This window comes from Endozoicomonas sp. 8E (assembly GCF_032883915.1).
Lineage (GTDB): Bacteria > Pseudomonadota > Gammaproteobacteria > Pseudomonadales > Endozoicomonadaceae > Endozoicomonas_A.
Map to the genome: position 1 here is coordinate 2,931,446 of NZ_CP120717.1, position 57,671 is coordinate 2,989,116.

The window sequence follows — 57,671 nt, forward strand, 5'->3', positions numbered from 1 at the left end:
CGTCTGGGCATTACGCTGCCCCAGCGGACCTGAGGACTGAAGCATAAACAGGATATCGCGCAGATTATCCGGAAAAAACGCGCTGTTAATCTCTGGCACGCTCACCAGAGCATAAGCTTCGCCCGAAGGGCTGGTGACAACAGGCAGGTATTTGCCGGGTGTGTCTCCCTCAAAAGCCGCTCTATCAAACAGAGACACAGGGTCAGTGAAACTGACCGTACCATCCGGTTGGCGCATCAGCCTTTTTTTAACCCCAAGCGAAAGGCTTTTTTGAAACAACTTTCTCTGTTCACGCCTTTTCCAGGCGTTCAGTCTCGGTGCTTTTTTTTCCGCTGGTTTTTCCGCCAGAAAGTCACCCGATAACTTTCTCAGAGTCTTGACGTACTGCCTGGCCAATTCGGAAAAGCCATTTCGTAGCTCTTGGGCATAGAGAGCAAACAGGTCATCTTTTCCCAATACCGAAACCAGCAGATCAGGGCTGGAGACCCGGAACGGATCTATGTCATGGCCACCGGGTGCGACAATGTCCTGCAAAGACCCAAGCAGCAGGCGGGTAAACAGTGTTGTTATGGCATCGGATGGTGGGCTTGCGACTTGCCGGGCCAGCAGATATCCCGCTTGCTGGGTCCGAAAAAAATTCTCCTGCGCAAAAGGATTACCATAGGCCAGCAAGCCAACACCGGAAAACGGGTCACCGATTGAATCTACGCGGACAAAGGCGCTCAGGTGCAGCTTTCTTGGTGCCCCTGCCTGCGCAAAAGGCAGTTCGGCATCGGCAACCGGCAACGGCATCAACCGGTAAGGGGAAAAGTGATCACGGGTGACTTGTTGCAGCCGAAGGTTGTAATCCTCAATCAGGCGAAAGAGTGACTGTCCTCCATTGTTTTGTCCTCCATTGTTTTGCTGTCCTCCGTTGTATTCGATAATGGTAGTAAGCAGTAAGTCTCTGGCCTGATTGAAATGACGGTCATTCTTGCCCAGATAGGCATAATCCCTGCCGGGGGGCAACGCGGGCAAATTCCGGAGTTTTTTCACCAGCCCTTCTGCAACCGGGAGCTGGCGAGCCATTAACTGACCCTGTTTGTCTTTCTCGAGCACCAGTTTGACCCGATGGTCTGACTGTGACCACAGCACATCACCTTCAGCGGGCAGGGTGCCGGTCCATTTGCGCCCAAGATCATCCACCGCCACCAGAGTGTTACGGACAGTGATTCGTCGTGTTCGGATTTCAGCAAACAGTTTCCTGGCGAATTGTTCCACAGGGTAATGCTCCCCGCTGGCATCCGCACCACAACCCACCAGGCTGACGGTTTTGACAAACCGCTCGCCGGTTATGCGCCCAAGCACTTCCGCCAGTTGCCTGGCTGTCTTCCCGCCCAGAAGAAACTTGTCGGAACCGGCCTTGTGAAGAAACTTGCTGAAACCGGTCTTTTTATCCTGAAGCTTAGTACCATGACCAACAACAATAATACGTGTGTCGTCTGTAAGAAAACCGACTTGCAATATCCCGGGTTCAATGGCGTGACCTGTCTTCGGATCAACCAGGGTGCCATCAGGCTCCAGTCGTATAAGACGGCTGAAATCGGGCAGGTATTTATCTCTCAGGTATGAGCTGGCCTTGGCTTCATTGTCGCTGTTACCCAGCTGGAGAATGATCTGGTTTACATATTGGCTGTCCCCCTCAGCGATCAGGGTATAACGTTGGGTTTTATCAGCAGAAGTGACCCAGCTGCTGGACGCTTCATCGGTATCAAAACCCACCAAATCAATCCTTGCCAGTGGGTTAATTTGGGTGAAATAGGAATTTGATTTCTGACCCAAATGTTTATCTTCTGCAAGAAAATAAGTGAGACATTTCTTGATAATATTAACAATCAAACCTGGCCCGGATAGCTGCAACGTCGATCCAGATCCATAAAGTATTCCATCACTCCGATACTTAACTAACCTATCGGTGGCACTTCTACTGATTCCGAATTCTTCGGCAATTGTTTGTCTCATTTCATCGCTATCGGAATCAGCAAATTTTACTGGATCATCTATATTCAGATGCTCAATCAACTGCTGACGCCTTATCATTTCTTGCTTAACTACCCCAAGAACTTGGCTGTCTTGCGGTGCGATCATAAAGTTGTTGTTGGGATGGACTATTGCTTTAAACTCTAACGCTATTTCTAGTGAGTCAGGAATAACCTTGATTGAGTCTGGAAAAATAAAAAGAGGCTCTTTGTTATGATTAACGATGGTTTCTCTAACCGCCTGAAAAAAAGCAGGGTATTTTTCCTTTAGCATGTTTAATTGATTCAGTATTTCCGGGTCAGGCCTTCTGTTAACAAACAGTTGTTCCGGCCCTGGCTCACCCAAAAATTCCATAATCATATAGTTAATCAAATAACCCTGTTTTCCTGCAGATGAAATCTCCTCCGGGATTTTAATGTGTTTAAACAAGTTCTCATTAAAAGAAGGCAGTGTGTCGACATCTAAATAGACACCTCCCGTTTCCTCAAGAATAACCACTCTTGCCAAATCAGCTGCAGCAGCGAAAACCTTCCTCAGCGCAAGTTCTTTCACGTACCACACTTTCGTGCTGGCTCCTTTGCCTGACTGCCAGAGTTGATTGATATCTGCCAGCGTGAATCCCCCGGATCCGGCGTTGCCCCGGAGCCCGGTTAGCTCTTTGGCGAAATCCGTGAATTCACTCAGAGTTTGCCTTTGTATTTGTGCTAATTCTCCTCGATCCATACCCAAGTGGTTGACTAAAAATATCTTGGCCATGTCGTCAAAGGTTTTGCCCCGGGCGATGCCTTTTTTTATAGTGCTGTAGGCTTGGTCTTGTAGATGATACAAACGTGTTAAAAAATCATCTTTGGCTCGTTCACCTTTCAATAATTCAGGTACTTTCTCAGCCGCAACCGTCCTTTGTATTTCCCGGGCAAGCACAGGCGCCAGAAACGCTTGTGGATCGTACCAGAGCGTTTGCGACCAGGAGGGAATCATCTTGACCCAGACCTTGAGATAGGCTTTAACCCCTTCGTTGAGACGACCAATCCAGATAAAGTTGAGCTGCCTGGGAACCTCCACCAAAGCATCCAGCAGATACTGGTTTGTTGCTGAGGCCAGATGGGAGGCCGCTGATTCCCCACTCAGAATTCTGGGCAGGGTGCTCTGCATGCGATAGACAAGCATGTATTTTTCAAGGGCACTTCCACTTTCTGCCTGGCGAAGTTCGTCAAATCGTGCGATTTTTTTCTCCAGCGATTCCAAATCACTGGATTTGAGAACACTCAGCAAACCCGGCTTCAAACGGCGCTCGAACATCGCCAGAGTCGGCACTAAGTCATCGGGATTGACGGGGCTAAGCAAACCGCTCTCCTGTGATAACACAGAGGACAGCTTCCGAAGTCCGATGGCACCTTCAGCCAATGTCTCTTTTTCAGACCAGCGTTCGACGGTGATTCCACCGTCACTCTTACGATGCGCTTTCAGCTTGTCAGAGCTGTCGGCCAGTGACCAGGTGACCGGATCTGTGTCAGAGACCAGGCCAACCCACAGGCGGCCCCAGATATCGACTCTCAAAAGACCGTTACGGGCAGTCACTGCCGAGGTTTTTGTTGTTTTCAGGGTTTCTTTCAGGTAGTCGCTGACAAGCCCATTGTCGTCAATGCCTGAGCCAACCAGGTTAATGGTTTTAACCGGGGTATCAGCGGTCAGTTCATTGATTTTTTTTGACAGTTCTAACGCGGTTTGGCCGCTCAGGGTAAATTTCCCGCTCCCGGAGTCACCCAGACCTACTACATGAATTCGGCTTTCACTGTCCAGAAATTTGCCAATATCAACCTTGTTGACCTTTGCGCCTGTCTCTCCATCTGACCAATCATTGTTAGCAGCGACCAGCCAACGGGTTGAATGATAACTGCCTGCTGCCTGACGATTATTGTATCTACTAAACAGGTAGCGGCTGGCCCTTGCAATCGGGCTATCATCACCAGGCTCCATCTGGATAACCAATTGTCGGCTGTATTGACTTCTGCTCTGTGGATCGGTGTCGATTGCGATTTCGATTTCGTGGTCCCAGGCAGCCAGCCCTTCGCTGGAAAGCGTAAAGTGTTCTCTGGCAGACAATCGAAGAACATCCAGCGAATTTCTGTGGCTTCCAGTCCACCCCATTTTACTATTGCTCTTTACCAGTGCTTCATTACTGCTCAGTATTCGATAGCTATGTGTAAGCTCCATACCCCCAAGTCGATAAAAAGCCAAATACGGGGAACCCTCCTTTTTTTTGCTGATAAACGTTTTTTTATCCTGGGTCGTTTTCCAATCCGTCACGCCGGACAACTGATAGTGGTCAATCGTCTGATAAGCGGTTAAAAGGCGGTTTTGGACCATTTGCATGGTCGGGCTGCCCGGTAATGCCGCGAAGAATGAACTGGGGACTGCTTTCGATGGCAGGTAGATCTCACTGGGAATGACTTTAACATCTCCCAGGGGCGCAAATAGTTGCGAGGGATCAGAGTTCGCCAGCCGTCGCTTAATATCCTTTTTCAATCTGGAGTATTTTTCACCGAACCAGGCGAGATCGTCTGAAATCTTCTTTTCTATAGCCGGATCCTGGTCATCAGGAAGGAATTCTTTGCCCAGCTGTTGGATGACAAGCTGTATCTGTACCCTCTTCACCCTGCTCCGATCTGTTTTGCTGACGCCTGAATAATCAATATCCCTGAAAAGATCCTCGTTAATGGCAGGTGAAAGGGATGTTTCAGAATAAACGCCACCGAGAGCGCGAATCACCCTGGTTTTCACCAGTGTACAGGCTGCAGACAGATGACCACGTAACCCCAGTTCCCTGCGATAGTAATTTTTGGCCTCCTCTCCCTTTTCTCCGTAAGCAACGGTCCAGACCTCATCAATATCCCCATAGGAAAACGTCACCCCGGAATAAGAAGACTCTATCTTCTTTTTAAATGCCCGATAGGATTTCATCATTTGGGCCTTTTTCTTATCAATATCCGATGATTTATGGTTGAGATGGCCTACCAGAAAATTCTTCACCGCCAGATCAAATCCCCGGCCTTGCTTCATATCTGACTCTATGGATTGCCAGGCCTGATCTTGCAGCTTCAGGAATGCTTTCATTAAATCCGATTCAAAATTAGACGGATCACCGGCGCCAGATCCACTGGTTAATTGACTGGTCACTGCTTTTTTGAGAGCTTCGGAAAGCAGAGCGGTGAGCATTGCGTGTTGGTCATACCAGAGGGTTATCTGCAAACCGGAGTTTGCATTGGCTGCAATCCATAACCGGATACGGTTCAGCTCCCCGACGGTTGGGCCAATGCTGACAAAATGCAATTTTTCAGGGACTGGCTCAATGGTGGCATCTAACCAGCGATGGAAGTTTGTAGCCAGTTCCGCAAATTTTTTGGCAGTTTCCCTTTCCATCAGGGGATCCCCGACCAGGGCCATGAGTTTTTCGTAGACTTTTACTACTGAAGCAAAGGTTGATGGAGCATTCACACGACGATGGTTATCAAGCTCCGTAAAAGCCTCCAGCAGATTTTCAAAACGTTTGTTCAGGTCTGCATTCGCGGAGCGTTGATAGTATAATAACGGTGCAAATTTCTGATCGAACGCCTTGGCGTCAGGAATCAATTTGTCAATTAATTTCAGGTCCTGACCTTCAACAGGATCAGGATCGGTATCGGAACGGCGAACTCTGCGCCCTGCCACCGGTTTGGTGATTGCAGGGTAGCGCCACAGGGAGGGAGGCAGCAGACGATCAGCTGCGGTCATTGTGCCAATGGAAGCCAGTTGCAGACGATAGCTGCCATTCCCGTAAGGCTCTGCTGTCAGTTCCAGATAACGCCCCAGAGAGCCGTGTCCGGTCACCGCCAGACGCACGGACTTTCCTGTATCTGTCGCTGTCGTTTGATTAAACCTTACCTGTACGGGCAGGGTTTCTCTGACCATCACCTGATGGGGGTTGATTACGGGTAACGGTCGTCTGTCTTGTCCAGGGTAGTGCCGTGGCAAACCAAGCACAGTACGAATCCGGTTTTTGGCCGCATTGGCATCTTCTTCTGGGGCCAGCCCAAGCGCTAGCCGAAATGCTTCCCCCAGCTGGTAAAAGAACGAAAGATGGCCTGACAACCATCCGGAACCGTAGGGAAGGTCCCCTTCGTCCGGATCAAAATGGATGAGAGTGAAGGTGCCGTTATTGACTGTCTGGTTAACCGGGGCAAGATCATGGACGGTATCATTTTCTACACTATGACCGATAGGCAGGTAGCTCAGCGGGCCGGACTGACTGCCGGGGAATGCACCATTGCGTCCGGGGATAATCAAACTGACATACTCCCCGGGAATCGTCCTGTTGCGCTCATCGGGGAGGACTTTCAGTAAATCTTGGTCGTGTATGTCGCCAAGGGTTTCAGGTTTTACACGAGTCGTCAGGTTACCCGGCAGCATCCGTAACTCGTCGGTATTGTTCAACCGGTGTCTGAACAGGTCGCTGGCATCCACCAGTTGGCGCAGGTCACTGGCGAGGGTCTGGTTACTGGAACTGGCCAGGTAGTCCGGTGTCAGGTAAACCCCTATCCAGTCACCCAGAGCCTTTAAGGTAAGGAATTTACCCCGAACGCTGCTGCTGGAGGTGTTGTCAAAGGGCGGCGCCTGCTCAGGCTCGGCCAGGCCATCGTATTCATCCTGTTGAGCCTCGTCATTTTTTTTCAGTCGCCGAAGGTTTGCCAGGGCCGGATTGTCGGGGTCTCTGGCGCTCAGCCAGTCCAGACTGTCAGCAAGCGCTCTGCGGAAAAACCATTGTTCACTGCGCAGTGGTTGTTCGTTGTAAACCACCACGATGGCCCTGAGCAGATCGGCCATTTCACCGGTTGTGCGATTACTCTTCGGTGACGGTTGCCAGTCTCCCATAACGTTGGCAAGTGCTGGCGCCAGCCCGTCACCCTGATAAAGTTCGTGGACAGCATCAACAAAATCACGGGCCGTACCACCCCGTTTCCTGAGGTTGTGGCGTTGGCCTGATACCAGTCGCTGGTAGAGATCACCGGACTGTGGTGGCCATTGCCGGGCCTGATAACGTTCATCAAGCTCATAGTGCGGTTGCAGCGCTTCCAGTCTGTTGCCAGTGATCCCCCAGAGTTGTTCAATACCGGCCACAGCCACGGCACTGTCCGCCAGGGTTTTTCGCCATGCAGGCACCAGCAGGGATGACAGTCCGTGCCCAAGAGCTTCGTCAGAGTGCCGGGAAAGATCGGCGACTCCCAGACGAATCATTGGTTGACTGTCGTTTATTAAGCTTGCGTCACTGTCAATAAATAATCGGTTGGACTCTGCCTTGATAAGAGGGGGTTTGTGATCCGGCTCTGGGCCACTGGTAACCTGAAGTCCGCGAAGAAAGGCCTGCAACTGTCTGTTAAAACCACCGTATAGAAACAGTCCTGCCAATTTCTCAAGGTCAAAAACCAGTCGCTGGAGCGTTTGTGCCGGATACTTGTAACCGAGGGAACGATAGCCTTCCACATCAAGTTTTATGTCGACCAGCTGCAGTGGCGGAGCCGCGTCGCCCTGAGGGTATACCCTGATAGCTATTTCCGTTCCGTTTACGTGGGTGCAGTAACCTTTGCCAAAGGCGGGACAGGTTATTGTCTCGTCGATGCGCAAAAGGGGCGCGACGGGCGTGGATGCAAAATAATTGTCAGGCACTGATCTGGTGACATTGTCTGATGAGGGGATCGCCTCGTTCTTGAGCCAGGCAAGTGTTTGATCAAGGTTGTTTTTCGAATGCCAGTGCCTGGCTCGCAGTTCGACACTTAGAGGGGTTGGCGGCTTCTCAGGGTTTTGTGGGGCATTGAACAGATCGGGAAGCAAAGACTCCAGCCAGAAGAGTGAAGCCGGGGGGACTTTCTGATTCAACCATTTGGCAGCCAGCGTTTCAGAGATAAAGTCGAGCTGTGTTTGAGTGGCTATAGCAGAAACCACGTCATCAGTCTGGCTGATGGGAGAGGGGATTAAACCACCACCACTTTCTGTGGAACCATTCTGGCGCGCCTGAAATTCTGACCAGAAGTTATTGGGATCACAGGCTTCATAAACGACCATTGCCATGTTGTTCAGCAAGCTGGCAACGAGTCGGTCAGTTTCGGGAGCATCGGCTATACCGGCAGCTTTGCCCGAAGCCTGGGGCAATAATGACGGATTGATGATCGATTGCCCGATTAACAATGTGACGCCATCGTCGTCATAATAAATATTCCGATCCGGCAAGTCTGAGTCAGACAGGATAATGCTGATATTCCGATGTATGTGGTGCGGGAAAAAACCGGACTGCTCGATTAACCAGAAGGCTCTGTCAATAGCTGCCTTGACAGTACGGATGTGCGCTGGCGTGGCAAAAGCCGACCCGGGGCTGGCCCGACCCATTGACAGCCTGATGGTAAACGTATCTGTATTAACAATGGCCGAGTAAAACCAGTCATCGCTGGTCTTGAGCCACTGACTCCGGAGAGCAGGATTGAGAGGATTTGTATCAGTTGCATTGGTAGGCATTTGGGAAGCTCTCCGTCACTAACAGATTGTTCAGCCCTGGCCTATCCTAGTTAAAGGTTGCGGAGTCGTCAGGTTTTGTATCATTCCCTGATTTGCCGATGGGATAAACGACGGGCTCTCGCCACTGGGATTGCCTGACAGGGCACTGAGGTCCTGAACCAGACGCTGGTAGTGTTGGTTGAGTTCCGTGTCATTCAGGCTTGTTCCTTCTGGCCGCTCACTCTTCGATCCAATGTCGTTTTTCTCACCTCCCGCCAGGCTGAACAGGTAATTCACCAGTCGTTGCCCCCTGCGAATGATCCTTTTCAGAAAGGTCACGGCTTCATTCTCTCCCCCGTCACTGTCGTCCATGGCTAACGTACTGTCATTCCTGTTGATCACAGCCATGGGGTTCAGGCTGACTTGTCCGCCTTTAAAATGCAGGCTGGCCAGCACGTCCGGTTTCACCAGCGCCAGCGTCTGGTTGGTGCCGGTATTGATGATCCTGAAGGTTTGGCTATCCAATGGAAGAGAATGGTTGCTGCGGGTGAGGTTGCTTTGCGCCTGCGGGTTACACTGGCTGAATGCTACCTGTTCCGGGGTCAGGTCGGTAAAGAACAGGGCAGTGCTGTTATCACCCGACAAACGTCGTAAATCTGCTTTTGACCCGGACGACAGCAGGATATAATGCTTGCCATGGCTGTCGATTGTGCGGGCCGGCCTGCACGCCCGCAGGTCATAGACGTCATTACCAACACCACCGGCCAGCGGGCGGGTCCAGTCAAGGAAGGCTTGCCACAGGCTGCTGTTGCCGTGGGTATCCAGCCTTCGGTTGTCACACCGGTCACCCCGGTTTGCCAGTACGTCTGGCCGTGCCGCGATGTTTCCCGAGGCTCCCAGCAACAGCAGGTCATGACCGCCCCATCCCCGGAGTGACCACTGTCGGGCGTCGGCGCCAAGGTACAGAATGTTATTGCGGCTATTGCCCCAGAGTCTCGCTGTCCCGTTGCCCATGCCGGATGAGCTGATCACGGCGGGTACAAACGGCCATGACTGGTAACCGCTGCCGGGTTCCGGTCCGCTTACCTGAACACTGCCCGGCTCCCAGCCCCACTGTCCTGTGCTGGTAATAAACACCTGACGTCTGACGTATGTGGAGTTCAGGGGCTCCAGTGTCAGTTTAATTCCGTCCATCGCCCGGTATGTGACGATTTTTACTGGCCGGTCCCGCTGGATGTACAGGGGGTTGCTGGCTGTGGCGTTGATGAATCGGAGGCGCTCCTTCCTGACCAGGCTGCTCACCGTGAGTGGCAAGACGACTCCCTGGTCAGAGTCCATCACCCGTGCCGCCAGATCGGATAACGACAGCTCAAGGTCACTGAACACCAGGGTTGTGGGCTGCAGGAACCGGTCGTGCTGTCTGGCCCAGACCTGCTGAATCTCGATCTCGGCGCCGTTGCGGGTAAACCGGTTTTTCAGCATCAGGCTCTGACCCCAGCGTCTGGCATTGAAGAGGAAGGCCGGTGCATTCAGCACAATGAGGGTCTGTGCCCTGTCGAGATCGGCGGTGTTGTTTTCAGCCAGGCCGGGATGGATGAGGATCCGGGCAAAAAACGACAAGTCAGTCTCATCCAGTTCAATCACGTCGGACCCGCCCTGGCCCTCCACCATGACCCCGAACCGCTGTCGGGTACCGTTCCGGACAAAGGCTACCTGGTGGTTGCGGTAGTAGGTATCCAGCTGCAACGCTTTCAGTTTGATCTGGTCGGCTCGCGGGGTTCCTGACAGCAGCAGACCCTCGGCCGTCACAGCTACCTCGTTAAAGGTTCCCACGGGCTGGTAGCCTCTGAGGTTAACCCGGTACAGCGTTTGCTGATCCTTACTATAAACGACCGTAGCTGCTGAATGACGGAACCAGTACCAGTGATGGTCTTTCATGACGGCCGAAGTTTGCCCAATCAGTTGCTGAACATTGTGTCCCTTGTCAGGCAGGCCGAACAACAGTCTCTGTTGGCCGTTAAACCGGCCCCGGTAATCTATCCAGGCTGTCTGGGTTGGGAGATAGCCTGAGCGCAGCCTGAGGTCGATCAGTCCGGTGTCGATCCGCTCTCGAATGCCCCGCGGCAGGGATCTCATGCCATGGTTGAAATCCTTCCGGGTCCTGAACATTCGGCTGTTGGAAGCTTCCCTGGGACCCATCTGGCTGAGGTCAAGGGCCACCAGGGCCAGACGTTTTCGGTTGGCCAGGTATTGGGCTTGTTGTGTCTGAATGCGCCATGCCTGTTCACTGGCTTCCCACTGGTAGCTGCCTGGCAATTCGGTGTCATGGGGCAGGGCGTAACTGCAGGGACCGGAGACCAGGGCGTTGAACTCGTTGGGCAACCCGGTCAGTGGAACGGCGGCAGCCTTGCCACAAAAGGGATGGCCTTTGGCGCCCTGGTCAGGCCGGAGGAAAAACTCGAAAGCTTCCTGTTTGCGGGTGTCCGATAGGGCGAGCAGCTGGCCGTCGTCGTTTACCATTACCTCAAACCGGTCCCCGGTGTTGGCCGCCAGCAGGGTGTCAGTGTCCGAGAAGTACCAGAGGTCCAACTTTCTGATCGCGCTTAGCAGGGGGTGCCGGGTCATCGGGGTGATCGGTTTCAGCGGCACCAGTCCCACCGTTGCCGAGAACCCCTCCCGGGCCTCTGCCACCAGGGTGCGCAACCGTTCCTTTAGCCCACCGATGAATGCCCGGGCACTGGCGGCGGTCCAGGCTGTGCCGGGGTGTCTCAGGGTCACTTTGTTGAAGACCTGGTTGACTAGCTGGCCAAGGTTCAGGCTGTCCATCACCACGCCGGATTGGGGGGTGAACCGGCGTACATTCAGGGTCTCGTTCGACTTGGCGACAGTCTGCCCGTTGGCCGTGACCTGCCAGTGCTCAAAGGGTCCTGACTCCACTGACAGGTTTTCGCTGACTACCCGGGTGTTGTCCCAGGCCTTGTCTGGTATCCACAGCCGGAAGCCATTGAAGGTATCGACCAGAAGGCCGCCAGCGTGGGCCTGTAGACGGGCAAAGATGCGATTGTCGGCCATCGGTGTCAGTGACCGGCGCTCGCCCGCCGGACGGATCACCTGGAAGCCGGAACTCAGGCGCTGGACGCCCTTGGGGTTTTTGACGACAGTGGTTACATAATACAGGTTGCCGGAATGCTGGCTGAACAAAAGGTAGTAAACATTCCCGCCCCGAACCACCTTGCGCACCGGCAGGTGCTCCTCGCGCAGTGTCTTCTGGACAGGCTCACTGATCTGCCGAAAGCGGCTGCCGTCGTCTTTATTGAACAGCGGTCCACCATCCAGCAGGCTGCTCAAGAAAGCAATACAGGTTTGGGTGGCATTGTCATAAAAACCGGCCCTAAGTATACGTCGACTCTCGTAGTCATAGACGACTCGATAGGGAATCAGCACCTGGTCGGATGCCGCTGTAGGTGGGGTAGGGGGTACGCTGAGCTGGTGGCCATCCAGGGTTTCTGCCGCAATCACCTGGTGAGCCAGCTGACCGGATGGGCTGGCGGTCAACAGGTAATAATAGGGAGCATCAAATACCAGCAATCGGGACTCATCTTTGTTCGGCACTATCTTTGATACCTGGTTACCAAACAAGGCGCCATTTTTGCTGACGTCAAGCTCATGGAAGTAGCTGATGTCCCGGTTCAGGACCCCGGCGCTCTGGAATAACACCTGGCCGTTGGCGGAGTCAAAAAAATAGTAGCCAGTGGCTGGGCTCCCCTGGACCGGTTGCAACCAGTCACTGAGGGCAAAGAGCGCGATCTCCGTGCTGTGATCGGTATCGTACCAAAGCCGGATCCGGTCTAACTTATCCCAGTCCGCCCTGGCCAGTCCCAGCTTGCCGGGGAAGCAGCGGTAGGGTTTTTTAAGATACTCATTGACCTGTCGGTCACAGTCCTGCTTGTGTTGCAGCCAGGCCGGGTTCTGCTCGACTCGCGAGGGCGGATCAGCTTTAATGGGTAACGGGTCAAGGGCACCACCCATCGCCGGCGGCTTCGGTTTTTTGGGCGCCAACCGGGATATGAGCCACTGTTCCGGCGCTCCGGCCATACAGCGTGCACGGATCCGGGGTGAAGCGTCGCAGTCTTTCAGCTCCAGTGGCAGGAACCGGCTGGCCCCGGTGTGGTTCATCATGATTCCTTCCAGCTTTATCGCCCTTGACGACCGGTGATTCAGTTCGCCAGTGTCGTGCAATCGAAGAATCACTTTGCGATCCGGCAGCCACTGAAACTGTGCGTTGGCATCCTCGGCTATCACTCTGTAGGAGTCGTCTGGCGTCGGATCAGGAAACTGGAAGCGGGTCTCACCCAGTGTGAGGGTCCAGGTTTGGTTGTCGGTCGGCCCGGATGAACAGCGTTCCACCCCTCCACCCGATCCGTTAATGCAGGTATAGGGGAGCTTCCCGTCGTAGTTCAACACCCAGGTAGAGGTCGTCTGCCCCCCGGGGTGAACGTGGATGAGGTGGCCACCGTTGGACATCAGGACGCAGGTTTTGTTGGCCCCTCGAGGACTATACAGTTTATAATTCAGCAGTCTGGAAAATTCGTCTGAGACCTGACGAAAAACGACGAGGTAATTGTGGTTATCGAGATACAGACTGGTGGTTGACTGATGGTGCTTCAAACCGTCGGTATGGGTGAGCATCTGGCCAATGTATTTATGGTCGTAGCTGACATCACAGGAGCCATGCCCGTCACACGTTGTATACCGGATGTCTTTCACTACTTTGTAGTAAAACCATTTCAGCTTGTTGTCGCTGATGGGATCCAGAAGCTTCGCACCGGGAGAACTGCTGTCTGGCACAGTCCCTGCAAAGGACTTTTCAAAAGGAATGTAGCGGAGCATGACCTCCCACGGGGGTCTGGAAGGCATTAAGATGATCTCTTTATCGGTCATTTGCTCCAGGTTGTGGTATACCCCGTCTGAGCATTGATACCCGCTTAAACGCGACTCTGTCCGGCACAATCTCGCCAGGGCATCGTCGATCAGGCTAAAGGTGTCAGGAGAGTATTCGATCCGGTTGATGTCGCTGGCGCAGTCCTGTCTATAAACTTTAGGTAAATTGAGATCATTCTTACACGGTTTCCAGTCGTCTTTTTTCCCGGCGATTAAGGTTGGCCGGAATGAATAGCCGCCACCGTAGGTCAGGGTCTGGTTCACCAGGTTGATGGACTTGATGTTCAAGGTCAGGAGATTTTTGCCATCCCCGCTCGTCAACGCATTGAGGGTCTGGTTGTTGGCCAGGAAACTTTCGGGGTCCAGCTGGGCGTGGATCAGGTCAAAGATCTGTGTCGCCATAGCCGGGGCGTCCCGTAATTTTTTAGAGGCCAGCTCCTCCAACTGTTCCTTGTAATAGCCATTAAAAACTTCCCTGACCTGGTGTATGAAACTGTTAGTGAAGAGCCCGTATGGCCCGGTAAGCTCTGAAGTGATGGAGGTAGCCGTATCCACCGACTCAAAGATCACCTTGGATTTCATGAGTTTCCTGACTTCCGGGTCTTCTTCATTCTCGTGCTCAATGACGGTCAGGTTGAGACTGGCTAACGGCACACCGCTACGCGGCAAGGGCAAAAAACGACCGGCCTTATTTAGACCCCCGGTGGAGGTTTTTTCCCCCCTGACTCGGAACCCTTGATGACCTGTCTCCTGGAGAAAACCCCGGAAGCGGTCAAAGGCTCCGGACGTAAACCGGATGTTCTTACGGGCCAGGGTATCGGGTTCCATAAAGTCCATGCGCCAGCCACGGCCATCCCGACGGAGGGTATCGAGCTGGGGAACCATGCTGTCGGGGAGTGAGTACCGGGCTTTAATGTCCGTCAGTGCGGTGTCGAACTCCAGCAGCCGCTGTCTGAATTCGCTTCGTTCACTGGCCACACTTGAGAGGCTGTCTTCAGTCCGGGGTTGCACCTGAACGGAGGGGTGGCCGGGAGGCAAATAGCGAAGGGAGGCTTTTGAATCCGATGGCCGGGGCAACATCAGCACAGTCGTTTCGCCGGGGAGCAGCCGGTACTCCGGTTGTCTGGTGGACCGGGAGCGTAGCACAAGAGTCTCAATCGCCGGGCGGTCCTTTGGCATCAGGCGCTGGATATCCTTCACCAGTCGCCTGAAAACTCTATTGTTACTGCTCTTGGGCTCAATAATCAGCTCGCCCACCATAGGTTTGCCGTTGGCGGGCGATTGGGTCATAAAGGTTTTCAGGGCGTTCAGGGCATTGATTCCGCGGGACTGGTTGCTACTGCGGGACTGGTTGCTACTGGCAAGATCGCTGACGGTCAGGGTGGCGATGTAGCCGTCCGGGGTGAAGTCGACCAGTGTCGTCAAAGCATGGGTGATCAGTCTGGCTGGTCGGCCGAGGACGGTGACGCGGTTGCCCTCTCTCCCGGCGATGGCCGACTGAACCCGGCCATCGGATGTGAGCAGCACATAACCGGCAGAGGGGGTGGCTTTCAGCAACAGGGGCTGGCCACTCAAGGTTCCGTCTTTTATCTGCTGTTGAATGCGGGTAAACGAGTCCTCGTCCAGGGCAATGACCGAGTGCATGCCCCGGGTGTAAGCTAATGCGTCCTTGCCTTCCAGGCGACGAAACCGGGTGAAAAAATTCTGCAGCCAGAGTTCACCTTCGCTGGAGGTTTTGAGCAGGGCGATATCAGTTTCGTCTTTGCCGCCGCCAAGATAGAGTTGGGTTTCGAAGCCGGAAAGTAACCGGAGGGCATTTGCCAGTTCTTTACGCCGGGTGGCGCAGCTGTTGGTATCGGCTGATCTTCGAGGCCTGTTACAAGGCCCCGGTAGCTCGACTGTGAGAAAATCGATGTTGTCGAAATCATTTCTGTATCTCCCGTTAAGTCTGGCGGCACCTTCTACTGTTATAGGGTCGACAGTGTGAATATCATATGATTTCGCCTGTATCCGTCTTTTAAGGGTTTCGAAGGCCCTGATCTTCGCTTCTTCACTCTTGAATTTGTCCATTTCCCGCTCAAGCAGGCCGACTTCGTGAGCCTCGGGAAAACGTCTTTCGTAGCGCGCAAGCCATTCACTGTACGAGGAAGAATGTTCAGCCAGGTAGAGTGTGTCTGATAAACGATCAGTTTTTCTGTGATCCGGATTGACGAAAGCAACTTTTTTATTTCCATTATCTTCCCTTAATCCATGAGCGATTGCGGCTTGGAAATTAAATTGTAATTTATAATCTCGAGCATCTTTTCTGGGATCGTTAAAGTCATTTCCCACCTCGTTATAGTGCTCTCCTTCGAGTCTTTGAGAGGAAGAATGACCTTCGGGGTTGACACCGATAAATTGATTTTTGTCTAAGGCTCTGATCGAATCTTCTTCTAAAGTATTAACAAAAGACTCATTCTGGCTTAATAAATCAACCATCTCACCTGCGGCTATGGTACCTGTACGCTCACCTTCGGGTCTGACATAAGTCAACTGACTTTCGGGGTCAATGGAGGCTAACCCGAACCTGGCTTCATATTTAATGGTATCGTCGTCGTTCAGAGTAAGAACAATACGGTTGAGTTCAGGATAGGGCTTATCTCTCGAGGTTGACGGCTTATCAGGATCACCACCAGTCGTTTGCTGAGGAGCGCCTGCTGACTTGGATTCTCGAATCGCAACAGCTGAATTTGCACGGATACTCTCTTTGGCTAACGCCCTCAAAACTTCAGGGACAACATAATCTTTCTGTCTAATATCCAGTACACCTTCAGAGCCTGAAATGCCTTGCGCAGAGTTATCAAAAAAGAATGTTATGTTTTGTAAGGTGGTATGCCTGGGGATCACCATTCGCAGGACTGATGATAGCTTTTCCACTAAGTACCTGGTGTAGAGAGGAGAAATTGCATTCAACCTGATATCAAAGAAGTGAAGATTTCCAGTAATGATGACTTTGGTGTCTTCGCCAATATTTGTGATCCGTGCGCCTTTTATTCTTTTAAGTTTTTTTCTTTCCGTTGAATCGATATCAACAACGTTGTACAAAACGCTACTGTCTTCAGTGTGGTAGTTATCATAAACTTTACGACACATTTTTAAAGAATCGATCATGTCGGCCTGATTATCAGAAACATGAATCATTATTAATTTTTCGTATGGCTGCTGCCGTACTATTCCTGACTGGACAATATCCGGGCTATAGGGTTTCCTGTTATAGAAGGGATTGTTTGCCGAGAAGTCATCAGTCAGCTCGATTGCAGGTTTTCTTTTTATTTGGTAATTTTTTAATCTTTCAAAGGCCTGATAACCTAATTGGGCGATAAGCTGGTAGTTATCTTCACCGGGATCATATAAAAGGTTAGTTGCCATGATTGCAACTTTATTAATGTCATCGCTGGAGACACTGATTGTTTTTTCTGTATAGAATTGACTCAACTCCTCTTTTATCTTTGGTATGAGTTTTTTTTTGCTTATTTTTGATTTTTTTAAATCTTCTACAGTGTTATGAATAAAACAGAGTTCATCAAGTTGTAGTTTGATTATTGGGTTTTTTGCGAGAGATGTCACCATTATTGGTTTGAGTGAATCATAAAGAGATCCATGGATAATATTACCTTCAAAATTCACTTCTTTGCTAAAAAATAATTTATTACTGGTGTCGTCCGTTAGTTCGTATTCCTTAAGTTTATTGAATACATCACCAATATTGCTTTGTTTTATAATGCTTTTGATTAGACTGAATGCTTTTATTGGCAGGTCTTTATAGTATGTCTCAAAATAAGGGCCAGGGTCTGGAATAGTTCCATCTGCAAACATTTTTTCCAAAACAGCACGTATCACAGCCCTTTCAATCTGCTTCTCCTTCCCATCACCTCTTGCCATACCCGGTATAGGGTCGAGCAAATTGCGACTTTTTTGAAGGAGTTCAGGATCCATTTTTGGTAGTAGTCCTTTATCAATATATGTTCCCCCAAGCTTGGAGAGATGATGCAGTCCTATAAATCTTTCGGTTATTAAAGTGTTGGAAAAGCTTAAAGTGTACCTGATAAATTTATCAGTTGGTCCGTCGAAATTATCCAGGCTTCTGTGAATGTGGGCCTTACTAATGGATCTTTCAATTTGATCTAACATATGGTTGGTTTTATTCCATTGGATAAGGAACTCCTTTTTTACACTCTCTGAAAAAACAGAATGCATTATATTCAAATTATTTATGTCACGGCTTTCACCGATAAAGCTATCAATCTTATCCCAGATGCTATGTCTCAACTGAGCAATACCTCTGGGGTAATCTTTTTCAATAGCTTCTGTTTTTATCTCAGATAACAGCAACGAATATAGAATTTTTTGGTATATCAAACGTTGGGGGGCCCATACATGGAGTGTATAGTTCGGGTTCACCCGAGCCCATATCCTTAAAAAACTAAACTCCGAACCTTCAACAGGACCGACAAAACTGACATGAATATTCTTGAGTATTAGCATGATGACACCTGATAGATTAACCCTTACGGTTTCCCGAACGGGTGTGATACCTGACTTTTCAACGGTGTGATCAGAGAGCTTTAAATGCGCAAAAACCGCAACACGCAGTTTAGTACGGAACTCCGCCATGTTCCTCATGGAAACTGCATAACTTTCCGGTCTATCGCAGTTGTTTGATTTACATCCTTAGTTCAATGACTGGATTTATAAAAAAAGAAAAGAAATGTGTCGTTAATTTTGTTCATCCCTGATCCATCGTCGTCAAATTTAGCGGTGTCGTCAGGTTTAGCATAATTCCCTGGCTTTTCGATGGGATAAATGATGGGCTTTCGCCACTGCGACTGCCAGTCAGGGCACTGAGGTCCTGCACCAGTCGCTGGTAGTGCTGGTACAGTTCCGGATCATTCAGGCTTGTTCTTCCTGGCCGCTCACTATCCGATCCAATGTCGTTTTTCTTACCTCCGGCCAGGCTGCACAGATAATTCACCAGCCGTTGACCTCTGCCAATGATCTTGTTCAGAAAGGCCAGGGCGCCGTTGTCGCCATCGACACTGTCGTCCAGGGCCAACGCACTATCGTTTCTGTTGATCACCGTCATGGGGTTCAGGCTGACTTGTCCGCCTTTAAAGTGCAGGCTGGCCAGCACGTCCGGTTTCACCAGCGCCAGCGTCTGGTTAGTGCCGGTATTGATAATCCTGAGAATCTGGCTCTGCAATGGAAGAGAGTGGTTGCTGCGGGTAAGGTTGCTCTGCGCCTGCGGGTCACACTGGCTGAACGCCACCTGTTCCGGGGTCAGGTCGGTAAAGAACAGGGCAGTGCTGTTATCACCCGACAAGCGTCGTAAATCCGCCTTCGACCCGGACGACAGGAGGATATAGTGCTTGCCATGGCTGTCGATTGTGCGGGCCGGCCTGCACGCCCGCAGGTCATAGACGTCATTACCAACACCACCGGCCAGCGGGCGGGTCCAGTCGAGGATGGCTTGCCACAGGCTGCTGTTGCCGGGCGCATCCAGCCTTCGGTTGTCACACCGGTCACCCCGGTTTGCCAGCACGTCTGGCCGTGCCGCGATGTTTTCCGAGGCTCCCAGCAACAGCAGGTCATGACCGCCCCATCCCCGGAGTGACCACTGTCGGGCGTCGGCGCCAAGGTACAGAATGTTATTGCGGCTATTGCCCCAGAGTCTCGCTGTCCCGTTGCCCATGCCGGATGAGCTGATCACGGCGGGTACAAACGGCCATGACTGGTAACCGCTGCCGGGTTCCGGTCCGCTTACCTGAACACTGCCCGGCTCCCAGCCCCACTGTCCTGTGCTGGTAATAAACACCTGACGTCTGACGTATGTGGAGTCCAGGGGCTCCAGTGTCAGTTTAATTCCGTCCATCGCCCGGTATGTGACGATTTTCACTGGCCGGTCTCGCTGGATGTACAGGGGGTTGCTGGCTGTGGCGTTGATGAATCTCAGGCGCTCCTTCCTGACCAGGCTGCTCACAGTGAGTGGCAAGACGACGCCCTGGCCAGAGTCCATCACCCGTGCCGCCAGATCGGATAACGACAGCTCAAGGTCACTGAACACCAGGGTTGTGGGCTGCAGGAACCGGTCGTGCTGTCTGGCCCAGACCTGTTGAATCTCGATCTTGGCTTCGCCGGTGGTAAACCGGTCGGACAGCATCAGGTTCTGACCCCGGCGCCAGGCAAGGAAGGGGAAAGCCGGTACATTCTTCAGTTCAATGCGGGTCTGTGCCCCGTCGTGATCGGTGTTATCTTCTTTAGCCAGGCCGGGATGGATGAGGATCCGGGCAAAAAACGACAAGTCAGTCTCATCCAGTTCAATCACGTCGGACCCGCCCTGGCCCTCCACCATGACCCCGAACCGCTGTCGGGTACCGTTCCGGACAAAGGCCACCTGGTGGTTGCGATAGTAAGTGTCTAGCCGCAACGCTTTCAGGCTGATCTGCTCGCCCTCTGGAGTGCCTGACAGCAGCAGACCCTCGGCCATCACGGCGACCCTGTTAAAGGTTCCCAGAGACTGGTAACCCCCGGAGGTGACCCGGTAAAGCATCTGTTTGTCTGGACTATAAACGACCGTAGCCTTTGACCGAAGAAACCAGGAACTCTTTTTATCGGCGCCCGTGGTTTGGCCAATCAGTTGCTGAACACTGTGCTCCTTGTCAGGCAGGCCGAAAAACAGTCTCTGTTGCCCGGAATACCGGCCCCGGTAATCTACCCAGGCTGTCTGGGTTGGGGCGTAGCTGGAGCCTAGCCTGAGGGCGATCAGTCCGGCGTCGATCCGCGACCGAACACCCAATGGCAGGGTTCTCATGGCCCAGTCGAAATCTTGCAGGGCCCGGAAGAGTCGGTTGTCGGAGGTTTTTCCGGGCCTCACCCGGCTGAGGTCCAGGCTCACCAGGGCCAGACTCTCCCGGTTGCCCAGGTATTGGGCCTTCGGTGTCTCGATGCGCCACGCCCGGGCCCCTTCGTCCCACTGGTAGTTGCCTGGCAATCGGAAGCCACCGGACACGGTAAAAAGGCAGGGAACGGAGAGCAGGGCATCGAACTCAGCGGGCACTCCGTTCAGCGGAAAGCTGACAGCGTTCCCACAAAAGGCATGGCCTATGGCGCGCTGTTCAGGGCGGGGGAAAAACTCGAAAGCCTCCTTTTTGTGGGTATTCGACAGGGCGAGTAGCTGTCCGTCGTCGTTCACCATGACCTCAAACTGGTCGCGGGTGTTGGCCGCCAGCAGGGTGTCGCTGCCCGGGTTGTACCAGAAGTCCAGTTTCCTGATCGCACTGAACAGGGGGTGGTCGACGATCGCGCTGATGGGTCTCAGCGGCACCAGCCCCACCGTGGCCGAGAATGCCTCCCGGGCCCCTTTCACCCGGTCCCGCAGCAGTTTCTTCAGCTCACGGATGAAAAAACGGGCACTGGCGATGGTCCAGGTGGTTCTGCCGGGGTGTTCAATGGTCAGTTTGGCGAAGATCAGGTTGACTACCCGGCCCAGGTTCAGGCTGTCCATCACCACGCCAGATTGGGGGGTGAACTGGTGCACACTCAGGGTATCGTTCGACTTGGCGACGATCTGCCCGGTGGCTTCGACCCGCCAGTTCTTAAAGGGTCCTGACTCCACCGACAGGTTTTCACTGACCACCCGGGTGTTGTCCCAGGCCTTGTCCGGTATCCACAGCCGGTAGTCACCGTTGGTATCGACCAGGAGGCTGCCGGAGTGCGCCTGCACATGCCTGAAGACGCCGGTGCTGGCCATCTTTGCTTTTGCCAGCGCTCGCTTCTCGCCTGCCGGGCGGATCAACTGGAAACCGGAGTTCAGCCGCTGGACGCCCCGGGGCGATTCACGTCAGTGCTGAGGTAATACAGGTTGCCGGAGTGCTTGCTGAACAAAATGAAGTGAACACTCTCCCGCACCACCTTGTGGACCGGCAGGTGCTCTTCGTCCAGAGCCTTTCGGACACGCTCATTGATCGTCCGTAAGCCGCTTTCGTCGTTTTTATTGTTCGGCACGTCGCCATCCATCAGACTGTTCAGGAAAGTAATATGGGTTTGGGTGGAATCGTCATAAAAACCGGCCCTAAGGATACGACGTGTGTCGTTGTCATCGACATCCCGCATGGGAATCAGTCCATGGTCGGATGTCGTTGTGTCGGATGTCGTTGTGCCGGGCGCCGCTACAGGTGGCACAGGAGGTACGCTGAGCTGGCCATCCAGGGTTTCTGCCGCAATCGCCCGGTGAGTCAGCTGACCGGACGGGCTGGCCGTCAACAGGTAATAATAGGGGGCATCAAATACCAGCAATTGTGACTCATCTTTGTTCGGCATTATCTTTGAGACATGGCGGCCAAACGAGCTGGCATTCAACTCACCAAAGTGCCAGATTTCCCGGGTCAGTAACTCCTTATTCTGGAATAACACCTTGCCATTGGCGGAGTCAAAAAAATAGTAGCCGATAGCCGGGTTCCCCTGGACGGGTTGCAGCTGGGCCGGTTGCAGCTGGGCATTGTCAGCAATGAACCGGATTTTCAGATGGTTGAAGGTATCGTACCAAAGCCGGACCTGGTCTAATTGTTCCCAGTCCGCTTTGGCCAGTCCCAGCTTGCCAGGGAAGCAGCGGTAAGGTTTCTTGAGATACTCATTGACCTGTCGGTCACAGTCCTGCTTGTGTTGCAGCCAGGCCGGGTTCTGCTCGACCCGCGAGGGCCGATCAGGTCTCACGGGTAACGGGTCAGAGGCACCTTTCATCGCCCACCGGTTTGGTTTTTTGACAGCCAACCAGACTGTTCGCCACTGCTCCGGCGCTCTGGCCATACAGCGTTCACGGACCCGGGTTGAGGCGTCGCAGTCCTTCATCTCCAGCGGCAAAAACCGGCTGGCCGCGGTGTAGCGGCTCATGATTCGGTTCAGTTTCGACGCCCCTGATAGCCCGTCATTCAGTGATCCAGTGTCGTATAATCGATGGATCACTTTGCCGTGCGACTGCCACTCAAACTGTGCGTTGGCATCTTCGGCCACCACTTTATACGGAGAGGATGGCCTCGGTTCAGGAAACTCGAAACGGGTCTCACCCAGCATGATGTGCCGGATTCGGTCCCCGAAATAGTTCTGCGAGGACCAGCAGCGATGTTCCTGGTCAGCCTGCTCGGTAATACAGGCATAGGGAACCTGACCGTCGTAGTTCAACACCCAGGTAGAGGCCGTCTGCCCGGGGTGGACGCGAATGTAATGAGCTCCGTCTGACATCAGGATGCAGGTTTTATTCCCGTTAGGCCTATACAGGTCATAATCCAGCAGTTTGGAAAATTCGTCTGAGACCTCACGAAAAACGACGATGTGATCCTTGTCATCAAGATACAGGCTGCTGGTTGACTGACGGTACACCAAACCGTCGGTATGAGTGAACATCTGGATAAGGTATTTATAGTGGTAACGGGTGCTACATTCATCAAAGCCACGGGCTCCACAGTATTTGATCCGGGTGCTTATTACCTTTTTCTGGTAAAACCGTTTCAGCTTGCTGTCGCTGACGGCATCCAGAAGCTGTGCACCGGGAGAACTGCTGTCTGGCGCACTCCCTCGAGGAAAACGATCGTAGGGAGTGTAGCGGAGCCTGACCTCCCACTGGGGTAAGGCGGGCATGAAAATGTTGTTTTTACCGGTCATCTGCCTCAGGTTGTGGAACACCCCGTTTGAGCATTGGTAGCCGGTTAAACGCGACTCCGTCCGGCACAATGTCGCCAGGGCATCGTCAATCAGGTTAAAGAGACCCGAGGCGTACTCGATCCTGTTAATGTCGGTGGCGCAATCCTGTACAAGGCCGGCCTCTACATAGGGCTCATCCTTACAGCGTTTCCAGTCGTCTTTTTTTCCGGCGACGAAGGTTGTCTGGTATGAATAGCCGCCACCGTAGGTCAGGGTCTGGTTCATCAGGTTGATCGACTGGATATTCAGGGCCAGGAGGCTTTTGCCATCCCCGCTCGTCAACGCATTGAGGGTCTGGTTGTTGGCCTGGTTGTTGGCCAGGAAGCTTTCGGGGTCCAGCTGGGCGTGGATCAGGTCAAAGATTTTTGCCGCCTTACCCGAGGCGTCCCGTAATTTTTTAAAGGCCAGCTTCTCTGCCCGGCTCTTGTAATCGAGATTAAAAAGCGTCCTGATATGGTGCATGATCCCACCAAGCACGATCCCCAAGACTGGATTGACAAGCACTAACCCGATGGAGATAGCCGTATCCACCGACTCAAAGATCACCCTGGATTCCATGAGTTTCTTAACTTCCGGATCCTCTTCGTTCTCATATTCAATGATGGTCAGGGTGAGACTGCCTACCTGCACGCTGGGAAGCAGAAAGGGTACAAAACGACCGGCTGTTTTACCCAGCCTGCCGACTTTTTTCAGACCCACGGGGAGCTTGCCCGGCACGGAAATCTTGGGTAGCTTTGGTGCTTTCTGACCGGAAGGAATTGACGGCACGATGACTGGAGTGATGGCCTTGATCCCGTGCCGTCCGACATTGGCTATGTCAATCAATTGTAATGCCAACGACGTATAAAAAAACGTCTTTCGCCCGATATAAATCTGCCGCTCGGTGACCGTCATATTCCCGGATGGGGGCTGGCTATAATGGTGCCCCACGGGAGAAATCCCGGCTAGCAGGTCGTAAAGGCCTATAAAAGACGCCAGCCTGTTCATATTGGCGTTGGCGGTTCTTTTCCCTTTGACCAGCGATGGCAAGCCTTGACGACCCGTCCCCTGGAGAAAACCCCGGAAGCGGTCAAAAGCTCCGGACGTAAACCGGATGTTTTTTCGGACCAGGGTGTCGGGTTCCAAAAAGTCCATGCGCCAGCCCCGGCCATCCCGACGGAGGGTATCCAGTTGCGGGATCATGCTGTCGGGGAGTGAGTGCCGGGCTTTAATGTCCCCCAGGGCAGTGTCCAACTCCAACAGCCGCTGCCTGAATTCGGCCCGTTCAGAGGCCACACCTGAGAGACTGTCTTTAGTCCGGGGCGGCACCGGAACCGAAAGGTGGCTGGGCGGCAAATAGCGGAGGGGGGCTTTTGAATCCGATGGCCGGGGTGACACCAGCACCGTCGTTTCGCCGGGAAGCAGCCGGCAATCCGGTTGTCCGGAGCCCGGGGAGCGCAGCACAAGGTTTTCAATCGCCGGGCGGTCCTTCGGCATCAGGTGCTGGATATCTTTCACCAGTCGTTTGAAAACATGGGGGCTGCGGCTTCTGGGCTCGATAATCAGCTCGCCCACCAGGGGTTTGCCGTTGGCGGGCGATTGGGTCATAAAGGTTTTCAGGCCGTTCAGAGCCGTGATTCCGCGGGACTGGTTGCTGCTGGCAAGATCGCTGACGGTCAGACTGGCGATGTGGCCGTCCGGGGTAAAGTAGACCAGTGTCGTCAAAGCATGGGCGATCAGTCTGGCTGGCCGACCGAGAACGGTGACGCGGTTGCCGTCTCCCCCGGCGATGGCCGACTGAACCCGGCCATCGGGTGTGAGCAGCACATAACTGCCAGAGGGGGTGGTTTTCAGCAACAGGGGTTGGCCACTCAGGGTCCCGTCTTTTATCTGCTGTTGAGCACGGGTAAACGAATCTTCGTCCAGGGCAATGATCGAGTGCATGCCCCGGACGTGAGCTAATGCGTCCTTGCCTTCCAGCCGACGATACCGGGTGAAAAAATTTTGCAGCCAGCGCTCACCTTCGTTGCCGGGTTTGAGCAGGGCGATATCAATTTTTTTACCTTTGTTGTCTTTTTTGCCATCAAGATTGAGTTGGGTTTCGGGGCCGGAAAGTAACCGGAGCGCATACACCAGCGCTTTACGTCGAGCATCGCAGCTGCCGGTATTGGCTGATCTTCGGCGCCTGTCACAAGCCCCCGGTAGCTGGTCTGTGAAAATCTGCATGTTGGCGAAATCATTTTTGTAGATCCTCCTAAGTTTGGTGATACCTTCTTCCGTTTTGCGATCGACAGTGTGAATATTGTATGATCCTGCCAGTATCCGTTCTTTGAGGGTTTTGAAAGCCCTGGCCTTTGCTTCTTTACTCTGGAAGTTGTCCATTTCCTGCTCAAGCAGCTTGACTTCGTCCGTAGGAAAACGTCTTTCATAGCGAGCAAGCCATTCAGTGTAAGAGGAAGATTGCTCTGCCAGTTCGAGTGTTTCTCTCAAATGCCCGGTTTCTCCTTCATCCGGATGGACGAAAGCAACTTTTTCAGTCGCCGGTTGCCGCACTAATCCATGCAAGATCGCGGAGGAGAAATTAAAATGTAATGTGTATTCCCGGGCATCTTTTCTGGCCTCTAAATCGTGGTCGACTAAGGACCTGAGCACCTTGTCTATCGATTTGGCAGGGGCAGAGCTGTCGGTTATGTCTCCGAACAAGTCATTTTCATAGATGGGCTTTCCTTCGACAACGGCCTCGACCAAAGCTTCTTTGAGCCTTTTATCGATAGATTTATGTTGGATTATGGTTGTGATCAAATTCTCCTTGACTCTTTCATCGATAGACTTATTTGTGACCATGACGTCGATCAAATGCTGTTTGAGTCTGGCTTCGATAGACTTATGTTCGATTATGGCTTTGATCAAATTCCTTTTGAGTCTGGTATCGATAAACTCGTTTTCGGAGTCAAGGGAGGGCAGCGTGAACTTGGTCTGGTATGCAACGGTGTTGTCGTAGTTCAGGGTAAAAACAATAAGGTCGAGTTTAGGATAGGGCGTATCTTTCGAGGTTGATGGCTTATCAGGATCAGCACCGTCAGTTTGCCGAGGTACGCCTGCTGACACGGATCCTCTAACGGCAACAGCTGAGTTTGCACGGATACCTTCTTTGGCCAACTCCCTCAGAACTTCAGGTACAACATAATCTTTTTGGCCAGTATCCAGTACCCCCACAGAACCTGAAATGTCTTGTGCAGAGTTATCAAAAGCGAATGCTATGGTTTGTACGGTGGTATCCTTGGGGATCGCCATACTTAAAGCCGATGATAGCTTTTTCGCTAAGTTCTGAGTGTAGAAAGGAGAAAATGCACTCAAGTTGATATCAAGGAAAAGAAGACTTCCAGTAACGATAACTTTAGTGCCTTCGCCAATATTTGTGGGTGGAACTCCTGTTATTTTTTTAATTTTTTTTCCTTCCGTTGAATCATAATCAATGAAGTTGTATAAAACGCTGGTTTTTTCGGTTCGGTGCTTTTTAAAAAGTTCAAGAATCTTTCTTGAGGGGTAGTCGTTTTTTATATTTCGATTATTAGGGAAATTAATCATTATCAAGTTTTCGTTTGATTGCTCAGGTCCTGTTTTTGAAGGGTCAACGCCAAGGTTGTGAGATTTCCTGTTGAAGAAGAGGTTGGTGGCAAAGAAATCATTAGTTGGTACGATTGTAACTTTTTTTATTTGTTTTATTTTTTTTAATCTTTCAAAAGCATCATAGCCTAAATTAGCGATAATGTAGTAGTCGATCTCATCGCTACTATTTGAAAGGTCAGTTGACATTATTGCAACTTTATTGACGTCCTCGCTGGAGACAGTAACTTCTCTTTCCGTATAGAATTGATTGATAGCCTTCTTTATCACTGGTATGGATTTTTCTTTACTTATTCCTAACTTTTTTAAATTTTCTGCGGTCCCATGAAGAAAAAGGATTTCATCAAGTTGTAGCTTGATCACTGGATGTCCTGGTCGAGACGCCACCATTAGTGGCTGGGTTGCGTCATCAATAGCTAGTGTGGGAATGTCCTTCTCAGCATTTATTTTTTCATTTAAAAACAATCTATTATCAGTGCTTTGTGTTATATCATATTCCGAAAGCCTATAGAATATGTCATGAATTTTGCTTTGTGCTACGACGCTTTTAATTAGACTGAGTTCTTCTTTTGACAGGTCTGTATCGTATCTCCCAAAATAAGTGCTGGGATCAGGAATAATTCCATCTAAAAACATTTTTTCTAAAAGTATACCTATCTTGGCTCTTTCGAGCTGCTTATTCTTATCGGAGCTTATTTTTATGGCAAATGGAAACATGGGCTCGATCGAATCGCTCTTTCTTTTTAGAAAGAATTTACGGTTATTTTCTGGTAATAGCCCTTTATCAATGTATACCCCTCCAAGCTCGAATTCGTGAAACAGTCCTATAAATCTTTCGGTTATCAAAGTGTTAGTAAAACTTAAAGTGTACCTGATAAATTGACTGTATTTTCTTTCGAAATTTATCCGCTCTTTATAAACGACAGCATTGGTAATGGAATTTTGAATTTTATTCAATATTTTGTTGGTTTGATTCCATTGGTTGACAAATTCTCTCTTCAAATTATTTGAAAAGGTGGATTTATTTATATTCAGCTTTTTTATGTCACCGCTTTTACCCATAAAATTATCAATTTGTCTCCAGATGCTGTTTTTCAAATGCGCAATATCATCGGGAGAGTTTTTTTTAATGCCTTGCTTTTTTCTCTCAGAAAGCAGCAGTGAATATAGAATTTTTTGGTATATCAAACGTTCGAGAGCCCACACATGGAGCTCATAGTCCGGATTTACCCTGGCCCATATTGTTAGAAAACTAAACTGCCAGTCTTTAACACGGCCGACAATACTAACATGAATCTTCTTGGGTACTGGCATAATAACACCTGATAGATTGACCTATATGGTTTCCCAAAGTGATGCGATACTTGACTTTCTTCCTGGAAACCTTACCGAGAATAGCGTCCGTCTGGGCGACCCCGTCTAGGCTACCCCGGGCGAGGACGGCAGAAAATTGAGGATGAAAATTCGGTTTAGTGAGGAAAATAGCAAGCTATTTGACGAACAAAAGCGGATTTTCAGACCAATTACTGCTGCCGCACGACTGCATGGATGCAGGAGATCGAGCAAAGCAGGACCAGTTGGCGGACAGTCTATTCCAGGTCAGGCTTCCAGAGTGATCAGAAGCTTTCAAATGTGAACAAAGCACAACACGCAGTTTAGTATGGAACACCGTCATATTCCCCAAGAAATCTGCGAAGGAGAATGGGCGAGCCATCGCCATATGGAGTACTGTCATTAAATCAGATATCAAACCACTTTGAGACGCTGACCTTCTTACCAGTTCTTTAAAAGAAATGTGTCGCTAATATTGTTCAGCCACTACCCATTGTCGTCAAAGGTTGAGGACTCGTCAGGTTTTGTATCATTCCCTGGCTTTCCGATAGGATAAACGACGGGATCTCGCCACTGCTATTGCCAGTCAGGGCACTGAGGTCCTGAACCAGTCGCTGGTAGTGCTGGTACAGTTCCGTATCATTCAGGGTTGTTCCTACTGGTCGCTCACTCTCCGATCCAATGTCGTTTTTCTTACCTCCGGCCAGGCTGCACAGGTAATTCACCAGCCGTTGACCTCTGCCAATGATCTTGTTTAGAAAGGCCAGGGCGCCGTTGTCGCCATCGACACTGTCGTCCAGGGCTGACTGACTGTCATTCCTGTTGATCACAGCCATGGGGTTCAGGCTGACTTGTCCGCCTTTAAAATGCAGGCTGGCCAGCACGTCCGGTTTCACCAGCGCCAGCGTCTGGTTTGTGCCGGTATTGATGATCCTGAAGGTTTCGCTATCCAATGGAAGAGAGTGGTTGCTGCGGGTGAGGTTGCTCTGCGCCTGCCGGTTACAGTGGCTGAACGCCACCTGTTCTGCGGTGAGGTCGGTAAAGAACAGGGCAGTGCTGTTATCACCCGACAATCGTCGTAAATCCGCCCTCGACCCTGACGACAGGAGGATGTAATGCTTGCCATGGCTGTCGATTGTGAGGGCCGGCCTGCACGCCCGCAGGTCATAGACGTCATTGCCAACACCACCGGCCAGGGGGCGGGTCCAGTCGAGGATGGCTTGCCACAGACTGCTGTTGCCGGGCGCATCCAGTTTTCGGTTGTCACACTGGTCGCCCCGGCTTGACAGCACGTCTGGCTGTGCTGCGATGTTTCCCGAGGCTCCCAGCAGCAGCAGGTCATGACCGTCCCATCCCTGGAGTGACCACTGTCTGGCGTCGGTACCAAGGTACAGAATGTTGTTGCGGCTATTGCCCCAGAGTCTCGCTGTCCCGTTGCCCATGGCGGACGAGCTGATCACGGAGGGTATAAACGGCCATGGCTCGTAACCGCTGCCGGGTTTTGCCCCGCTCACCTGAACACTGTCCGGCTCCCAGCCCCACTGCCCTGTGCCGGTAATAAACACCTGACGTCTGACGTATGTGGGGTCCAGGGGCTCCAGTGTCAGTTTAATCCCGTCCATCGCCCGGTATGTGACGATTTTCACTGGCCGGTCCCGCTGGATGTACAGGGGGTTGCTGGCTGTGGCGTTGATGAATCTCAGGCGCTCGTTCCTGACCAGGCTGCTCACCGTGAGTGGCAAGACGACGCCCTGGCCAGAGTCCATCACCCGTGCCGCCAGATCGGATAACGACAGCTCAAGGTCACTGAACACCAGGGTTGTGGGCTGCAGGAACCGGTCGTGCTGTCTGGCCCAGACCTGCTGAATCTCGATCTCGGCTTCGCCGGTGGTAAACCGGTCGGACAGCATCAGGTTCTGACCCCGGCGCCAGGCAAGGTAGGGGAAAGCCGGTACATTCTTCAGTTCAATGCGGGTCTGTGCCCTGTCGTGATCGGTGTTATCTTCTTTAGCCAGGCCGGGATGGATGAGGATCCGGGCAAAAAACGACAAGTCAGTCTCATCCAGTTCAATCACGTCGGACCCGCCCTGGCCCTCCACCATGACCCCGAACCGCTGTCGGGTACCGTTCCGGACAAAGGCCACCTGGTGGTTGCGATAGTAAGTGTCCAGCCGCAACGCTTTCAGGCTGATCTGCTCGCCCTCTGGAGTGCCTGACAGCAGCAGACCCTCGGCCATCACGGCGACCCTGCCAAAGGTGCCCAGTGACTGGTAACCCTTTTGGGTGACCCGGTACAGCATCTGGTTGCTCTGGTTATAAACGACCGTGCTCGTTGACTGAGGGAACGATAGCTTCCGGGTGCTGCCAATGACTCGCTGAACACCGTGCTCCTTGCCTGGCAAACCGAACAACAGTCTCTGTTGACGGGAACTCCGGCCCCGGTAATCCATCCAGGCTACCTGGGTTGGGTTATAGCCGGGGCGCAGCGTGAGGGCGATCAGTCGGATGTCGGCCCGCTGTCGTATGCCTGCTGGCAGAGATTCCATCGCCTGATTAAAATCTTGCCGGGTCCAGAAGACTGGGCTGCCGGAGGTGTTTCTGGGCCCCATCAGGCTGAGGTCCAGCGCGACCAGGGCCAGACTCTCCCGGTTGCCCAGGTATTGGGCCTTCGGTGTCTCGATGCGCCACGCCCGGGCGCCTTCGTCCCACTGGTAGTTGCCTGGCAATCGGAAGCCACCGGACACGGTAAAAAGGCAGGGAACGGAGAGCAGGGCATCGAACTCACTGGGCACTCCGGCCAGGGAAACGGCGGCAGCCTGCCCACAAAAGGGATGGCCTTTGGCGCCCTGTGCAGGGCGGGGGAAAAACTCGAAAGCCTCCTCTTTACGGGTATCCGACAGGGCGAGCAGCTGGCCGTCGTCGTTCACCATGACCTCAAACTGGTCGCGGGTGTTGGCCGCCAGCAGGGTGTCGCTGCCCGGGTTGTACCAGAAGTCCAGTTTCCTGATCGCCCTGAACCGGGGGTGCCGGGGGATCGTGGTGATCGGTTTCAACGGTACCAGCCCCACCGTTGCCGAGAACTGCTTACGGGCCTCTGTTACCAGGGTACGCAACTGTTTCTTAAGTTCACCGATGAAAAGCCGGGCACTGGCAGCGGTCCAGGTTCTGCCGGAGTGCATCTGGGGCAATTTGGCGAAGACCTGGTTGACTATCTGGCCCAGGTTCATGCTGTCCATCACCACGCCGGACTGAGCGGTGAACTGGCGCACACTTAGCGTATCGTTTGACTTGGCGATGGTCTGTCCGGTGGCCTCGACCTGCCATTGCTCAAAGGATTCCGACTCCAGCGACAGGTTTTCGCTGACCACCCGGGTGTTGTCCCAGGCCTTGTCCGGTATCCACAGCCGGTGGCCACTGAGGGTATCGGCCAGGAGGCTGCCGGAGTGCGCCTGCACACGGGTAAAGATGGGGTGGGCGGCCATCTGTGCCAGGGTCCGGCGCTCGCCTGCCGGACGGATCACCTGGAAACCGGAACTCAGCCGCTGGATGTCCCCGGTGCGCCTGGTGCGATTGACGCCGGTGGTGTAATACAGGTTGCCGGAGTGCTCGCTGAACAAAATGTAGAAAACACCCTGACCCCATACCACCTTATGCACCGGCAGGTGATCCTCGCGCAGTGCCCTCTGGACAGGTTCACTGAGCTTTCTTAAAAATCTTCCGTCGTCTTTATTGATCGGCTGGCCGCCATCCAGAAAGCTGCTCACGAAAGCAATATGGTTTTGGGTGGCATCGTCGTAAAAACCGGCTCCAAGTATACGACGTTTGCCGTAATCATCGACGACCCTCAGGGGAATAATACCCTGATCGTATGTCGTTGTCTCGGTTGCCGCTGCAGGTGGGATAGGAGGGACGCTGAGCTGGCCATCCAGGGTTTCTGCCGCAATCACCTGGTGAGTCAGCTGACCGGACGGGCTGGCCGTCAACAGGTAATAATAGGGAGGATCAAACACCAGCAATTGTGACTCATCTTTGTTCGGCATTACCTTTGAGACATGGCGGCCAAACACAAACAAGTCGGCATTCAACTCACCGAAGTGCCTGATTTCCCGGGTCAGTGCCTCCTTATTCTGGAGTAACACCTTGCCGTTGGCGGAGTCAAAAAAATAGTAGCCGATAGCCGGGTTCCCCTGGACTGGTTGCACCTGGGCATCGGCAGCAATGAACCGGATTTCCTGACTGTTCAAGGTATCGTACGAAAGTCGGATCCGGTCTAACTTATCCCAGTCCGCCCTGGCCAGTCCCAGCTTGCCGGGGAAGCAGCGGTAGGGTTTTTTGCGATACTCATCGGCCTCACGTTCACAGTCCTTCTGGTGTTGCACCCAGAACGGGTACGGTATTTTGCGTGACGACTTGAGCCACCAGTTCGGCGCCCGGGCCATACAGCGTGCAAGGACCCGGGGTGAGGCGTCACAGTCTTTCAGCTCCAGCGGCAGGAACCGGCTGGCGGCGGTGTAACGGCTCATGATTCTTCGCAGTTTCGACGACCTTGACGACCTGTCATTCAGTGTTCCAGTGTCGTACAATCGGCGGATCACTTTGCGTTCCGGCCGCCATTCAAACTGTGCGTTGGGGTCCAGGACCACTACTTGATGAGAGGAGGATGGCCCCGGTACAGGAAACCGGAAAAGCGCCTGACCCAGCCTGATGTCCCAGGTTGGGTTCCTGGTCTGACTCAGCCAGGACTGACAGTTTTGTATCTGGTCATCCCGCTCGGTAATGCAGGCGTAGGGGAGCGAGCCGTCGTGGTTCAACACCCAGGTAGAGGCCGTCTCGCGGGGGTGAATGCGGATAACGTGGAAACCGTTGGATATCAGGACGTTGGTGTTTTTGGCCCCTTTAGGACTCCCTTCAGGGCTGTACAGGTCATAATCCAGCAGCATTTCGAATTTGCCTGAGACCCGGCGAAAGACGACGATGTGATCTTTGTCATCGAGATACAGGCTGCTGGTTGACCGACGACGGTATTTCAAACTGTCAGTATGGGTGAACATCTGGCCAATGTATTTATAGTCGTAGCTGATATCATCACATGAGCCATACCCGTCACACTCAGTATACCGGGTGTCTTTCACTTTTTTCTGGTAAAACCGTTTCAGCTTGCTGTCGCTGACGGCATCCAGAAGCTTCGCACCAGGGGAACTGCTGTCTGGCGCACTCCCCGGAAAGGCCTGGTTAAAGGGATTGTAGAGGAGCTTGACATCCCACGGGGGCACAGAAGGCATAAAAATGACCCTTTTATCGCTCATCTGCCCCAGGTTGTGGAATACCCCGTCTGAGCATTGATACCCGGTTAAACGCGACTCCGTCCGGCACAATGTTGCCAGGGCGTCGCCGATCAGGTTAAAGGTGTCAGGGGAGTATTCGATCCGGTTGATGTCGCTGGCGCAGTGCCGTAAAGGAGCCTTAGGTACATGGGGTATCTTCTTACACCGTTTCTGTGTCCAGTCGTCTTTTTTTCCGGCGACGAAGGTTGTCCGGAATGAATAGCCGCCACCGTAGGTCAGGGTCTGGTTCGCCAGGTTGATGGACTGGATGTTCAAGGTCAGGAGACTTTTGCCATCCCCGCTCATCAAGGCATTGAGGGTCTGGTTGTTAGCCAGGAAGCTTTTGGGGTCCAGCTGGGCGTGGATCAGGTCAAAGATTTTCGCCGCCTTACCCGAGGCGTCCCGTAACTTTTTATAGGCCAGCTTTTCTAACTTGCCTTTATATTTCTCCTCAAAAATACCCCTGACGTAGTGCATGATCCCGTCAACGAATGCCCCGACTGGCCCGAGGAACTCTGAAATGATGGAGACACAGGTATCCACCCACTCAAAGGTCACCCTGGATTCCATGAGTTTTTTGACTTCCGGGTCCTTTTCGTTCTCGTACTCAATGAGGGTCAGGGTGAGACTGGCTCCCGGCACGGCGAGACCCAGTATGGGCACAAAACGACCGACTTTTTTACCCAGCCTGCCGACTGTTTTCAGACCCCCAGGCAACTTGCCCGACCCGGGAATATCGGGTAGCTTTGGTGGTGTCTGACCGGGGGGAAATGACGACTGGATGGCTGGTATGATTGTCTTGATCCCGTGTCGCCCGAGATTGATGATCTCCATCCCTTGCAATGCCACAGCCGTATAAAAAAGCGTCTGGCGCCCGATATAAATCTGCCGTTGGGTGTCCGTCATATTCCGGGATGGGGATTGGCTGTAATGGTGTCCCACGGGGGCAAGCCCTGCTATCAGGTCGTAAAGGCCTATAAAAGACCTGAGCTTTTCCAGACCGCCGGTGGAGGATTTTTTCCCTTTGACCCGGAATCCTTGACGACCCGTCCCCTGGAGAAAGCCCCGAAAGCGATCAAAGGCACTGGACGTAAACCGGATGTTCTTTCGGGCCAGGGTATCGGGTTCCATAAAGTCCATGCGCCAGCCACGGCCATCCCGACGGAGGGTATCCAGTTGCGGGATCATGCTGTCGGGGAGTGAGTGCCGGGCTTTAATGTCCCCCAGGGCGGTGTCAAACTCCAGCAGCCGCTGCCTGAATTCGGCTCGTTCAGAGGCCACACCTGAGAGACTGTCTTTAGTCCGGGGCTGTACCGGAACCGAAAGGTGGCTGGGCGGCAAATAGCGGAGGGGGGCTTTTGAATCCGATGGCCGGGGTGACATCAGCACAGTCGTTTCGCCGGGGAGCAGCCGGTACTCCGGTTGTCCGGTGCCCGGGGAGCGCAGCACAAGGTTTTCAATCGCCGGGCGGTCCTTCGGCATCAGGCGCTGGATATCTTTCACCAGTCGTTTGAAAACTTTGTTGCTGCCCTTGGACTCGATAATCAGTTCGCCCACCAGAGGTTTGCCGTTGGCGGGCGATTGGGTCATAAAGGTTTTAAGGGCTTTGATTCCGCGGGACTGGTTGCCACTGGCAAGATCGCTGACGGTCAGGGTAGCGATGTGGCCGTCTGGAGTGAAGTCGACCAGTGTCGTCAAAGCATGGGCGATCAGTTTGGCTGGTCGGCCGAGGACAGTGACGCGGTTGCCGTCCCCCCCGGCGATGGCCGACTGAACCCGGCCATCGGGTGCGAGCAGCACATAACCGGCAGAGGGGGTGGCTTTCAGCAACAGGGGCTGGCCACTCAACGTCCCTTTCCTGATTTGCTTTTGAGCGTAAGCAAACGATGCCCGGTCCAGGGCAATGACAGAGTGCATGCCCCGGGTGTAAGCTAATGCGCCCTTGCCTTCAAGGCGACGATACCGGGTGAAAAAATTCTGCAGCCAGCGCTCACCTTCGTTGGAGGGTTCGCGCAGGGCGATATCAGTTTTTTCCCTGTCGTTGCCAAGAAAGAGTTGGGTTTCGGGGCCGGAAAGTAACCGGAGGGCATACTCCAGATTTTTGCGGCGAGCATCGCAGCTGCCTGTATTGGCTGCTCTTCGACGTCTGTTACAAGGCAGCGGCAACGGACCTGTGAGAAGCTGGATGTTGGCGAAATCATTTTTGTATTCCCTCTTAAGTATGGCGGCACCAGCTATCGATCTCGGATCGAGAGTGTAAATATCGTATGACTTTACCCGTATCCGTCTTTTGAGGGTTTCGAAGGCTCTGGTCTTTTCTTCTACGCTATGGAAATTGACCATTTCCTGCTCGAGCTGGTTTATCTGATCAAACGCGTTGAAACGAAGTGCGTAGCGCTCAAGCCACTGAGTGTAAGTGTGAGAACTTAGTGCAAGGCGAAGTGTGTCTGCCAAACGAATAGTTTCTCTTTCGTCCGAATTGGCGAAAGTAGCTTTTTCAGTCCCCGGGCGTTCCATTAATCCATGAAAGATCGCGGTTTTGAACTCAAAGTGTAATGTGTATTCTTCCGCATTTTTTCTTTTATCCCTAAACTCATCTTCGCCTATGGCTTCGAACAACTCTTTTTCGAGTCTGGCAAAGGTAGACCTGTCTTTGATTACGGATTTGACCAAGTTATCTTCGAGTTTGGCATCAATAAACTCTCCTTTGAGTAGGGCTTTTGTAAATTCATTTCTGAGTTTGGCATCGATCGGATTCTCTTCACCTGTGTTATCGCCAATCTGACCTTCAGGTCTGATATAGCTGTGCTCACCTTCGGGGTCGACATTGCTGTGCTCAACCTCGGTGCCGACATCGCTGCGCTCAGCTTCGGTGCCGACATCGCTGCGCTCAGCTTCGGTGCCGACATCGCTGCGCTCAGCTTCGGTGCCGACATCGCTGCGCTCAGCTTCGGTGCCGACATCGCTGCGCTCAGCTTCGGTGCCGACATCGCTGCGCTCAGCTTCGGTGCCGACATCGCTGCGCTGAGCTTCGGTGCCGACATCGCTGCGCTGAGCTTCGGTGCCGACATCGCTGCGCTCAGCTTCGGTGCCGACATCGCTGCGCTCAGCTTCGGTGCCGACATCGCTGCGCTGAGCTTCGGTGCCGACATCGCTGCGCTGAGCTTCGGTGCCGACATCGCTGCGCTCAGCTTCGGTGCCGACATCGCTGCGCTGAGCTTCGGTGCCGACATCGCTGCGCTCAGCTTCGGTGCCGACATCGCTGCGCTCAGCTTCGGTGCCGACATCGCTGCGCTGAGCTTCGGTGCCGACATCGCTGCGCTGAGCTTCGGTGCCGACATCGCTGCGCTCAGCTTCGGTGCCGACATCGCTGCGCTCAGCTTCGGTGCCGACATCGCTGCGCTCAGCTTCGGTGCCGACATCGCTGTGCTCAGCTTCGGTGCCGTCATTGCTGCGCTCAGCTTCGGTGCCGACATCGCTGCGCTCAGCTTCGGGTCTGGTATCTGTAAGTTCATTTTCGGCGAAGGCTTTGAACAACGCTTGTTCGAGTCCGGCAAAGGTAGACCTGTCTTCGATTACGGCTTGGACCAAATTATCGTTGAGTTTGGTATCAATAAGCTCTCCTTTGAGTAGGGCTTCGGTAAATTCATTTCTGAGTTTGGCATCGTTCGGATCCTCTTTGCTTGTTTTATCGATAAACTCATTTTCGAGGGCAAGGGAGGTCAACCCGAACTTGGCTTGGTATTTAACGGTGCCGCTACGCTCCAGGGTAAAAACAATGCGGTTGAGATCTGGATAGGGTGCATTTTTCGAGGTTGACGGCCCGTGAGGGTCATCTGCTGACAAGAATCCTCGAATCGCAACAGCTGAATTTGCATAGATACCTTGTTTGGCCAAGTTCCTTAAAACTTCAGGTACAATATAATTTTTCTGGCTGGTATCCAGTACACCCATAGAATCTTTAATGCCTTGTGCAGAGTTATCAAAAAAGAATTTTATGGTTTGTACTGTGGTATTTTTTGGGATCAACGTTCCTAAAACCGCTGATAGCTTAAACATTAAGCGCTTGTAATAGAAAACATCATATACATTCAAGTCGCTATTATAGAAATAAAGGCTTCCAGTCAGGATAACTTTAGTGTCTTTGCCAATATTTTTGAGCGGTGCTCCTGACACTTTTTGAAGTGTTATTATTTCCAGTAGATCTGAATCAACAGCGTTGTATAAGACGCTGTTTTTCTTAGTGCGGTACTTATTATAAAGTTTAAAACAATGTATTAAAGAATCGCTTATGCCTTCTATGTGTTTATCTGAATAATGAACGATTATTAATCTTTCATATGATTGCTGACCTTCTGTTGGTGACGAGTTAAAACCAAGGTTTCTAAAACTTCTGTTATAGAAGAGATTATTCGCTATGAAGTAGTTGATTGGAATGATTTTAATATTTTTTGGTTTTTCAAGATTTATTAATCTTTCAAAAGCATCGTAACCTAATTTTGCAGTAATGATGCAGTTAAACTTATCGATATCATGCAAAAGAGCAGTTGATAGGGTTGCAATTTTATCGATGTCATTATCAGAGATGATAACTTTTCTTTCCGTATAGAATTTATGAAGAGCCTCCCTTATCTTTAATGTGATTTCTTTTTTTCTTAATGGTGATTTTTTTAAATTTTCTACAGTCTTGTGAAGTAAACAGATTTCATCAAGTAGTAGTTTGATTGTTGGATGTCCTCGGCGAGAGACCACCATCAGAGGCTGGATTGAATCATCAAGAGCTATAGTGGGAGTATCATATTCAAAATTTACTTTGTTACTGAAGAATAATTTATTACGGCTATACTCCTTTAAGTCATATTTCGGCAGACTATGGAATAAATCACTAATACTGCTTTCTTCTACGATGCCTTGAATTCGAGTGATTTCTTCTTTCGAGAGGGTTGTACCGTATTTCTCAAAATAAGGGCTGGGATCTGAAATAGTTCCATCTGAAAACATTTTTTTAAAAAGAGCATGTAGCTTGGCACTTTCGAGCTGCTTTTCCTTCTCAGAAGTCACTGCCGTCCCCGATATTGGATCAAGGGAACTGCTCCTTTTTAGAAAGGGGTGACTGTCCATTTCTGGTAGTAGTCCTTTATCAATATATACCCCTCCAAGCACGAATTTTTGACTCAGCCCGATAAATCTTTCGATGATTAAACTATTAGTAATACTTAAGCTGTATCTGATAAATTTTTTATGTCCTTCTTCAAGTTTTTCCAGTTTTTTATGAACAATAGCGTTGCTGATTGAATTTTTAATTTTATCTAAAGAATTATTGATTTTATTCCATTGGATGACAAATTCCTTCTTTACACTGTCTGGAAAATTAGATTCCATTATATTTAATTCTTCTATTTCACTGCTTTCTCCCATGAAGTTATCAATTTTTCGCCAGATGCTATCTTTCTGCTGAGCAATATCACCGGGATCATCTTTTTCGATAGCGTTATTGTTTATCTCAGAAAACAGCAGCGAATATAGAACTTTTTGGTATATAAAACGTTCGGGAGACCAGATATTGATTTTATATTCCGGGTTAACCTCGGCCCATATTTTTAGAAAAGCAAACTCCAAGCCTTCAATAGGGCTGACAATACTAACGTGAATTTTTTTGGGTACTTCGTAATTTGGCATGATAACACCTGAAGGATTGACCCACACGGTTTCCAGAGGAGGGATGATACTTGCCTTTTCACTGCCGTGATCAAAGAGCTCCGAATGGGAAAAAAGCGCAACTCGCAGTTTAGTACGGAACTCCGTCAGGTTCCTCATGAAATCAGCAAACAATTTTCCGGTATATTTTAATAGCTTGATTCATATCCTCAGTTCAATGATTGGATCTATCAATAACTGATGAAAGGGAGCAGGGGGATGGGAGGGGTATCATAGCTGCTGACAGCACTTGTTTCCGCAGTAAGGCGTTGGAAAATGGCACTCTGATAGCATTTGAATTTGCTGATTTTTTATTTGCGGTCATTGTCGTTCATTGCTCTGCTGCCCGAACCAAGGTGGCGAGGAAGCCCAAGGATTGACGCTGTGGCCTTCTGGCCTGTCAGGAGGACTCAGAAACAAGGCGTCTTTTTACAGGCATGTATACGGGCCATGTATCTTAAGGAAGTATTAGTGTAGTGGAGGTGAAAATAGCAACTAAAAATAGCAACTGATAGTGCTATAGGATACAGTCGTTTCTTTTGGAGTGAATAATGAGTATTGAAGTTTGGTTTCTGTATGTTGTTTCAATCTTTGTAGTCATACTCATTCCTGGTCCTCTATCTCTGTATATGGTGTCCAATTCTATTAACTATGGGGTTATCAGATCCTATCCGGCATTTTTGGGTGGCACGCTGGCTTCATCACTTTACCTGATTGTTTCGGCCACTGGTCTTGGGGCCATTCTCACGGCTTCGGAAAACATGTTTCTGATACTGAAACTGATGGGTGCTCTTTATCTGGTTTATCTGGGGGTTGATACTATCAGAAAGTCGATGGCGGACACTGCCCGTAAAAGTCTTAATGGTTGTTCCTTAGAGTTTCCCGGCTTCAATAATCTGTTTAAAAAAGCTTTTCTGTTGGGAGCCAGTAATCCAAAAGATATTATTTTCTTTATGGCTTTCTTGCCTCAGTTTATCAGTAGAGATCATGATCTTGTGCAACAAATATTGATCATTGTGATGACCTGGGTTGTGGTGGATTTGGTTTGCAAGCTTCTTTACGGGCTACTGTCAAAATCTGTGAAGCCTATGCTGAATACAAAAAAAAGCATGTCGTTATTTGAGCGTTCTACAGGGGGGCTCTATGTTCTGGCAGGCATCGCTGCCGTGTTGATTGTAAAATAGAGGATCAGGCTGAAGAATATCCGGTGGCTGTGTTTTGTTTCAGTGGCCCATTGTGGACCACTGAAACAAAATGGTCAGGTCACATCAATCATGGTGACACTGCCGTCAGGCATCACTTCGGCCATCTGACCCTTAGGTTCTTCCATCAGGAAGAGGGTAAAGAAACCCAATACTGCAGTACCTGCGATAACCATGAAGAAGGTCGAGTAGTCCACCAGAGACAATACTGTCAGGTAGAAGACAGCCCCCACGTTACCATAGGCTCCTGTCATACCGGCAATCTGACCTGTCAGTCGACGCTTGATCAGGGGGACAGCCGCAAATACTGCACCTTCACCAGCCTGCACAAAGAAGGAGCAGGCCATGGCAGCAACAACAGCCAGAACCAGTGGCCAGCTGGAATCAATGATGCTCATCATGTAGTAACCACCGGCCAGGCCCGCAGTCAGAACCAGCAGAGTGATCTTGCGGCCAAACTTGTCACTGAGTAGTCCTCCCCCCGGACGGGACATCAGGTTCATGAAGGCATAAGCGGAAGCGACCAGACCTGCCATGACCGGATCCAGTTCAAAGGTATCTGCAAAGAACAGAGGTAGCATGGACACCACGGCCAGTTCAGAACCGAAGGTAGCGAAGTAAAGAACGTTCAGAACAGCCACCTGCTTGAACTGGTACTGGTGAATAGCTGGCACAGGCTCGGAGAAAATGTGCTTGTTGACCTGCCAGACTTTCCAGACATCAAACAGGTAGATGGCAGTCAGGCCCACATAAATAGCCGTTGAAATCCCGGCACTGAGCATGGCAACACCGTTGGGTGAAAGCTTCCAGGTCAGCAGAGCCAATGCCGCATACATGGGAATTTTCATGATCAGCAGCAGGGCAAAGTCGCCTTTGCTGGTGACTTCCATGGCGCCAATGTTCTTGGGACGGAAGTAGGTAGAGCCTTTAGGAGTATCAGTGACGTTCATGTAGAAGACGACACTGAACATTAATGAGATCAACCCGGTCAAGCCAATGGCGTAACGCCAGCCATCTTCTCCACCAAAGAGCAGCGCAATGGTGGGCAGAGACATGGCAGCAGCGGCAGAACCAAAGTTGCCCCAGCCACCGTAAATACCTTCTGCGGTACCCAGTTGACGAGCGGGGAACCACTCAGATACCAGACGAATGCCGACCACAAAGCCTGCACCAATAGTACCCAGCATAAAGCGGGCTATGGCGGCCTGGGTGAAGTCATCTGCCATGGCATACATAAAACAAGGAATACTGCAGATGGCGAGGAGTCCGGAATAGACTTTTCTGGGTCCGTATACATCAGTGAGCATACCGATGATGACTCGAGCCGGGATGGTGAGGGCCACGTTCAGAATCAGCAGGGTTTTCAGTTCTTCACGAGTCAGGCCCAGTGATTCGGAAATAGCCAGGGCCAGGGGCGCATGGTTAAACCAGACCACAAAGCTTATAAAGAAGGCAATCCAGCTAAGGTGCAGAATCTTGGTTTTCCCACTAAAAGAAAACAGGTTAAATGAATCGGGGTTGCTCATACATCCTCCTTGTTTTACAGATTCCCCAACTAAAAGCAAACATCAGGCCAATATGATAAATGCACCGATTTGACCTGCATTTTTCTGCGTATTAAATGAATTTTCTCATTTATATAGGAAAGTCCTTTATTTGAGTGTGGAAAGCCTTTGAGTATTTTTTCTGCTCACCAAAGTGGTGCTTATTAGCTATTTAATTATTTATGCGTGCATCATTTTTGTGCGAGTAACTAAAGTCAGAGGAGAGATTTTCCTGTTTTTATCGTGTTTTGGAAGTGGGCACGGCAGTTGCATAAGCACAAGAATTAGAAAAGAGGCTGGCTCTAAAGGATGCAGTTGTACCGGCCCAATGCTAGATACTAAAGAGGATGTCTGGGATGAACGGAAAAGAAACCCTGGTGGTTGTCGGTAACGGCATGGTAGGTCACCGCTTTCTGGAGAAACTGGTAGATGCTGGCGGTCTGAAACGCTTCGACGTGGTAGTGTTTGGAGAAGAGGTTCGCCCTGCCTATGACCGGGTTCATCTCAGTGAATTTTTCACAGGTCGTTCAGCGGATGACCTGTCTATGGTTTCTGAAGGCTTTTATGAGCAGGAAGGTATTAACCTTATTCTTAATGAAGCCATCACATCGATAGATCGTGAGTCCTGTGAAGTAATGACAGCCAGTGGCATGGCTCAAAAATATGATCAGCTGGTGCTGGCTACAGGCTCCTATCCATTTGTTCCTCCCGTACCCGGACATGACCGTGAAAACTGTTTTGTCTATCGTACCATCGAAGATCTGGAAGCGATTAAAGAAGCTGCCCGTAACAGTAAGGTCGGTGCCGTTGTGGGTGGCGGTCTGTTGGGGCTTGAAGCAGCAAAAGCGCTGAAAGATCTTGGGCTGGAAACCCACGTGGTGGAATTTGCTCCCCGTCTGATGGCTGTTCAGGTGGATGATAGCGGTGGCGCCATGCTCAGACGCAAGATCGAGGGTCTGGGGGTCACGATTCATACCTCCAAAAATACCCGACAGATTGTTGATGGTGAAGGTGCTGTTCACCAGATGCAGTTCGCTGACGGCGAACAACTGAATACCGATATCGTACTGTTTTCAGCCGGTATTCGCCCAAGAGATGAGCTGGCGAAAGCTTCCGGGCTGGAGTTGGGCGAGCGTGGCGGTATCGTTATTGATAACGACTGTCGTACATCTGATGAACGAATATTTGCCGTTGGTGAGTGTGCACTCTGGAGTGGCCGTATCTTTGGTCTGGTTGCACCGGGCTACCAGATGGGTCAGGTGGTTGTAGATCAGCTGACGGGTAAGGACGGTAATCAGTTTACTGGTGCCGATATGAGCACCAAGCTGAAACTGATGGGGGTCGATGTTGCCAGTATTGGTGATGCCCATGGCAATACAGAAGGTTCCCTGAGCTACCAGCTGATTGATGAAGAGAAAGAAGTCTATAAAAAACTGGTGGTTTCCAAGAATAAGAAAAAGGTTCTGGGAGCTGTATTGATAGGCGATGCTGAAGAGTACGGCAGCCTGTTGCAGATGATGCTGAATGACATGCGTCCACCGGAAAATCCTGCCGAACTCATTCTGCCTCAGAGCGATGGCTCAGCAGCGACAGGTTTGGGCGTGGCTGCTCTGCCAGAAACGGCTCAAATCTGTTCCTGTTATGACGTCAGTAAAGGTGATCTGGTCAACGCGGTGGCCGGTGGCTGCATGGATATGGGGTCACTAAAAGCCGAAACCAGTGCCGGAACCGGTTGTGGCGGTTGTACGGCTCTGGTCAAGCAGGTTCTGGATCATGAGCTGACTGAGTTGGGTGTTGAGGTCAAAAAAGATATCTGCGAGCACTTCCCGCACTCCAGGCAGGAACTCTATCATCTGGTTCGTGTCGGTGAATTAAAGTCTTTCGACGAAGTTCTGGCAAAGCATGGCAAGGGGCGTGGCTGCGATATCTGTAAGCCCACCATTGGCTCTGTTCTAGCTTCCTGCTGGAACGAGTATGTGCTGAAAGATCAACATGCACAAGTGCAGGACACCAACGATTATTTTCTTGGAAACATGCAGAAAGACGGCACTTACTCCATTGTGCCAAGGGTTCCGGGAGGTGAAATTACGCCCGATAAACTGATCACCATTGGTGAAGTAGGTCGGGACTTTAACCTCTATACAAAAATCACCGGTGGCCAGCGTATCGATCTTTTTGGTGCCCGTGTGGAACAGTTGCCGAAAATCTGGAAACGTCTTGTCGATGCCGGTTTTGAAACCGGTCATGCCTACGGTAAATCACTGCGTACCGTGAAATCCTGCGTCGGCAGTACCTGGTGTCGTTATGGGGTGCTGGACAGTGTCAGTATGGCGATTGCTGTTGAAAATCGCTACAGGGGCGTTCGTTCTCCTCACAAAATCAAAATGGCTGTGTCCGGATGTACCCGTGAATGTGCTGAAGCCCAGAGTAAAGATGTGGGTGTTATCGCCACGGAGAAAGGCTGGAACCTCTACCTCTGCGGTAATGGCGGCATGAAGCCTCGTCATGCCGACCTGTTTGCCACCGAGCTGGATGATGAAACGCTGGTCAAATACATTGATCGTTTCCTGATGTTCTACATTCGCACTGCAGATCGTCTGCAGCGTACTTCTGTCTGGATGGAAAATCTGGAGGGTGGTCTCGATTACCTGCGTGAAGTGATTATTGAGGACAGCCTGGGTATCTGTCAGGAGCTGGAAGATGAGATGACCTACCTGGTGGGTACCTATCAATGTGAATGGAAAACCACCCTCTCAGATCCTGAGAAACTCAAACGTTTCAATCACTTTATCAACACTGATGAAAGCGACAGTAACGTGGTGTTTGTGAACGAGCGGGATCAGATTCGTCCTGCTACCCGTGACGAAAAAATCGCCCTTAAACAGCTGTAAACGAAGTGCCTCTAGCAGCCTGTCGGACTTAAGACTGTCCTACTGCGGTTGCAATAAATTGGTCTAAAAATCCCTGTTTCTTCGTCAAATAGCTCGCTATTCTCCTCAGAAACAGAGATTTTTATCCTCAATTTCTTGCAATCCTCGCTACGGACGCTTAAGTCCGACAGGCTGCTAGCGCTGAAAAAAAGGAGACTTTAATAATGACTCAAGTGCTCACAGCCAATAAAGGTTGGACAACCGTTTGCAGTGAAAGTGATCTTCTTCCTAACCTGGGTGTTTGTGCTCTGGTGGATGGTGTTCAGGTTGCGCTGTTTAAAGTAGACGACCAGGTTTATGCACTGGATAACTATGATCCATTCAGTCAGGCCAATGTTATCTCTCGTGGTCTGGTAGGTGATCTGGAAGGGCGTCTGGTAGTGGCATCGCCCATTTACAAGCAGCACTTTGATTTAAGTACGGGTCAGTGTCTGGAGGATGAGGCTGTAGCGCTGAATGCTTATCCCGTAGAAGTGGTGGACCAGAGGGTTCAGGTCTCACTGGTATCGGTTACCATCGAGGCAGCCTGATATGACAGCGGCATTCAAGGCGGCTGACGTTAGTCGTCAACCGTCATTGCAGCAGAAGCTGCTGGTGGTGGGAAATGGCATGGGCTCAGTCCGTTTTCTGGAAAAGCTGGTTGAGCAGAGCGGTCATCAATATCAGGTCACCGTCCTTTCTGAAGAACCCTGCCCGGGCTACAACCGAATCCAGTTATCCAGGCTGTTGGCAGGCAGCGTCGATCTCCAGGGGATTCAGCTGCAACCTGAGTCCTGGTATCAGGATCAGGATATCAATCTGTTATCGGGCAGTGACTATCGGGTCAGTGGTCTCGATCTTGAGTTGAAGCGAGTCGAGACAGAGGGTGGTCAATGGTTTGATTACGATCATCTGGTCCTGGCGACGGGTTCTCTACCCAATCGTATTCCCGTACCCGGGGCCGATCTGGAAGGCGTTATGGCTTTCAGGACTCTCGATGATGTTGAGCAGATGCTGACCGCTTCATCCAGTCCTGAGGCACAGGCTGTGGTGATTGGTGGTGGACTCCTGGGTCTTGAATGTGCCAGTGGTCTTGCCAGGCGGGGCATGAAAGTCATCGTGGTGGATACCATGTCCATTCCCATGGCCCGACAACTGGATAAAAAGGCCGGTAAGCTTTTGCAAAGTGCACTGGAAGAAAAGGGCATTGAGTTCCGTTGCAATGCCATGCTTGATTCCTACACGGGCGAAAATGGCAGAGTGACTGGCGTGCAACTCAAAGATGGCGAGTGCTTGCAGGCTTCTCTGGTGGTCGTCACAGCAGGTGTTCGGCCCAATATAGAACTGATCAGGGAAACCGGGCTGGAGTGTGACAGAGGTATTCTGGTGAATGACAGAATGCAAACTTCTGACCCTTCAGTAACGGCCATTGGTGAGTGTGTTCAGTTGAATAGTGACCTGTTTGGTCTTGTGGCGCCGGTTTATGGCCACGCTCAGGTGGCCGTGCATCGCCTGTTGGGTACCTCGGGAGAGCGGTTTGAGCCGGTTCCGATTCCTACCAGCCTGAAAGTTGACGGTATTGATCTGTTTTCCAGTGGACAGTTTGTTGCGCAAGAGAGTGATGAAGAGATCATCATTGATGCTGCGGGGGTTGGGATCTACCGAAAACTGGTGATCCGTGATCACAAGTTGATGGGGGCTTTGCTCTTTGGAGATGCTTCCGATGGTCTCTGGTATCAGGAATTGATGGAAACAGGGCAGGATATTTCAGATATTCGCGACCGGCTTGTTTTCGGCAAACGTTATCTGAATTCAGGCTCCTAGGAAATTATTAATAAAGGAAGTATGTCTATGTCTGGCAGCATCGATACCTGCAATGACCAGCAGCAAGTCATCCATACGACGTGTGCCTATTGCGGTGTTGGCTGTGGTATCAAGGCGACGATCACCGATAAAGATTTGCATATGGTAGATATAGAAGGCCGCAAAGATCACCCCGCTAATTTCGGGCGCCTTTGTTCAAAAGGGAGCGCTCTTGGGGAAACAGTTTCTCTGGAGAATCGACTGCTAACGCCTTTTATAGGTGAACAGAGAGTCAGCTGGGATTCTGCCCTGGATGAAGTCGCTGAGCGACTGAAAGCCACAATAGAAGAGTACGGCCCTGAAGCGGTGGCTTTATACGGTTCTGGTCAATTACTGACAGAAGATTATTATGTGGCCAATAAACTGATGAAGGGGTTTATTGGTTCCAGCAACATGGACACCAACTCACGGCTCTGTATGGCTTCTACGGTAGCCGGTCAGAAGAGGTCGCTGGGTTCCGATACAGTTCCCGGCAGCTACGAAGATCTTGAGTTGGCCGATATGATTGTTTTGGTCGGAGCCAATACGGCTTGGTGTCACCCGGTATTATTCCAGAGAATAAGGGCTGCAAAAGAGCAGCGTCCGGACATGAAGGTGGTTGTTATTGACCCCCGTGCCACAGACACCTGTGATATTGCAGACCTGCATCTTCCGCTGAAATCAGGCACGGACACCGCACTCTTCAATAAGCTATTCAGCTATCTCGATAAGCACAATAAGCTGGATCAGTCGTACATTGATCAGCACACCCAAGGTTTTAATGAGGCTCTGAAAGCCGCCAGAAAAATAGGAAACTTTTCAGAGGTCGCTGAAATTTGCGGGATTGAAAAGGGTGCACTCAAGCAGTTTTGTGAGTGGTATGCAGAGACCGATAAAGTCGTCACGGCCTGGTCTCAGGGTGTGAACCAGTCTGTTGCCGGTACCGATAAAGTCAATGCCATCATCAACTGTCATCTGATTACGGGTCGTATTGGTAAGCCGGGCTCCGGACCCTTGTCGCTTACGGGTCAACCTAATGCAATGGGAGGCCGTGAAGTTGGAGGTCTGGCCAATCAGCTGGCTGCCCACATGGATTTTTCAAACACAGACGATGTAGATCGGGTCAGACGGTTCTGGAAGGCGCCGAATATTGCCACTGCGCCGGGTAAAACAGCCGTCGATTTGTTTAATGCCATGGATAAGGGCGATATTAAGTTTGTCTGGATTATGGGCACCAATCCCGTAGTCAGTATGCCTGATGCCAATAAGGTTATCAGTGCGCTGAAAAAGTGTCCGACGGTCGTCGTTTCTGATTGTATTGAGAAAACAGACACTTCTGAGTTTGCCCATATTCGCTTGCCAGCGGCTGGTTGGAGTGAAAAGGATGGCACGGTCACTAACTCGGAGCGAAGAATTTCCAGACAAAGGGCCCTTTTTGATCTTTCCGGAGCCTCTAAACCTGACTGGTGGATTATTTCCAAAGTGGCAGAAAAAATGGGTTTTGGTGAAGCCTTTGATTATCAGAGGGCTGCTGATATTTTCCGCGAGCATGCGACTCTTTCTGCTTTTGAAAATAATTCTGAGGGTCGTAGAAGAGATTTTGATATTGGTGCTCTGGCTGCTATCTCAGATGCAGAATACGAAGCGCTTGAGCCGTTTCAGTGGCCACTGGTTTCCGGGCAAACGTCTGCTCATTCACATACAAGATTGTTTGCGGAAGGTGGTTTCTTCACTGAAACAGGTCGTGCAACTATTGTTTCGACGACGTTTAAGGTCTCCTATCATCAGCCCAATGCTGATTATCCGCTGCTGCTGAATACTGGCAGGGTTCGTGATCATTGGCACACTATGACACGCACCGCACTCTCTCCCAGGTTGAGCCAGCATATTGATGAGCCTTTTCTGGAAGTTCATCCTGGCGATGCTCAAAAATATGGGCTGGTTGATCAGGCATTGTGCCGATTGTCTACAGCCTTTGATTCCATTTTGATCAGAGTGGCTGTCACACCTTCAGTAGGTAAGGGTAATGTTTTTATGCCCATGCACTGGACACGCCAGAACAGCAAGACCGGGCATTGTGGTGTGCTGGTGAAGCCTGCGGTAGACCCCTGGTCAAAACAACCGGGCTGTAAACACACTCCTGCACGGATTGAGGCTGTTTCTCTGAAACAACAGGCTGTCTTACTGAGTCGCAAAAAACAGGATTTTGAGCCATTTGATTATGCGACAGAGGTGAAATTTCAGCAGGGATTCCGATATGAGCTGGCAGGTCGAGGCATTGGTTCTACCATGCTGGAATCTATCGGTTCAGACAAGGAGAGAATTGATTACACCGATCCGAAGACAGGCAGTGCTCGTAGCGTCTGGTTTGCTCTCGGCCAGTTACAGGCTCTTCTTATTGTGGGAGAGTCATTGTCAGATTGTGATCGTGCCTGGCTACAGGCTGCCTTTGAAAAAGAGGATATTCCTTTTTCGGAACGCTGGCGCTTACTGGCAGGTATGCCACCTCAGGGAGAAGATACCGGCAAAGTGGTGTGTGCCTGTTTTGGTGTGGGCGAGAAAACTATCTGCCGTGCGATTGAAGAGGGCGGTTTCAGTGATCCTGCTCAGGTGGGGCAGTCTCTGAAAGCCGGAACAAACTGTGGCTCCTGTATTCCAGAGATTCGCAAGTTGATCACCAGCGCAACAGCATTGACATAGATACACCCTCCTTTCGTTCTGAGTTTGTCGAAGGAGAGTCCCCAAACTTCGACAAGCTCAGCGTGAACGGTGGGGGATAGAAGGCTTAACTGCACTAAATAATACCTGAGCCGATCTCACTATCTTCTAATATCGGATACAGATCGGCATCAGGCAATTGATAATGCCACCACTCGTTTTGTAAAGAGTCGAATCCGGCGACATTCATGGCACCTGCCAGTATCAACCGGTTTTTCTGTGCGAGCTCTGAAATCTGGTCATTGCCATGGTGAGCCAGAGGGCGAAAGTCATCAAATTCTGTACCCATTTCCAGTGTCCGTCCAAACTGATCAACCAGCGTGAGGTCAATAGCTATCCCTCTGCAGTGAGTACGCAACCCGGTTTTCGGGTGAGATACATATTCAGGGTTTGGTACACAGTTAAAGAGTTCTTGCTGGGCTTCCAGGGGGCGGAAGGCATCCCATATTTTTAATTTGAGCCCCATGGGTTGAAGAACTTCAATGGCGTTTTGCAATCTGTTGGCAGCTTCCTCGTGCATCAGGCAGAGAGGTTTTTTATAAACCTGCTTACCGGTGAAGTTGTTCTCGCTGGCATAGACTATCTCGAGAACAAGGTCGTGGCTTTGCGGTGTGACTTCAACTAATGGGTGCGAGTTCTTCATAAATTGTTCTAACCTTCAGGCATTTTCAATTCGGGGTAAGGGTAATTATCGTCAACAGGTTTCTAAAGTTCTGGTTTTACAGGTTTTAACAGGTTGACAGCCAGAGCTGTTACCAGTGCGCCTGCGATGGTGGCCAGAATGTACCAGAGGCGACCATCGACAACCGGTAGAACGATCCATCCTCCCCAGGGAGCGTAGTTGATGACTTCGGCCATGAACCCTATGACATTGCCTGTAATACCTCCGAGAACAATGGCGGGTATGACCCGTATCGGGTCAGCAACAGCGAAGGGGATCGCCCCTTCTGATATACCTATCATACCCATGGCCAGAGCAGCCTTGCCAGCCTCTCGCTCTTCAGCAGTGTATTTCCCGGGTGACAGCAGAGTGGCCAGCCACATACCCAGAGGCGGGGTGCAAATGGCGACGCCGACACCGCCCATAAGGTAGGGGTGGTTCTTGACCTGAGTCTGAGCAAACAGGGTAGCGACTTTATTGATTGGACCACCCATGTCAAAAGCGGTCATTCCTCCAAGAATGGCCCCCAGTGAAATCTTGGATAATCCCTGAAGACTATGCAACCAATCGTTAAGATGACTCATCATATTGGCGATGGGTTGTCCAATCACCCAAATCACCAGAGCGGAGGTCAGAAAAGTACCTGCCAGAGGGTAGACAAAGATGACAGCAACGGGTTGCATGTTTGATGAGAAGGGGATTTTCTTGAGTGCGTTGACGATATAGCCTGCGATAAGCCCGACAATCATAGCCCCCAGAAAGCCTGATCCGGACTGAGCTGCCAGCCACGATCCGATCATGCCGGGCGCAAGACCGGGGCGACTGGCTATAGACCAGGCGATGTAGCCTCCCAGAACAGGGATAAAGAGGGTAAAACCAGCGACGCCGATCTCCCAGACATCTTTGAGAAAACCCGACTCGGGCGGGGCTCCTTTACCATGAAACATGACAGACAGCGATAGGAGCACTCCGCCAGCTACCACGAAGGGTATCATGTGGCTGGTACCTGTCAGTAGGTGGGATCTGAGCTTAATGAATTCTGCTTTCACGCTATTCATTAATATTACCCGCTTTAGTCAGTGATGCCCTCTGAGGTATCTGGATAGCGAAATCTTCGGGGCCGGCCAACAGGCGAGCGGGTTCCGGAGACTGGCTGCTTTTTATCCCGAATAAATTCAGTGAGAAGTGGCCAGGGAAGCCATAACTGAAAAGGTTGAGCCTCATAGGGGGGCTATCCGAGCTTTAAATGTGAAAGCTGAAGTCTAGCAGCTCAGAAGGATTGTCAAGTATGAAAGCGGGCTTGGCTTCTTCAAGCGTTTTACGATCGTGCCATCCCCAGCTGACTGCAACGGGAACAGCGCCAGCTTCTCGGGCTTCATGCAGGTCTCCTGAGGTGTCACTGACGAAATAACAGGGCTGATCCGGGTGCTGTTTCATCACTGTCCGTATTTTGTCCGTTTTGATGAAGCTCTGCTCCACACCCATTATTTCCCTGAAACACCGGATATTTTGATTATTCAGGAAATGCTCTGCAGCTTCGGTAAAATTGGATGTGATCAGGTACAGAGGGAAGTGTTGAGCAAGATACTGCAAGCCCTCACTGACATCAGGAATAGAAGGGCAGTTTTTCATGAACTCCAAATGGGCAAGCCGTGCATGATTTATAAAAGCGTGTTGCACCCTGCCTCCGGCAACTCGCTGGCTTAGCTTATTAAAGAAATTACCTTCAAACAGGGCGAGAACTTGCTCTTCTGTGGCCAGATCTTCTGCATCCAGTTTGATCAGGACTTCTGACCAGAAAGAGAAGAAGGGTTGCCAGGAGTCGGCAATCACGCCACCCATATCAAACAGAATCGGACAGGACATAACAGCTCCAGTGATAAGAGGGTGTTGCTCAATAGGTGGAGAATACTCCAATGTTACTTGTTTGTCGCAGACTGTCTCGATCGCAAACGGGTGTTGAGCATCTCGACGGCCAGAGAAAACGCCATGGCAAAGTAGATGTAGCCTTTTGGGATATGAAAGTCGAGACCTTCTCCCATAAGAGAGACTCCAACCAGAAGCAAAAAGGAGAGCGCTAGCATTTTGAAGGTAGGATGATCGCTGACGAACTCTCCGATAGGGCCTGCAGCGAACATCATAATGCCTACCGAAATGACAATGGCGGTGATCATAACCCAGAGGTGTTCTGCCAGTCCCACTGCTGTGATGACTGAATCCAGAGAGAAAACAATATCAATAAGAGCAATCTGGATCAGGGTTGTAACATACCCTCTTGGTTTCAGATGAGATCCTTCATCTTTGCCGGGCTCAATAGAGTCGTGAATCTCGTGAGTGGCTTTAATCAGCAGGAAGAGCCCGCCTCCCAGAAGAATCAGGTCCCGACCGGATAGGGTATGATTGAACAGGTGGAATAGAGGGGAGGTGAGGCTCATGATCCAGGTAATGGAGAGCAGCAGGGCGATCCTTGTGAACATGGCAAGCAACAGCCCGAGTCTGCGGGCGCTGTTGCGTTGGTGTGCAGGCATTTTGTCGACAACGATCGTAATAAAAATGATGTTGTCGATGCCCAGAATAATCTCCAGGAGGGTCAGTGTTGCCAGAGCTATCCAGGGCTCCGGGGTCAGGAAAAGTTCAGTCATTGTGTCTATCGTATTCGCTCTATCGTATTAGTCGTTCTTGCCGGGATACTCTTCCCTAAGCCACTCGTTAGTAATATCGGTTAAAAATAGACGAGACTGATAGTGGTGAAGAACGTTTTGACTCCTGGAAGTCTGACAGGTTGTCTAGGAGCCTGACCGAGAATAGACTGCCCTACTGCGGCGGCAGCAAATCGGTCTGAAAATCCGCTTTTGTTCGTCAAATAGCTCGCTATTCTCCTCACGAAACCGAATTTTCATCCTCAATTTTCTGCCGTCCTCGCTACGGGCGCTATTCTCGGTCAGGCTCCTAGCCGGTGTTGTGAGCAATCAGCTCGAGGCATTGTTTTTGATCTCTTTCGAGAAAATGCAGGTCATGTTGCGAGGGTGTTGAAAGTGTGCAAAAAAGTCTGAGGGAGTGGGGAGGGCTGAAAGCCGATAAGACTTCGGCTTTCAGCAGGTAATGGCTATAGCAGTGATTAGCGATCGGAAACCGGGATAAAGTCTCTGGAAGTTTCGCCAGTGTAGAGCTGACGCGGACGACCAATGCGGTATTCACCACTGATCATTTCATGCCAGTGAGCAATCCAGCCCGGAGTACGACCGGTCGCGAAGATTACTGTGAACATCTCTGTTGGAATGCCCAGGGCTTTCAGGATGATGCCGGAGTAAAAGTCTACGTTAGGGTACAACTTCTTCTCGACGAAGTATTCGTCTTCCAGGGCTATCTTTTCCAGACGTTTGGCGATCTTGAAAAGCGGATCGTCTTCCAGGCCCAGTTCGCTCAGTACTTCGTCGCAGGTCTGCTTCATAACCTTGGCGCGTGGGTCGAAATTTTTGTAGACGCGATGGCCAAAGCCCATCAGACGGAAGGGGTCATTCTTGTCCTTGGCGCGATCAATGAACTCATCGATGTGTTTCTCATCACCAATTTCGTTCAGCATGACCAGTACTGCTTCGTTGGCACCGCCGTGAGCCGGTCCCCAGAGAGCTGCAATACCGGCAGCAATACAGGCGAATGGGTTGGCACCACTGGAGCCTGCCAGACGTACAGTCGACGTTGATGCGTTCTGTTCGTGGTCGGCATGCAGCAGGAAGATGCGATCCATGGCACGGGCCAGTACAGGATTCACTTCGTACTCTTCACAGGGAGTAGCAAACATCATGTGCAGGAAATTGCCGCCGTAACCCAGGTCATTGCGTGGGTAAACGAATGGCTGGCCGATGGAGTATTTGTAGGTCATGGCTGCCAGGGTAGGCATTTTGGAAATCAGGCGATAGGCACAGATTTCACGGTGACGTTCGTTAGTGATGTCCAGTGAATCGTGATAGAAGGCCGAGAGAGCGCCTACTACGCCGCACATCACGGCCATGGGGTGAGCGTCGCGACGGAAACCGGAGAATAGATCCACCATTTGTTCATGAATCATGGTATGACGCATGATGGTGTCTTCAAAATGCTTCTTCTCTTTACTGTCTGGAAGTTCGCCATAAACCAGCAGGTAGCAGGTTTCCAGGTAGTCAGAGTGTTCAGCAAGCTGCTCAATAGGGTAGCCACGGTGCAGTAGTACACCCTTTTCACCATCTATGTAGGTGATCTTTGACTCGCAGGAAGCTGTAGATACAAAACCAGGGTCGTATGTGAACAGACCATTGGCAGTCAGGCTGCGAACATCAACAACATCTGGGCCCAGAGACCCGGTATGTACAGGAAGTTCCAGTTGTTTGCCGTCAATCGAGAGGGTTGCTTTCTTTTCAGCCATCATAGGCTCCTGTCTTGCCGTTTATTCTGTCGTTATCGTCTTCTCGGACCCATAATTATTATGCGCACAGAATAAGTTTTTTTTGGTTGGGGCCCTTTACGGTTCGACCACTATAGGGCCAGAAATTTGTTTGTCAAACATGTGTATCTTTGAAAAAGTCTGCGCAATAAGTTCAGAGGTCTATAGTAAATTTGCTTAGAGGGTTAATCAATTGTAATTGAAAACCGAACTGTTTATACTTCACAGCCGAAGTCGTGGAGGGCTTCATGAGGGGGGGTGAGAAAAGAACGTTAACATGAATTAACGCGGTTTCTTAACCTGCATTCAGGGTAGCCTGTTCAGGCAAGCCTGATAAAAGAGGGCATGAACCCGAGTAGGTCATAACCTCTGGATATTGTTGCTGATTCAGCTGTGCACGCCTCGGGCGTTGGGACAAAAAACGTGAATAGCAAAAGACCTGTCAATCTAGACATAACCACAATTAAACTACCTCTGCCAGCGTATACCTCGATCCTGCACAGGATTTCGGGAATATTGCTGTTTGTCGGGGTGGGTTTCCTGCTCTATGCACTGGATCTGTCGCTGTCTTCAGAACAGTCCTTTGCGGAACTGAAAGCACTCATGTCGGGTGGCCTGGTCAAATTTATTGTCTGGGTGCTGCTTTCCGGACTGATCTACCACTTTGTTGCCGGTGTCAAGCATCTGTTAATGGATGTCGGTATTGGTGAAGGTAAGGAGTCAGGCAAGGCTGGTGCGATCATTACCATTGTTTTATCAGCTGTACTGATTGTGCTCGCGGGGGTGTGGGTATGGTAACAAATATTACCAACTTGTCCCGAAGTGGACTCTACGACTGGATGTTGCAGAGGCTGTCTGCCATCATTCTGGCTGCGTACACCTTGTTTATAGGTGGCTATGTTCTCATAAATCCCGGTCTGGATTTTCAGCAATGGAGCGGCCTGTTTGAACAGACCTGGATGAAGGTGTTTACCTTGCTCGCCATTCTGTCCATTGCTGCCCACGCCTGGGTGGGAATGTGGACAATAGCCACTGACTACCTGAATGCTCGTGCATTTGGGAATAAGTCTGTTTTGATTCGTTTCCCCTTCCAGCTGATCTGTTTTGTGGCAGTATTCAGTTACATCGTCTGGGGCATTCAAATTCTCTGGGGTAATTGATCTATGTCAGCTCTTCGCACACTGACTTACGACGCCATCGTAATCGGCGGCGGTGGCGCTGGCATGCGCGCTGCTCTGCAACTGACCCAGGCCGGTATCAAAACGGCCTGTGTGACCAAGGTGTTTCCAACTCGTTCTCATACTGTATCTGCCCAGGGTGGCATTACCTGTGCCATTGCCAGTGCAGATCCACAGGATGACTGGCGCTGGCATATGTTCGACACCGTCAAAGGTTCGGACTACATCGGTGACCAGGATGCAATCGAGTATATGTGTTCTGTAGGTCCCCAGGCTGTATTTGAACTGGAACATATGGGGCTGCCTTTTTCTCGTACTGAGGAAGGGCGTATCTATCAGCGACCATTCGGTGGCCAATCCAAAGAATTTGGCAAGGGCGGTCAGGCTGCTCGTACCTGTGCAGCTGCTGACCGCACAGGTCATGCTCTTTTGCATACACTCTATCAAGCCAACCTGAAAGGTGGTACTACATTCCTGAATGAATGGTACGCCGTTGATCTGGTGAAGAATCAGAATGGTCAGGTGGCGGGTGTTATCGCGATTTGCATGGAAACGGGCGAAACCGTTTATGTCAAATCCAAGGCAACTGTTATGGCTACAGGCGGTGCCGGACGTATCTATGCTTCCACCACTAACGCCCTGATCAATACCGGCGATGGTATTGGTATGGCTTTGCGTGCCGGCTTCCCGATGCAGGACATGGAGATGTGGCAGTTCCATCCAACCGGTATTCACGGTGCGGGGGTGCTGGTGACTGAGGGCTGCCGTGGTGAAGGTGGTTACCTGATCAACAGTGAAGGTGAACGTTTCATGGAGCGTTATGCGCCTAATGCCAAAGACCTTGCTGGTCGTGACGTAGTAGCCCGTTCCATGATTCTGGAAATTCTGGAAGGGCGTGGCTGTGGACCGGATAAGGACCACGTGTTGCTGAAGCTGGATCATCTGGGTGAAGAAACTCTGAATCTGCGTCTGCCAGGCATCTGTGAACTGTCCAAGACATTTGCACATGCTGATCCGGTTAAAGTGCCTGTTCCGGTTGTACCAACCTGTCACTACATGATGGGTGGTATTCCGACCAACGTGGGTGGTCAGGCTCTGTTCCCGGATGCTGAAGGTAACGACAAAGTTGTAGAAGGTCTTTACGCCTGTGGTGAAGCCGCATGTGTATCTGTTCACGGTGCTAACCGCCTGGGTGGTAACTCCCTCCTGGATCTGGTCGTGTTTGGCCGTGCAGCGGGTATCCAGATCGAGAAAAACCTGAGAGAGGGTTTCGACGGTGTTGATGCTTCTGACAGTGATATTGAAGCGGCCATGTCCCGTCTGGATCGGCTGAACAAGTCCGGTAGCGGTGAAAAGGTTGCCGACGTCCGTAAGGATTTGCAGAGCATCATGCAGCTGTACTTCGGTGTATTCCGTGAAGGCGATAGTATGCAGGAAGGTCTGAAGAAACTGAATGAGCTGGGTGAGCGTCTGGAAAATACTCACCTTGAAGACAAGAGTCAGGCATTTAATACAGCCCGCATTGAAGCTCTTGAACTCGAGAATCTCTATGAAGTAGCTTATGCCACAGCGGTTTCTGCCGAAGAGCGTAAGGAGTCTCGTGGAGCACACGCCCGGAACGACTTTACCGAGCGTGATGATGAAAACTGGTTGGCACATTCTCTGTATTTTCCGGCTGAAAAACGGGTCGGCAAGCGTCAGGTTAACTTTGCACCTAAAACTATGGACGCTTTTCCACCGAAAGCCAGAACCTACTGAGGAGGAGGCAGGAATATGTTGGGTAGTTCGTTAAGTGTTAGCGTCTATCGCTACAACCCGGAGTCTGACTCCAAACCTTACATGAAAGACATTGTGGTGGATATTCCTGAAGGCAAAGACCTGATGGTGCTCGATGTCTTGAACCTGATCAAGGAAAAGGACGAAACATTAGTGTATCGTCGCTCCTGTCGTGAAGGTGTTTGCGGCTCCGATGGTATGAGCATTAATGGTACCAATGGTCTGGCTTGCGTAACTTCTCTTTCGGA

Annotated in this window: 20 protein-coding genes (2 of these 20 running past the window's edge); 9 read left to right on the forward strand and 11 right to left on the reverse strand. The window is 51.1% G+C overall.

Going from position 1 to position 57,671, the window contains the following annotated elements; genetic code table 11:
- The 5 genes from P6910_RS09255 to P6910_RS09275 form a co-directional block, all read right to left on the reverse strand.
- On the reverse strand, positions 1-8,562 hold the 5' end (the start) of the coding sequence (locus P6910_RS09255) for a TcdA/TcdB catalytic glycosyltransferase domain-containing protein (protein ID WP_317145984.1). 19,983 nt of this gene lie to the left of the window's left edge; the window shows 8,562 of its 28,545 coding nt (coding positions 1-8,562); the start codon lies at positions 8,560-8,562; its stop codon lies beyond the left edge, outside the window.
- Between the two features lie 30 nt (positions 8,563-8,592).
- Positions 8,593-17,457: a hypothetical protein gene (locus tag P6910_RS09260; protein ID WP_317145985.1), complete on the reverse strand. Its 8,865-nt coding sequence runs from the start codon at positions 17,455-17,457 to the stop codon at positions 8,593-8,595.
- A gap of 790 nt (positions 17,458-18,247) precedes the next feature.
- Positions 18,248-21,313: a hypothetical protein gene (locus P6910_RS09265; protein WP_317145986.1), complete on the reverse strand. Its 3,066-nt coding sequence runs from the start codon at positions 21,311-21,313 to the stop codon at positions 18,248-18,250.
- Between the two features lie 14 nt (positions 21,314-21,327).
- The gene (locus P6910_RS09270; protein ID WP_317145987.1) at positions 21,328-27,009 is read right to left on the reverse strand and encodes a hypothetical protein; all 5,682 of its coding nucleotides are present in this window, start codon (positions 27,007-27,009) and stop codon (positions 21,328-21,330) included.
- A 1,622-nt stretch (positions 27,010-28,631) separates the two neighbouring features.
- On the reverse strand, positions 28,632-39,155 hold the full coding sequence (locus tag P6910_RS09275; protein ID WP_317145988.1) for a hypothetical protein: 10,524 nt from the start codon (positions 39,153-39,155) through the stop codon (positions 28,632-28,634).
- A gap of 569 nt (positions 39,156-39,724) precedes the next feature.
- Between P6910_RS09275 and P6910_RS09280 the strand changes: the two genes are divergently transcribed.
- Entirely contained in the window at positions 39,725-40,357 is a 633-nt protein-coding gene (locus P6910_RS09280; RefSeq protein WP_317145989.1) for a LysE family translocator, read from the forward strand.
- Positions 40,358-40,431: 74 nt separating this feature from the next.
- On the opposite strand, the gene P6910_RS09285 is transcribed toward P6910_RS09280, so the two are convergent.
- A complete protein-coding gene (locus tag P6910_RS09285) occupies positions 40,432-41,901 on the reverse strand; it encodes a NarK family nitrate/nitrite MFS transporter (RefSeq protein WP_317145990.1) in 1,470 nt (489 codons plus the stop codon).
- A gap of 374 nt (positions 41,902-42,275) precedes the next feature.
- Between P6910_RS09285 and nirB the strand changes: the two genes are divergently transcribed.
- The 4 genes from nirB (at position 42,276) to P6910_RS09305 (ending at position 49,370) form a co-directional block, all read left to right on the forward strand.
- Positions 42,276-44,810, forward strand: a complete 2,535-nt coding sequence (gene nirB, locus P6910_RS09290) for a nitrite reductase large subunit NirB (RefSeq protein WP_317145991.1) — start codon at positions 42,276-42,278, stop codon at positions 44,808-44,810.
- Positions 44,811-45,013: 203 nt separating this feature from the next.
- Complete coding sequence (nirD, locus tag P6910_RS09295; RefSeq protein WP_317145992.1) at positions 45,014-45,379, forward strand: nitrite reductase small subunit NirD; 366 nt, start codon at positions 45,014-45,016, stop codon at positions 45,377-45,379.
- Between the two features lies 1 nt (position 45,380).
- A complete protein-coding gene (locus tag P6910_RS09300; protein ID WP_317145993.1) occupies positions 45,381-46,652 on the forward strand; it encodes an NAD(P)/FAD-dependent oxidoreductase in 1,272 nt (423 codons plus the stop codon).
- 27 nt (positions 46,653-46,679) lie between these two features.
- The gene (locus P6910_RS09305) at positions 46,680-49,370 is read left to right on the forward strand and encodes a molybdopterin-dependent oxidoreductase (protein ID WP_317145994.1); all 2,691 of its coding nucleotides are present in this window, start codon (positions 46,680-46,682) and stop codon (positions 49,368-49,370) included.
- Between the two features lie 94 nt (positions 49,371-49,464).
- Here the strand turns inward: P6910_RS09305 and ddpX are convergent, their stop codons facing one another.
- From ddpX to gltA, 5 genes are all read right to left on the reverse strand, one after another.
- The gene (gene ddpX / locus P6910_RS09310; RefSeq protein ID WP_317145995.1) at positions 49,465-50,031 is read right to left on the reverse strand and encodes a D-alanyl-D-alanine dipeptidase; all 567 of its coding nucleotides are present in this window, start codon (positions 50,029-50,031) and stop codon (positions 49,465-49,467) included.
- Between the two features lie 62 nt (positions 50,032-50,093).
- Positions 50,094-51,107 (reverse strand): PTS fructose transporter subunit EIIC, encoded by a 1,014-nt coding sequence (locus P6910_RS09315; protein WP_317145996.1) that lies wholly within the window; start codon positions 51,105-51,107, stop codon positions 50,094-50,096.
- A 184-nt stretch (positions 51,108-51,291) separates the two neighbouring features.
- On the reverse strand, positions 51,292-51,915 hold the full coding sequence (locus tag P6910_RS09320) for an HAD family hydrolase (RefSeq protein WP_317145997.1): 624 nt from the start codon (positions 51,913-51,915) through the stop codon (positions 51,292-51,294).
- 53 nt (positions 51,916-51,968) lie between these two features.
- Positions 51,969-52,691, reverse strand: a complete 723-nt coding sequence (locus P6910_RS09325) for a TerC family protein (RefSeq protein ID WP_410493892.1) — start codon at positions 52,689-52,691, stop codon at positions 51,969-51,971.
- A gap of 476 nt (positions 52,692-53,167) precedes the next feature.
- Entirely contained in the window at positions 53,168-54,451 is a 1,284-nt protein-coding gene (gene gltA, locus P6910_RS09330) for a citrate synthase (RefSeq protein ID WP_317145998.1), read from the reverse strand.
- Between the two features lie 441 nt (positions 54,452-54,892).
- On the opposite strand from gltA, the gene sdhC reads away from it, so the two are divergent.
- The 4 genes in view from sdhC to P6910_RS09350 are tightly spaced (at most 15 nt apart) and all read left to right on the forward strand, a layout consistent with a single transcriptional unit that may run on beyond the window.
- Positions 54,893-55,267, forward strand: coding sequence for a succinate dehydrogenase, cytochrome b556 subunit (gene sdhC / locus P6910_RS09335; protein WP_317145999.1), 375 nt, complete (start codon positions 54,893-54,895; stop codon positions 55,265-55,267).
- Positions 55,261-55,629, forward strand: coding sequence for a succinate dehydrogenase, hydrophobic membrane anchor protein (gene sdhD / locus P6910_RS09340; RefSeq protein WP_317146000.1), 369 nt, complete (start codon positions 55,261-55,263; stop codon positions 55,627-55,629). Before sdhC ends, sdhD begins: the two co-directional genes overlap by 7 nt.
- 3 nt (positions 55,630-55,632) lie before the next feature.
- Positions 55,633-57,405: a succinate dehydrogenase flavoprotein subunit gene (gene sdhA / locus P6910_RS09345; RefSeq protein WP_317146001.1), complete on the forward strand. Its 1,773-nt coding sequence runs from the start codon at positions 55,633-55,635 to the stop codon at positions 57,403-57,405.
- 15 nt (positions 57,406-57,420) lie between these two features.
- Positions 57,421-57,671 carry the 5' portion of a succinate dehydrogenase iron-sulfur subunit gene (locus tag P6910_RS09350; RefSeq protein WP_317146002.1) on the forward strand. 472 nt of this gene lie beyond the right edge of the window, so 251 of the gene's 723 nt are visible here — the first part of the coding sequence; it begins with the start codon at positions 57,421-57,423; its stop codon lies off the right edge, out of view.

What these genes read in the sequence shown, in the direction of transcription:
- gltA (WP_317145998.1), bottom strand. Translation starts at nt 54,451, where the DNA reads ATGGCTGAAAAGAAAGCAACCCTCTCGATTGACGGCAAACAACTGGAA.
- P6910_RS09280 (WP_317145989.1), top strand. Translation starts at nt 39,725, where the DNA reads ATGAGTATTGAAGTTTGGTTTCTGTATGTTGTTTCAATCTTTGTAGTC.
- nirD (WP_317145992.1), top strand. Translation starts at nt 45,014, where the DNA reads ATGACTCAAGTGCTCACAGCCAATAAAGGTTGGACAACCGTTTGCAGT.
- P6910_RS09320 (WP_317145997.1), bottom strand. Translation starts at nt 51,915, where the DNA reads ATGTCCTGTCCGATTCTGTTTGATATGGGTGGCGTGATTGCCGACTCC.
- ddpX (WP_317145995.1), bottom strand. Translation starts at nt 50,031, where the DNA reads ATGAAGAACTCGCACCCATTAGTTGAAGTCACACCGCAAAGCCACGAC.
- P6910_RS09270 (WP_317145987.1), bottom strand. Translation starts at nt 27,009, where the DNA reads ATGTCAACTGACCTTTCAAATAGTAGCGATGAGATCGACTACTACATT.
- sdhA (WP_317146001.1), top strand. Translation starts at nt 55,633, where the DNA reads ATGTCAGCTCTTCGCACACTGACTTACGACGCCATCGTAATCGGCGGC.
- P6910_RS09305 (WP_317145994.1), top strand. Translation starts at nt 46,680, where the DNA reads ATGTCTGGCAGCATCGATACCTGCAATGACCAGCAGCAAGTCATCCAT.
- P6910_RS09315 (WP_317145996.1), bottom strand. Translation starts at nt 51,107, where the DNA reads ATGAATAGCGTGAAAGCAGAATTCATTAAGCTCAGATCCCACCTACTG.
- P6910_RS09325 (WP_410493892.1), bottom strand. Translation starts at nt 52,691, where the DNA reads ATGACTGAACTTTTCCTGACCCCGGAGCCCTGGATAGCTCTGGCAACA.
- P6910_RS09300 (WP_317145993.1), top strand. Translation starts at nt 45,381, where the DNA reads ATGACAGCGGCATTCAAGGCGGCTGACGTTAGTCGTCAACCGTCATTG.
- nirB (WP_317145991.1), top strand. Translation starts at nt 42,276, where the DNA reads ATGAACGGAAAAGAAACCCTGGTGGTTGTCGGTAACGGCATGGTAGGT.
- P6910_RS09285 (WP_317145990.1), bottom strand. Translation starts at nt 41,901, where the DNA reads ATGAGCAACCCCGATTCATTTAACCTGTTTTCTTTTAGTGGGAAAACC.
- P6910_RS09275 (WP_317145988.1), bottom strand. Translation starts at nt 39,155, where the DNA reads ATGCCAAATTACGAAGTACCCAAAAAAATTCACGTTAGTATTGTCAGC.
- P6910_RS09260 (WP_317145985.1), bottom strand. Translation starts at nt 17,457, where the DNA reads ATGGATCCTGAACTCCTTCAAAAAAGTCGCAATTTGCTCGACCCTATA.
- sdhD (WP_317146000.1), top strand. Translation starts at nt 55,261, where the DNA reads ATGGTAACAAATATTACCAACTTGTCCCGAAGTGGACTCTACGACTGG.